50 protein-coding genes, 2 tRNA genes and 1 pseudogene (1 of these 53 cut by a window edge) are annotated in these 57,196 nt (G+C 71.8%); 31 read left to right on the top strand and 22 right to left on the bottom strand.

The features are described from left to right. The 3 genes from AH6_RS42260 to AH6_RS10325 form a co-directional block, all read left to right on the top strand. On the top strand, positions 1-2,586 hold the 3' portion of the coding sequence (locus AH6_RS42260) for an SGNH/GDSL hydrolase family protein (protein WP_083982567.1). The gene continues 1,329 nt to the left of window position 1, outside the view; only the last 2,586 of its 3,915 coding nucleotides appear in the window; its start codon lies off the left edge, out of view; the stop codon is at positions 2,584-2,586. Between the two features lie 231 nt (positions 2,587-2,817). Continuing rightward, a complete protein-coding gene (locus tag AH6_RS43625) occupies positions 2,818-3,492 on the top strand; it encodes a hypothetical protein (protein ID WP_157431392.1) in 675 nt (224 codons plus the stop codon). A gap of 427 nt (positions 3,493-3,919) precedes the next feature. Further along, positions 3,920-4,129, top strand: a complete 210-nt coding sequence (locus AH6_RS10325) for a transposase (RefSeq protein WP_067477443.1) — start codon at positions 3,920-3,922, stop codon at positions 4,127-4,129. A gap of 605 nt (positions 4,130-4,734) precedes the next feature. Here AH6_RS10325 and AH6_RS45265 read toward each other — a convergent pair. From AH6_RS45265 to AH6_RS47190, 3 genes and pseudogenes are all read right to left on the bottom strand, one after another. Next, positions 4,735-4,947, bottom strand: coding sequence for a hypothetical protein (locus tag AH6_RS45265; RefSeq protein ID WP_067477437.1), 213 nt, complete (start codon positions 4,945-4,947; stop codon positions 4,735-4,737). 18 nt (positions 4,948-4,965) lie between these two features. Beyond that, positions 4,966-5,106 carry a hypothetical protein gene (locus AH6_RS45000; protein ID WP_174555086.1) on the bottom strand — a complete coding sequence of 47 codons (141 nt, stop codon included), beginning with the start codon at positions 5,104-5,106 and terminating at the stop codon, positions 4,966-4,968. 133 nt (positions 5,107-5,239) lie between these two features. Further along, positions 5,240-5,341, bottom strand: a pseudogene (locus tag AH6_RS47190) (hypothetical protein); the annotation flags it as partial. Between AH6_RS47190 and AH6_RS10310 the strand changes: the two are divergent. Further along, positions 5,334-5,528 carry a hypothetical protein gene (locus tag AH6_RS10310; protein WP_157431391.1) on the top strand — a complete coding sequence of 65 codons (195 nt, stop codon included), beginning with the start codon at positions 5,334-5,336 and terminating at the stop codon, positions 5,526-5,528. The pseudogene AH6_RS47190 and the gene AH6_RS10310 overlap by 8 nt on opposite strands. A gap of 19 nt (positions 5,529-5,547) precedes the next feature. Here the strand turns inward: AH6_RS10310 and AH6_RS10305 are convergent, their stop codons facing one another. The 3 genes from AH6_RS10305 to AH6_RS10295 all read right to left on the bottom strand — a co-directional run bounded on the left by AH6_RS10305 (position 5,548) and on the right by AH6_RS10295 (position 8,713). Further along, on the bottom strand, positions 5,548-5,820 hold the full coding sequence (locus AH6_RS10305) for a DUF4242 domain-containing protein (protein WP_067477431.1): 273 nt from the start codon (positions 5,818-5,820) through the stop codon (positions 5,548-5,550). Positions 5,821-5,946: 126 nt separating this feature from the next. Then, on the bottom strand, positions 5,947-8,400 hold the full coding sequence (locus AH6_RS10300) for an ATP-binding protein (RefSeq protein WP_067477572.1): 2,454 nt from the start codon (positions 8,398-8,400) through the stop codon (positions 5,947-5,949). A 239-nt stretch (positions 8,401-8,639) separates the two neighbouring features. Continuing rightward, positions 8,640-8,713: transfer RNA gene (locus AH6_RS10295), tRNA-Gly, on the bottom strand. 178 nt (positions 8,714-8,891) lie between these two features. Here AH6_RS10295 and AH6_RS10290 point away from each other — a divergent pair. Then, positions 8,892-8,965, top strand: a tRNA-Pro gene (locus AH6_RS10290). A gap of 47 nt (positions 8,966-9,012) precedes the next feature. Here AH6_RS10290 and AH6_RS42250 read toward each other — a convergent pair. Then, positions 9,013-9,228 carry a hypothetical protein gene (locus AH6_RS42250; RefSeq protein WP_083982563.1) on the bottom strand — a complete coding sequence of 72 codons (216 nt, stop codon included), beginning with the start codon at positions 9,226-9,228 and terminating at the stop codon, positions 9,013-9,015. 108 nt (positions 9,229-9,336) lie between these two features. Here AH6_RS42250 and AH6_RS10285 point away from each other — a divergent pair, with 108 nt between their 5' ends. The 3 genes from AH6_RS10285 to AH6_RS10275 are packed head-to-tail and all read left to right on the top strand — an operon-like array spanning position 9,337 to position 11,750. Then, the gene (locus AH6_RS10285) at positions 9,337-9,945 is read left to right on the top strand and encodes a TetR family transcriptional regulator (protein WP_169807827.1); all 609 of its coding nucleotides are present in this window, start codon (positions 9,337-9,339) and stop codon (positions 9,943-9,945) included. Positions 9,946-9,949: 4 nt separating this feature from the next. Further along, complete coding sequence (locus tag AH6_RS10280) at positions 9,950-10,702, top strand: SDR family NAD(P)-dependent oxidoreductase (RefSeq protein ID WP_067477425.1); 753 nt, start codon at positions 9,950-9,952, stop codon at positions 10,700-10,702. Between the two features lie 13 nt (positions 10,703-10,715). Beyond that, on the top strand, positions 10,716-11,750 hold the full coding sequence (locus AH6_RS10275) for an NAD(P)-dependent alcohol dehydrogenase (RefSeq protein ID WP_067477422.1): 1,035 nt from the start codon (positions 10,716-10,718) through the stop codon (positions 11,748-11,750). A 3-nt stretch (positions 11,751-11,753) separates the two neighbouring features. Here the strand turns inward: AH6_RS10275 and AH6_RS10270 are convergent, their stop codons facing one another. Together AH6_RS10270 and alaS are read right to left on the bottom strand one after the other, a co-directional pair. Beyond that, a complete protein-coding gene (locus AH6_RS10270; protein ID WP_067477419.1) occupies positions 11,754-12,254 on the bottom strand; it encodes a hypothetical protein in 501 nt (166 codons plus the stop codon). Between the two features lie 55 nt (positions 12,255-12,309). Further along, positions 12,310-14,943 carry an alanine--tRNA ligase gene (alaS, locus tag AH6_RS10265; RefSeq protein WP_067477416.1) on the bottom strand — a complete coding sequence of 878 codons (2,634 nt, stop codon included), beginning with the start codon at positions 14,941-14,943 and terminating at the stop codon, positions 12,310-12,312. A gap of 197 nt (positions 14,944-15,140) precedes the next feature. Between alaS and AH6_RS10260 the strand changes: the two genes are divergently transcribed. Then, entirely contained in the window at positions 15,141-15,581 is a 441-nt protein-coding gene (locus AH6_RS10260; protein ID WP_067477413.1) for a hypothetical protein, read from the top strand. On the opposite strand, the gene AH6_RS10255 is transcribed toward AH6_RS10260, so the two are convergent. Both AH6_RS10255 and AH6_RS10250 read right to left on the bottom strand, forming a co-directional pair. Then, the gene (locus AH6_RS10255) at positions 15,582-15,905 is read right to left on the bottom strand and encodes an HAD family hydrolase (RefSeq protein ID WP_067477410.1); all 324 of its coding nucleotides are present in this window, start codon (positions 15,903-15,905) and stop codon (positions 15,582-15,584) included. It abuts the gene before it with no gap. Positions 15,906-16,011: 106 nt separating this feature from the next. After that, on the bottom strand, positions 16,012-16,278 hold the full coding sequence (locus AH6_RS10250) for an HAD family hydrolase (RefSeq protein WP_067477407.1): 267 nt from the start codon (positions 16,276-16,278) through the stop codon (positions 16,012-16,014). Positions 16,279-16,369: 91 nt separating this feature from the next. Here AH6_RS10250 and AH6_RS43620 point away from each other — a divergent pair, with 91 nt between their 5' ends. Next, entirely contained in the window at positions 16,370-16,996 is a 627-nt protein-coding gene (locus tag AH6_RS43620; protein ID WP_067477404.1) for a hypothetical protein, read from the top strand. Then, positions 16,993-18,297: a nucleotidyl transferase AbiEii/AbiGii toxin family protein gene (locus AH6_RS43615; protein WP_067477401.1), complete on the top strand. Its 1,305-nt coding sequence runs from the start codon at positions 16,993-16,995 to the stop codon at positions 18,295-18,297. Before AH6_RS43620 ends, AH6_RS43615 begins: the two co-directional genes overlap by 4 nt. 76 nt (positions 18,298-18,373) lie before the next feature. Here the strand turns inward: AH6_RS43615 and AH6_RS10235 are convergent, their stop codons facing one another. The 3 genes from AH6_RS10235 to AH6_RS10225 all read right to left on the bottom strand — a co-directional run bounded on the left by AH6_RS10235 (position 18,374) and on the right by AH6_RS10225 (position 21,336). Continuing rightward, on the bottom strand, positions 18,374-20,209 hold the full coding sequence (locus AH6_RS10235; RefSeq protein WP_083982561.1) for a glycosyl hydrolase family 18 protein: 1,836 nt from the start codon (positions 20,207-20,209) through the stop codon (positions 18,374-18,376). A 215-nt stretch (positions 20,210-20,424) separates the two neighbouring features. Next, positions 20,425-20,811 carry a tautomerase family protein gene (locus AH6_RS10230; protein ID WP_067477398.1) on the bottom strand — a complete coding sequence of 129 codons (387 nt, stop codon included), beginning with the start codon at positions 20,809-20,811 and terminating at the stop codon, positions 20,425-20,427. A 54-nt stretch (positions 20,812-20,865) separates the two neighbouring features. Then, positions 20,866-21,336, bottom strand: a complete 471-nt coding sequence (locus AH6_RS10225) for a MarR family winged helix-turn-helix transcriptional regulator (protein WP_067477395.1) — start codon at positions 21,334-21,336, stop codon at positions 20,866-20,868. 63 nt (positions 21,337-21,399) lie between these two features. Here AH6_RS10225 and AH6_RS10220 point away from each other — a divergent pair, with 63 nt between their 5' ends. Beyond that, a complete protein-coding gene (locus AH6_RS10220) occupies positions 21,400-21,810 on the top strand; it encodes a cupin domain-containing protein (protein WP_067477392.1) in 411 nt (136 codons plus the stop codon). A gap of 77 nt (positions 21,811-21,887) precedes the next feature. Here the strand turns inward: AH6_RS10220 and AH6_RS10215 are convergent, their stop codons facing one another. Both AH6_RS10215 and AH6_RS10210 read right to left on the bottom strand, forming a co-directional pair. After that, the gene (locus tag AH6_RS10215; protein ID WP_067477390.1) at positions 21,888-22,538 is read right to left on the bottom strand and encodes a LuxR C-terminal-related transcriptional regulator; all 651 of its coding nucleotides are present in this window, start codon (positions 22,536-22,538) and stop codon (positions 21,888-21,890) included. Then, positions 22,502-23,791, bottom strand: a complete 1,290-nt coding sequence (locus AH6_RS10210; RefSeq protein WP_245679256.1) for a sensor histidine kinase — start codon at positions 23,789-23,791, stop codon at positions 22,502-22,504. The genes AH6_RS10215 and AH6_RS10210 overlap by 37 nt, the downstream gene beginning before the upstream one ends. A gap of 205 nt (positions 23,792-23,996) precedes the next feature. On the opposite strand from AH6_RS10210, the gene AH6_RS10205 reads away from it, so the two are divergent. Both AH6_RS10205 and AH6_RS42240 read left to right on the top strand, forming a co-directional pair. Then, entirely contained in the window at positions 23,997-26,513 is a 2,517-nt protein-coding gene (locus AH6_RS10205; protein WP_067477387.1) for a Tex family protein, read from the top strand. 144 nt (positions 26,514-26,657) lie between these two features. Continuing rightward, on the top strand, positions 26,658-29,471 hold the full coding sequence (locus tag AH6_RS42240; protein ID WP_169807826.1) for an ABC transporter substrate-binding protein: 2,814 nt from the start codon (positions 26,658-26,660) through the stop codon (positions 29,469-29,471). Positions 29,472-29,485: 14 nt separating this feature from the next. Here the strand turns inward: AH6_RS42240 and AH6_RS10195 are convergent, their stop codons facing one another. Further along, complete coding sequence (locus AH6_RS10195; RefSeq protein WP_157431390.1) at positions 29,486-30,691, bottom strand: DMT family transporter; 1,206 nt, start codon at positions 30,689-30,691, stop codon at positions 29,486-29,488. 304 nt (positions 30,692-30,995) lie between these two features. Here AH6_RS10195 and tig point away from each other — a divergent pair, with 304 nt between their 5' ends. The 4 genes from tig (at position 30,996) to clpX (ending at position 35,617) form a co-directional block, all read left to right on the top strand. Continuing rightward, positions 30,996-32,498: a trigger factor gene (gene tig, locus AH6_RS10190; protein WP_067477384.1), complete on the top strand. Its 1,503-nt coding sequence runs from the start codon at positions 30,996-30,998 to the stop codon at positions 32,496-32,498. Between the two features lie 322 nt (positions 32,499-32,820). Continuing rightward, positions 32,821-33,453 carry a ClpP family protease gene (locus tag AH6_RS10185; protein ID WP_067477381.1) on the top strand — a complete coding sequence of 211 codons (633 nt, stop codon included), beginning with the start codon at positions 32,821-32,823 and terminating at the stop codon, positions 33,451-33,453. A gap of 30 nt (positions 33,454-33,483) precedes the next feature. Further along, complete coding sequence (locus tag AH6_RS10180) at positions 33,484-34,155, top strand: ATP-dependent Clp protease proteolytic subunit (protein WP_067477378.1); 672 nt, start codon at positions 33,484-33,486, stop codon at positions 34,153-34,155. Positions 34,156-34,342: 187 nt separating this feature from the next. After that, the gene (clpX, locus tag AH6_RS10175; RefSeq protein ID WP_067477376.1) at positions 34,343-35,617 is read left to right on the top strand and encodes an ATP-dependent Clp protease ATP-binding subunit ClpX; all 1,275 of its coding nucleotides are present in this window, start codon (positions 34,343-34,345) and stop codon (positions 35,615-35,617) included. Positions 35,618-35,734: 117 nt separating this feature from the next. On the opposite strand, the gene AH6_RS10170 is transcribed toward clpX, so the two are convergent. The 3 genes from AH6_RS10170 to AH6_RS45125 all read right to left on the bottom strand — a co-directional run bounded on the left by AH6_RS10170 (position 35,735) and on the right by AH6_RS45125 (position 38,100). Next, positions 35,735-36,409, bottom strand: coding sequence for a response regulator (locus tag AH6_RS10170; RefSeq protein WP_067477374.1), 675 nt, complete (start codon positions 36,407-36,409; stop codon positions 35,735-35,737). Further along, on the bottom strand, positions 36,406-37,188 hold the full coding sequence (locus tag AH6_RS10165) for a sensor histidine kinase (protein ID WP_083982553.1): 783 nt from the start codon (positions 37,186-37,188) through the stop codon (positions 36,406-36,408). The genes AH6_RS10170 and AH6_RS10165 overlap by 4 nt, the downstream gene beginning before the upstream one ends. 105 nt (positions 37,189-37,293) lie before the next feature. Further along, the gene (locus tag AH6_RS45125) at positions 37,294-38,100 is read right to left on the bottom strand and encodes a hypothetical protein (protein ID WP_067477371.1); all 807 of its coding nucleotides are present in this window, start codon (positions 38,098-38,100) and stop codon (positions 37,294-37,296) included. Positions 38,101-38,215: 115 nt separating this feature from the next. Here AH6_RS45125 and AH6_RS10155 point away from each other — a divergent pair, with 115 nt between their 5' ends. The 3 genes from AH6_RS10155 (at position 38,216) to AH6_RS10145 (ending at position 42,750) form a co-directional block, all read left to right on the top strand. After that, the gene (locus tag AH6_RS10155; RefSeq protein ID WP_067477368.1) at positions 38,216-40,825 is read left to right on the top strand and encodes a valine--tRNA ligase; all 2,610 of its coding nucleotides are present in this window, start codon (positions 38,216-38,218) and stop codon (positions 40,823-40,825) included. A 149-nt stretch (positions 40,826-40,974) separates the two neighbouring features. After that, positions 40,975-41,631, top strand: coding sequence for a ComEA family DNA-binding protein (locus tag AH6_RS10150; RefSeq protein WP_067477365.1), 657 nt, complete (start codon positions 40,975-40,977; stop codon positions 41,629-41,631). 99 nt (positions 41,632-41,730) lie between these two features. Beyond that, a complete protein-coding gene (locus AH6_RS10145) occupies positions 41,731-42,750 on the top strand; it encodes a hypothetical protein (RefSeq protein ID WP_067477362.1) in 1,020 nt (339 codons plus the stop codon). Here the strand turns inward: AH6_RS10145 and AH6_RS10140 are convergent. Beyond that, positions 42,747-43,943 carry a folylpolyglutamate synthase family protein gene (locus AH6_RS10140; protein WP_067477359.1) on the bottom strand — a complete coding sequence of 399 codons (1,197 nt, stop codon included), beginning with the start codon at positions 43,941-43,943 and terminating at the stop codon, positions 42,747-42,749. The two genes, AH6_RS10145 and AH6_RS10140, sit on opposite strands and share 4 nt — an antisense overlap. Before the next feature lie 206 nt (positions 43,944-44,149). Between AH6_RS10140 and AH6_RS10135 the strand changes: the two genes are divergently transcribed. Both AH6_RS10135 and AH6_RS10130 read left to right on the top strand, forming a co-directional pair. Continuing rightward, a complete protein-coding gene (locus AH6_RS10135) occupies positions 44,150-45,520 on the top strand; it encodes a bifunctional folylpolyglutamate synthase/dihydrofolate synthase (protein WP_067477557.1) in 1,371 nt (456 codons plus the stop codon). Between the two features lie 32 nt (positions 45,521-45,552). Further along, on the top strand, positions 45,553-45,879 hold the full coding sequence (locus AH6_RS10130) for a DUF4233 domain-containing protein (RefSeq protein WP_067477356.1): 327 nt from the start codon (positions 45,553-45,555) through the stop codon (positions 45,877-45,879). A 330-nt stretch (positions 45,880-46,209) separates the two neighbouring features. Here AH6_RS10130 and AH6_RS43605 read toward each other — a convergent pair whose 3' ends face one another. Beyond that, on the bottom strand, positions 46,210-46,416 hold the full coding sequence (locus AH6_RS43605) for a hypothetical protein (RefSeq protein WP_157431389.1): 207 nt from the start codon (positions 46,414-46,416) through the stop codon (positions 46,210-46,212). A 133-nt stretch (positions 46,417-46,549) separates the two neighbouring features. Here AH6_RS43605 and AH6_RS10120 point away from each other — a divergent pair, with 133 nt between their 5' ends. The 8 genes from AH6_RS10120 (at position 46,550) to AH6_RS10085 (ending at position 56,908) form a co-directional block, all read left to right on the top strand. Further along, positions 46,550-48,100, top strand: a complete 1,551-nt coding sequence (locus AH6_RS10120) for a hypothetical protein (protein ID WP_067477350.1) — start codon at positions 46,550-46,552, stop codon at positions 48,098-48,100. Positions 48,101-48,239: 139 nt separating this feature from the next. Then, complete coding sequence (ndk, locus tag AH6_RS10115) at positions 48,240-48,650, top strand: nucleoside-diphosphate kinase (protein WP_067477347.1); 411 nt, start codon at positions 48,240-48,242, stop codon at positions 48,648-48,650. A gap of 199 nt (positions 48,651-48,849) precedes the next feature. After that, on the top strand, positions 48,850-49,884 hold the full coding sequence (locus AH6_RS10110; RefSeq protein WP_067477344.1) for a rod shape-determining protein: 1,035 nt from the start codon (positions 48,850-48,852) through the stop codon (positions 49,882-49,884). Positions 49,885-49,918: 34 nt separating this feature from the next. Continuing rightward, positions 49,919-50,941: a rod shape-determining protein MreC gene (gene mreC / locus AH6_RS10105; protein WP_067477341.1), complete on the top strand. Its 1,023-nt coding sequence runs from the start codon at positions 49,919-49,921 to the stop codon at positions 50,939-50,941. 1 nt (position 50,942) lies between these two features. After that, positions 50,943-51,542: a rod shape-determining protein MreD gene (gene mreD, locus AH6_RS10100; protein ID WP_067477338.1), complete on the top strand. Its 600-nt coding sequence runs from the start codon at positions 50,943-50,945 to the stop codon at positions 51,540-51,542. Beyond that, a complete protein-coding gene (gene mrdA / locus AH6_RS10095) occupies positions 51,539-53,617 on the top strand; it encodes a penicillin-binding protein 2 (protein WP_067477335.1) in 2,079 nt (692 codons plus the stop codon). The genes mreD and mrdA overlap by 4 nt, the downstream gene beginning before the upstream one ends. An 82-nt stretch (positions 53,618-53,699) precedes the next feature. After that, a complete protein-coding gene (gene rodA / locus AH6_RS10090; RefSeq protein WP_067477332.1) occupies positions 53,700-54,878 on the top strand; it encodes a rod shape-determining protein RodA in 1,179 nt (392 codons plus the stop codon). A 107-nt stretch (positions 54,879-54,985) separates the two neighbouring features. Then, positions 54,986-56,908 (top strand): TIGR03960 family B12-binding radical SAM protein, encoded by a 1,923-nt coding sequence (locus AH6_RS10085; protein WP_067477329.1) that lies wholly within the window; start codon positions 54,986-54,988, stop codon positions 56,906-56,908. The last annotated feature ends 288 nt before the right edge of the window (positions 56,909-57,196 follow it).

The following is a 57,196-nucleotide window of genomic DNA, read 5'->3' as shown; positions in this document are numbered from 1 at the left end:
CAGCCAACGCCTCGCCAGGTCGAATGGGCCGTCAACCAAGCGATCACCGGAAACCTCAACAAGCACATCAACCGTCCCGCAGGATGGATGGGCCTCGGGATGGGCGCCTACCAGCCCCAGACGCTGTTCCCTCTTCAGAGCCTGGTCGGTGGCGGCCGAATCCCGGCACAAGTGTTCCTCGGCATCATCGCCCAGGAATCCAATATGTGGCAGGCCTCCCGGGTTGTGATGCCCGGTGCCACCGGAAATCCGCTGATCGGCAACTACTACGGCATCGCCTATGAGCCCGATGGCACCCAGGGGGATCCCTGGAAGATCGACTACAGCAAGTCCGACTGCGGATACGGCGTCTCGCAGGTCACCGACGGGATGACCAAGGTCTCTGCGATGAGCAGGCTCCAACAGGAGGCCATCGCGTTGGACTACACCGCCAACATCGCTCGCGGTGTCAACATCCTCATCGAGAAATGGAATACGACGAGAAACGAAGGTCTGGTCGTCGATAACGGTGACCCTAAATGGGCCGAGAACTGGTTCTTCGCCATATGGGCCTATAATAGCGGCTACCATTCCAAAGCGCAGGCTAACAACTATGACGGTAAATGGGGTGTGGGGTGGACCAATAACCCCGCCAATCCATTGTGGAAGTTCAACCGCCCCCCATTCCTGGAAAAAAGTGGCGGTGTCGGCGACGACTATGAACACGCCTCCCACCCTCAGGACTGGCCCTACCAGGAGAAGGTCCTGGGTTGGGCCGGGCGCCCGCTCTTCGCCGCCGAAGCGCCGAACAAGATGGTCGCGGGCTACCGGGCCGCTTGGTGGAGCACATATGATACTCGATCCACAGTCAAGCCACGCGAGGATCTGTTCTGCACATCCGCTAACCTGTGCAGTCCCGATAAGATGGGTGACAATGCCAGTAATGACCCGGGGAAGGGACCCTGCGGCCATAAGGACCTGTATTGCTGGTGGAATGCAAAAATTAGCTGGAAATCATGTGCTGCTGGAAACTGTGCCAACGAAGTGCTGAGATTTGACAGCACTTATCCTGAGCAGCCCAACGGAGTATCGTATATATCGCGGTGCGACACTGAAGGGCTTCCGAGTGGAGCTCTGGTCGTCGACGATGTTCCTGACTCGACTCCCATTCATCGAGATTGCAAAGCCCCTCCAAAGCCGACCAGTGGGACTTTCGCGCTCGAATTCGCCAGTGATTCGGCTAAGATCGACCTCCATCAGATAGGCGCAGCCTACAGTGGCCATTTCTGGTTCACGCATACCCGTCGGGTAGATGCTGCGGGTGGGCGGCTCCAGATGAAGGGAACCTGGAAGCTGAACCGCTCCTTGAACTCCTGGACCCGTATCCTGGTTCACCTGCCCGACCACGGCGCTCATACTCAGCAGGCCAAGTACGAGATTGACCTGGGAAACGGGAACTTCAGTCGCGAACGGTATATCAATCAAAAACGCATGTCTAATAACTGGGTCTCGCTCGGGGTATACCAGGTAAATGGAGTCCCGCGAGTCCGGCTTGGCTCGGTCACCGGGGAAGGGGACGGCAGTGAAGACGTCGCCTGGGATGCCATCGCTTTCCAGCCGTTGAGCTCCAAGCCGAAGCATTTTGTTGCTGCGCTGGGTGATTCCTACAGTTCTGGCGAAGGCGCCGGCTCCTACTATGCTGAGACAGACAGCGATCACGGCTCCTCTCGGTGGAACGCCTGTCGCCGCAGCCGCAACGCCTGGCCCAGGAGGATGAGCCTTCCTGACAGCAATCAATCGGTCGGAGATCTCGCTGATCAATGGGATCCCAACGTAGAGTTCGGGTTCGCGGCATGTTCGGGAGCATGGAACCGCAACCTCATCGGCGAGTACTACGACGTAGATGGGAATTACCCCAGCTATCCGATCTCCTGGGACAGACCCAGGGAGTACGAACTCGGAGAGGGGCAGTTCAGGGAGGTTCCGCAGGCCCAGTCCGGCGTTCTGGACGAGAATACGACGCTCGTCACCCTGACTATCGGTGGAAACGATCGGTATACCTTCGCCAGCGTGATGCAGGAATGCGGTACCCCAGCCTCTTCCTGCTCGCCAGCGGACTACAAGCCAAAGATTGCCGAATCGGTCGCCAATGCCAGGAGGACTCTGGTTGACATCCGGAGAAAGGCGCGGAATGCCAATATCGTCCTCGTTGGTTATCCGGAACTGCTCAGCAAACGTCACGAGTGTTCAGGGGCGCTGACCTATACCCTCGGTGAGGCGAACGAACTGGCCTCGCTGGTGCGCTACGGAACGACCGAGCAGAAGAGCATGGTCGATGACCTGGCGAAGACCGATGCCAAGATATTTTATGTGGACAAGGTGTGGAACAAATTTACAGACCATTCGGCCTGTGACCCAGACGAATGGATCCACGCTCTCAGGAATGGGCCCAACGGTGATGGGGACTTCCATCGGGGCGACCGCGCGTCTAGACTTTGCTTCGTCAACGGGGAGTTGTGCCTCAGTCGTGAAGCGTTCCATCCCAATGAGGAAGGGACAAAGCAATACGCTTACTACGTAAGCGCGGCCCTGAAAGGTTTCCTCTAAGGGCCAGCGACGTCCCCAGGTCGCCGATCGGCGGCTGGCATCCCTGGTGCCTCGTGGTAGGGCAGGCACCAGGGACGCCTCGCTGCACTAGCGGTACTTCGTTTCGTCCTTTGGTCGGCAAGGAAGGTACCTGTGGCTACTGGTTCGCCCACTGACGGACGACCGGCGGAACGCGGGCCAGGGCGACGGGAGCGGTTCGGCCGAGTGCTTCCCGTGATGATAGCGCTGGCCATGGTGCTCATCATCCTGGTGTTGCTGTTGTGGTTTGGAATTTCCCGGTGGCTGGGGAAGCCACAGCGCGATGCCGAAGAAGCGGTCAAGGAACAAGCGAGTGCTGTGTTGGTCGCAGCGGCTCGTGATGGGCTTATCGACAAGCATGCGGCATTGCGCGCGGCAAGGATTTCTGCTTCTCGTCTAGTGCGCTTTGAGGACTCGGGTAAGCATGCGCGTATCGATGTCATGCGTCCGGGGTATGGTGGATTCCATGGCAAAAGCGTGGCCGAATTCTGCTACAGATTTTCTATCGCAAAGCAGTCTGTTGGGGACGTTGCGAAAGTTACGGCGAACAAACTGGGACGCTGCCCGCGCCCTGTCGAGAGCGGTCGTGATGCCCTAGAACGTATCCGGCTGGCCACTGAGGTGACCCGCGATAGGCTGGCCGAAGCCGCTGCTGATGCTGAATTTTCTCAACAGCGCACGCGAGCGGCTGTCCATGGCGAACTCGGAGACCTGTGGGCATTTGGCTGGACAGGCAAAAAGGCCATCATCACAGTCGACTATATCTCTCTGACTTCTGCGGGAGAGATTGAAGCGGTCAAATGTGTCCAGTTCACCGTCGTTCGTGAGACGCGTGGAGGCGATGTGGTAGCACTTCCACTTCCCGAGTGTCCGTTAAGGCAGGAGTAGGAATTACCTTTCGTAATTCCGGTATTCTTCACTGCCGTACGGATGTAACCTGCCCAAGCGGCTGCTGACCACTTCGGATGATGCCGATTATTCCCGGTCCGGGGCGTGGCCTGGATGTCGGATGAGAGGTGAGCGTCTCAAGCCTGACCACCTTGGTAGTGGTCAGGTCTCTAAGTTTCGGGACCGGTGGAGCGGGTGACGGGAATCGAACCTGCGTAGCCAGTTTTGAAGAGCCAAAACCCGTCCAGTATCTTCATTCGCCGATCAAGTCATTGCCTGCATTCGCTCTGTAGGTGAACGTCGTGGTTGGTAGTACGTTTGTGTGGCGCGTGGTGATGTGACCGGTGAGGAATGGGTGCTGATCGAGCCGTGGCTTTTGCTGGGCGCGCGTAGTTCGGTTCCTGACTTGCAGTGACAGTTAAACGGAGTGATCTGGCGGTTCCGGATGTATAGCCCGTGGCGGGATGTCTCTGAGCAGTATGGGTGGTGGTCAACGGTCTACGACCGGTTCCGGGCGCGGACGGTCACGGGCGTCATGCAGAACCTTCAAGAACAGATGATCGCTGAGGCCGCCACTCGCGGCGAGGTTGATCTGAGCTTGGTCAGCGTCGATTCCACGATCGAGCGCGCCCACTAGCACGCGGCGGGGACGCGGCTGGATCCCGAGCAGTTCCAAGCGCTGCATAGGGCGGCCGGGGACGAAACCGCGGATCGACGAGCCCGGCGACCAGCCATCCTTCTGGCGGTGGGCGCGGCGACAAGGAGCGATCCGGCTGAAGGTCGCCCTGCTGGGCCGGTCTCGCGGCGGGCTGACCAGCAATACCCACCTGTCGGCCGACCGGTGCTGCCAGCCGTTGTCGTTCGCCCTCACCGCGGGCCAGACCGCTGGCAGTCCCCCGCTTCCAATGGGCATTGCGTCCATCAAGGTGCGCGGCCGCATCGGACGCTCCGCACCCGTCCCGGCGCGATCGCGGCGGACAAGGCCTGCTCCTCCTGCGTCAATCGCGCGTATCTGCGCCGACGCCGCATCAATTCCCCAAAAGCCCGACCAAGCCGCCCGAGGCGACCCGTTGCCGGGCGGAGCAGGACGTCCAGCGCGTCGTAGAGGCCGGGGCCGACCGTCGCGAGCCACTCGATCGCGTGTACGAGGCTGCCGACGGCGGTGGCCTCGACCGACACCTCGATGCGCAGGTCCTCCTTGATGACGACGCGGTGCGCGCGGTCGCCGGACGGCGGCTGCGGTCAGTCCGGTGCGCAGGAGGCGTGGATGCGGGTGACGTGCTCGATGACGATGCGCGGCTCGCCGTCCACGACGCCCTGCTCCTCCAAGCGGACGGCGCCCTGAGTGTCGGCGGCGAAGTCGCCCATGGTGGCGGTCGTGGTGTCGGCTTCCAGGGGGCGGCGGTCCAGTGTCTCGCGGATGTCGTCGAGCTCGGTGCCGAACGCGTGGTCCATCAGCCGAATCCGCCCGCCTCACGCCATGGCCGGGACGGCCGCGGTGAGCGTCGGATCGCGCGTCTCGACGGGCGCGTTCGCCGGGTTGTGGTGCGCGTCCGCCGCCGCGATGGCGAGTTGTCCGACGTTGCCGGTGCCCCGGGCGAGTGTAGAGATCACGTCCGGGGACCGGCAAGCGTTGGGGCGGGTGGCCGGGAACGTACCGGTTCAGCGGGCCGCGCCGAGGCAGAGCAACGTAGCCCTGCTTTCCGACCTCGCCCTTCCAGAAGGCGCTGAGGGTGCCCTGGTAAGGCGCGCACAGCGTCTTGCCGTTCTGGTCGAACTGGTACTTGTACTTGTCGTCGACGCGGCCGAGGACCCTGTAGGCCGCCGTCGCGTCCGTGCACTTGACGATCTTCAGGTCGTCGCTGCCCGGCGTCGCGACGCAGTCGCCCGCCTTGGCGCGGTCGGGGCTGCCCTGGGACGCCCATGCGCCGAGCGCGACGAGCCCGCCGACCAGTACCACGATCACCGCGAGCACCACGATCCAGCGCCCAGTCGACGAGCGTTTCCGCGGCGGGTGCCCCGGCTGCTGGACGTAAGCCATCTGCCTGCCTTTTCCTAGTGGTAGAAGTACGGGTCGAGGACGCTGACCTCGGTGATCTGGTCGGCCGGGAGGTTCGCCGCCTGGGCGGCCTCGCGGATCGCCGCCGGGGACGGCCCGTCGTAGATGCAGTAGCTGACGCTCTTGTCCGGGCTGACGTAGGAGTGGACCCAGGTGACGCCGTGCTTGGCGTTCTCCTCGACCACGTCCAGGCACGCCTTGGCGCCGTCGGCGTCGACCGGGATGAACAGGCCGTCCGCAAAGTTTCGCTGGACCAGGTATCGCGGCATGTCGCACGCTCCTTCTCTCTGAAGGCACCAGTGTCGGAGCGGGCGGGCTGCACGGGCATCGGGAGACGGTCCCCGTATTGGAGGGCGGCCTCCCTATATCGGGTGGGCGTTCTCCCTAGGGAGTCCCTATCCCAGCCGGGCGGCCTCGTGACGCGTGCGGACGCCGAGCTTGGCGAGGATGGCCGAGACGTGGTGTCCGGCGGTCTTTTCCGAGATGTGCAGCCGTTCGGCGATTTCGATGTTGCGCAGGCCCTCGCGCAGCAGGTCGAGGACGTCGGCCTCGCGCGCGGTGAGGCCGTGCGGGTGGGCGAGGGTGGCGCGGCGGGGCGCGCGCAGGCCGCGCTCGCGCATGAGCCGTGCGGCCATGTCGGCGGCCGGACGGGCGCCGAGGCGCTCGAAGACGCCGAGCGCCTCGCGCAGATGCGCCTCGCTACACGTTAAAGACATCGCGGCCTCATACGGGCAGCCGATGGCTTCCCAGGCGCGCGCGCCCGCGACCGGGTCCAGCCGGTACGGTTCGGCGGCGTCCTCGTGCGCGCCCGCGGGCGGGTCGTCGAGGAACTGCTCCAGCTCGCCGATCGCCCAGCCGTGCCGCAGCCGCACGGCGAGGTCGTAGGTGTCGCGGACGAGCGGGCCGGTCGGGCGGGCCTCGAAGCGGGCGAATTCGGCGCGCCCGGCGGCGGCGGGCCAGAGGCGCTGGAGGTCGCCGGTGCGGACGGCGAGCCGCCACGCCTCGTCGAGCGGCTCGGCCGCGCCGGGCTCGCCGCGCCGCACGCGGAGCCGCCCGAGGACGGTGAGCGCGACGATGCGGGCGGGCGCGGCACCCTCCAGTTCGGTCTGCGCGAGGACGGTCGCGGCCTCGTCCCACTCGCCGCGCTCGAACAGGCAGCGGGCGAGCCAGGCGCTGCTGTAGCGGCGGTTGCGGTCCAGGTCGCGGACGGTGCACCAGTCGACGGCCTTGCGCAGCCACTCCTCGGCGACGGCGTAGCGGCGGATCTCCCCGGCGCCGGACCCGAGGTTGGACAGTGCCGACGCCACGCTCACCTCGTCCCCGACGCGCAGCGCGATCTCGACGGCGCGCGTCAGGTGGCTCTCCGCGCGGTCGGGCTCCTGGAACCACGTCGCCGATCCGACGGCGTTCAACGCGCGCGCGAGCAGCGCGCGGTCGCCATACCGCTCGGCGAGGTCCACGGCGCGCTCGCCGGTCTCGATCGCGGCGGGGATCTCGCGCGCGTACATGAGCAGGAACGCCGACCAGGTGAAGGCGGCGGCGAGCGCGGGGCCGGGCGGCAGGCTGCGGGCGAGGTTCAGAGCCTCGGCGACGGCGGCGCGGGCGGCGGTGGAGTCGCCGGTCAGCCAGAGGAAGTGCGCGGTGCGGGCGAGCAGCGCGGCGGCGCGCCAGCACTCCAGCGCCTCGCGGGAGACCTCCAGGGCACGGTCGTCGCGGTCCAGGCGGGTGCAGGCCTCGGCGTAGCGTTCGAGCAGTTCGGCGCGGTCGCGCGGCTCCAGCAGGTCGGCGTGGTCGAGGGCCTGGCGCAGATGGTCGGCGGCCTGCCGGTTCGCGCTCACCGCGAAGGCGCGCTCGGCAGCGGCGGGCGCGTGCACCAGGACGGCCGCGACGTCGCCGGCCTCGGCGGCGTGGTGGGCGAGTCGCGCCGGGTCGGCGCCGCGGCGCGCGAGGTCAGCGCGGGCGCGGGCGTGCAGGGCGGCGCGGCGGGCGGGCGGCACGGCGTCCTCGACGGCGAGCCGGGCCAGCTCATGGCGGAACCGCACCCGGCCGCCCTCGCGAACGACGACGCCCGCGCCGACGCAGGCGTCCACCGCTTCGGGGGCGGCCTGCACGAGCGGCAGCAGCGTGTGCCCGGGGAAGATCGCGATGGCGTCGAGCGCGGCGCGCGCCTCCTCGTCGAGCGCCGCCGCGCGCGCGAGGACGGCGTCGCGGACGGTGCCGGGCACCGTCCGGCCGGGGTCGGCGAGCGCCTCGGTGACGAAGAAGGGGTTCCCGCCGGTGCGGGCGTGCAGGCGTTCGGCCGCCGGGCCGTCCGCCCCGGCGAGCGCCGCGACGCCCTCCAGCGACAGCGGCGGCAGCGCGAGCCGCAGCACCGTCCGGTCGGTGGCGAGCGCGCCGAGGACGGCGAGCAGCGGATGGCCGGGGCCGACCTCGTCGGCGCGGTAGGTGACGACCAGCAGGCCGCTGGTGCCGGCCATCCGGCGCCCGGCGAACACCAGCAGGTCGAGGGTGGCCTCGTCGGCCCAGTGCGCGTCCTCCACGACCGCGATCGCCGGCCGCGCCAGCCGGTCCAGGAAGGCGGTGAACAGTTCGTGCCGGGAGTTCTCGGCGGCCATCGCGGCGGCGAGGTCGCCTCCGGCGGCGCGGGCGATGTCGTGCAGCGGCCCGAGCGGCCGCGGCGTGCGCAGCGCGTCGCAGGCGCCCCACAGGGCGCGGCGTTCGTCCTGCTCGCAGAAGGCGCGCACCAGCGCGGTCTTGCCGATGCCCGCCTCGCCCGACACCAGCACGACGCGGCCCGCGGGGCACGACCGCAGCTCGTCCAGGAAGCCCGCCCGCTCCAGCAGCTCCATGCCGGGCATTCTCACACGGACCGGACGAGGACGGTCTCTCCGCGGCCGGGCCCGGTCAGGCCCGCCGTCCACTCCGTGCATGTGAGGACGCGCTCCATCAGGACTGCGTGCAGCTTGGATCGTCGCAGCCGTCGGACAGCACGACGCCACTGATGGAAGATGAGCCAGGACGCCCGCTGATCGCGTCAGGTCCGGGTACCCCATCTCGGGGCGGCGTGATCAGGAGCCTGGTGGAACTCTGGAGCGGGTGACGGGAATCGAACCCGCGTAGCCAGTTTGGAAGACTGGGGCTCTACCATTGAGCTACACCCGCGTCGGCCGGTCGTGCCCTGGTCGGGGCCGCGATCGCCATGCCGTAGCGTACAGGGTTTCGCGGGTGTTCGTGATCCCGGCGCGGCCGGTGGGGGCGAATGCCGGGTTGGACGAGGCGTCCGGCGCTGATCGGCACTACACTTCAGCGGGTCGCCTTGGTTCGATCGTGCCTCGGCGGGCGGGCTGTAGCGCAGTTTGGTAGCGCACCGGCTTTGGGTGCCGGGGGTCGTGGGTTCAAATCCCGCCAGCCCGACGTAGATCGACGCCCTCTTCCACCTGGTGGGAGGGGGTTTCTTCGTATCAGCTCGTGTCCACTGAGTTCTGCTGGCCCGGGTAGCCCGGTTTCTGGCCTGGTAGGCCCACCTGTTCGTCGTACAACGTTCCCGCTGTTGCCGGACGGTCCGGCGGGTCCGGTAGGTCGGGCGTCGGGGGCGGGTTCTCTTCGGCGTCCACGGACGGGCCCGCGTTGACGCCCTGTTCTTCGATCAGGTCCGGTTCCTGCTTCTCCTCGGGCATGAGGTGGCCTGTACCCCCTGGGTGGCGCGGTGAACATCGGGGTTTGGTCTGTTTTGTCCCAAGGGGACTTGTGGCTCAATGCGACATTTTGCGAGCTACGGTGGAAGTGTGAAGGTCGCGGAGGGGCGCCGGGAGCGCAAGGTCACGCGGACCCGGCGCATCCTCGCCGAGGCCGCGCTCGGGCTGGTGCGCGAGCGGGGGTTCGACGCCGTCACCGTGCAGGAGATCGCCGAGCACGCGGATGTCTCGCGGCGCACGTTCTCGCGGCATTTCGCCGGGATCGACGACGCGCTCGTCGAGCCGCTGCGTGTCGACTTCGTCCAGATCAACGACGCGCTCGCCCTCCGTCCGGTTGATGAACCGCCGCTGCTCGCCTACCGCAACGCCGTGGCCGGATGGCTCGCCCGCGACGACGCCTGGCACCGCCGGGACGCCGTGCTGGAGCTGTTCCGGCTCATGGCCGAACGGCCCGCGCTGCTGGAGGCCTTTCATCGGGTGGGGGCTGTGGCTGAGGACGAGACCGTTGTGGTCTTGGCCGCGCGCATGGGGGTCGGGCGTGACGATCTTCGGCCTGCGGTGCTCGCGGCCGTCGGGGCTGGAGCCTTGAGGGTCGGGGTGCGGGTCTGGTGGAGCGCGCCCGGTCTGGACCTGCCCGTCGTGGTGGCGCGCGCTTTCGACGCCCTGCTTGGGGAGCAGGGCGTCCATCTGGGGGGATGAACGTATGGACGAGGAATTTGCCGGCAAGGTCGCCCTGGTGACCGGGGGAGCCTCCGGTATTGGGCTTGCCGTCGCCAAGCGGCTGGGCGCGGGCGGTGCCACGGTCGTGGTCGCCGACCGGGACCAGGAGGGCGCGCTCAAGGCCGTCAACGAGCTGGAGATCGACGGCGCGAAGGCCGCGGCCGTCGCGCTGGACGTCGCCGACGCCGCGTCGGTCAAGGACGCGGTGCACTTCACCGTGGAGACCTACGGCGCGCTCCACCTGGCCGTCAACAACGCCGGGATCAGCGTCCCGCCCGCGCCGATCGGGGAGACCGACCCCGAGACGTGGCGGCGGGTCATCGACATCAACCTCAGCGGGGTCTTCTACTCGTTGCGGTACGAGCTGCCCGAGATCGTGCAGGCCGGGGGCGGGGCCGTGGTCAACATGGCGTCGATCCTGGGCACCAACGGTTTCGCGGGCGCGGCCGCCTACGTCGCGGCCAAGCACGGCGTCGTCGGGCTCACCAAGACGGCGGCGCTGGAGTACGCGGCGCAGGGCGTGCGGATCAACGCGGTGGGGCCGGGCTTCATCGACACCCCGCTGCTCAAGGAGGCCGACCAGGAGAAGCGGGAGCTTCTGATCTCGCTGCATCCCGAGGGGCGGCTCGGCCGCGCCGAGGAGGTCGCGGAGGTGACCGCGTTCCTGTTGTCGGACAAGGCGTCCTTCGTCCAGGGCAGTTACCACCTGGTCGACGGCGCGTACTCGGCTCGCTGAGAGGGGGAGGACGATGAAGGCTGTTCAGTACCGCGAGGTGGGGAAGGCCCCCGAGGTCGTGGAGGTGCCCAAGCCCGAACCCGGGCCGGGGCAGGTGTTGTTGAAGGTGACGGCGGCCGGGGTGTGCCACTCCGACATCGCCGTGATGAGCTGGCCGGAGGTCCCGTTCCCGCTGCCGCTGACGCTGGGCCACGAGGGCGCGGGCACCGTCGCCGAATTGGGCGACGGTGTCACGGGCGTGGAGATCGGCGACTCGGTCGCGGTGTACGGGCCGTGGGGCTGCGGCATCTGCGCCATGTGCGCCCAGGGCAAGGAGAACTACTGCCTGCGCGCCGGTGAGCTCGGCATCCGCCCGCCGGGGCTCGGCGCGCCCGGCGCGATCGCCGAGTACATGCTGGTGGACGACCCGCGCCACCTCGTCCCGCTCGGCGGGCTCGACCCGGTCGCCAACGTGCCGCTGACCGACGCGGGCCTCACGCCGTACCACGCGATCAAGAGTGCGCTGCCGCGCCTGCTGCCGGGCGGCACCGCCGTGGTGATCGGCACCGGCGGGCTCGGGCACGTCGCTATCCAGCTGCTGCGCGCGCTCAGCCCGGCCCGGGTGATCGCGCTGGACGTCACCGAGGAGAAGCTGGAGCTGGCCCGCCGCGTCGGCGCGCACGACGCCGTGCTGTCCGACGCCGACGCGGCCGGCAAGGTGCGCGAGCTGACCGGCGGCCTGGGCGCGCAGGCGGTGTTCGACTTCGTCGGCGCGCAGCCGACCGCCGACCTCGCCGCCGCCGTCGCCGGGACCGAGGCTGAGGTGGCGATCGTCGGCATCGGGGGCGGCGCGGCCAAGGTCGGCTTCGGGATGCTCGCCTACGACGCGGCGGTCCGCGCCCCGTACTGGGGCAGCCGCGCCGAGCTGGTCGAGGTGCTGGACCTCGCCCGCGCCGGGGCGATCAACGTGCACGTGGAGACCTACGGCATCGACGACGCGCCGCTGGCCTACGAGCGGCTGCACGAAGGCAAGATCAACGGCCGTGCGGTGATCCTGCCCAACGGCTGACCGCTACCGCGTCGGGGAGGTCGCGAGCGTTCCGGCCCGGACCTCCCCGAGCGTGGTCGCGACCGTGCCGACCACCTCGTGCAACGCGTCGCGCAGCGCCTCGGCGGCGGGACGGTGCGCGGCGGCGTCCGGCACGTCGGCGATCTCCAGCAGGGGGACGACGTCGGCGAGCGTCCCGCGCAGCCAGCCCATCGGGTCCTGCGTCAGCTCGGCGGAGAAGGTCCGCCGTCCCGGCTCGTCGCCGACCATCCCGGGGTGGTGGTGCATCCGGTCCTTGGTGCCGGGCCCGCCCGCCACCGACTCCAGGAAGTCGCCCCGCCAGACGGCGCGGTCCACGACGACGGCCTGGGAGGCGTTCGGCGAGCCGCGCCAGGGCCGCTGCTCCAGCAACCGCAGCTCGACCCGCACGCCGCGCTCGTCGCCGCCCCGGTCGGGATCGGGGTCGCGCAGGTAGACGTCCTCGACGGTGACGGCCAGGGTCTCGAAACAGAACACGCGCAACACCGGCGGCTCCCTCCGCTGTCCTTGAAGCGGACGATACGCCGCAAAGCGGGCATGGTCATCCGGTCAGGGTCCGCCGGGCCGTCCGCGCCGCCAGCTCGATCGCCTCGCCCAGCTTCTCCGGACGACGGCCGCCCGCGTTCGCCACCGCGCCCTTGCCGCCGGTCCCGCCGCCGACCGCCCGCGCCGCCTCCCGCAGCAGCGCGCTCGCCGGGACGCCGACCGCCCCGGACGTCACCGCCGCCACCAGCAGCGCCCGCCCGCCGTCGGCGGTGCCGAGCACCACCGCGCCGGGCCGCCGCTCCAGCACCCGCGCCGCCAGCGGGCGCAGGTCGTCGCCGGACACGTCGGGCACCGCCCGCGCCACCAGCCAGCCGCCGTCCAGCCGCTCCGCCTCGCGCACCAGGCCGTCCGCGCGCCTGCCGAGGTCGGCCGCGCGCAGTTTCTCCAGGTTGCGCTGCGCCTTGGCCAGCACCTCCAGGCGCTGCCGCAGGCGGCCCGGCGCGTCGTCCGCCGGGACCTGCAACAGGTCGGCCAGCTCTGCCAGCAACACCTGCTGGTGATCGACGTGGCGGAGCGCGTCGGGGCCCGTCAGCGCCTCGACCCTGCGCAGGCCCGTGCCGACCGACGACTCGCCCAGCAGATGCACCGGGCCCGCCTGCGCGCCGTGCGCCACGTGCGTGCCGCCGCACAACTCGCGCGACGCCGCGCCGATGTCCACGATCCGCACTCGGTCGCCGTAGCGCTCGCCGAACAGCGCGAGCGCGCCCGCCTCCTCCGCCGTCGCCCGGTCGGCCTCCCACACGCGGACTTCGGGATCGGCCAGCAGGTAGTCGTTGACCAGGGTCTGGACGGTGCGCAACGTCTCCCGGCCCAGCGGCGCGAAGTGCGCGAAGTCGAACCGCAGGCGGCCCGGCTCCACGCGCGAGCCCCGCTGCGTCGCGTGCTCGCCCAGCACCCGGCGCATCATCGCGTGCAGCACGTGCGTCGCGCTGTGCGAACGCGCGATCGCCGCGCGGCGGTCGGCGTCCACGACCGCTTCGGCCGTCGTGCCCGGACGCACCTCGCCTTCCAGCACTTGAACCGTGTGCACGTGCAGGTCGTCCATGCCGTGCCGGGTGTCCAGCACGCGCAACAGCGCACCGTCGCCGGTGCGCAGTGTCCCGGTGTCGCCGATCTGGCCGCCCGCCTCCGCGTAGAACGGCGTACGGTCGAGCACCACCTCGATCCGCTCGCCCGGACCCGCCGACGCGACGGGGCCGGTGTCGCCCAGCAGCGCCAGCAGCCTGGTCTCGGCCGTGGTGGTCTCGTAGCCCACGAACGTGGTCGGGCCGTGCTCGGTGACGATCCCGCGATACAAATCCTGCCGCGCGACGGCCGAGTTCTTCTTGTCCCGGCCGCCCTCGCGCGCCTGGCTGCGCCGCTGTTCCAGCAGCGTCTCCAGCTCGTCCTCGTCCACCGTCAGGCCCGCCGAGCGCGCCGCGTCCAGCGCCAGCTCGACGGGGAAGCCGCGGGTGTCGTTGAGTTCGAAGACCGTGCGCGCCGGGAGAACACCGTCCGCCTTGCGGATCGCGCTCTCCAGCACCCGCGAGCCGTGCCGCACCGTGCGCTCGAACCCCTCTTCCTCGGCCGTGACGACCTGCCGGATCAGCTCGCGCCGCTCGACCAGCTCGGGCCACGCCTCGCCCAGCGTGTCCACGACGCTGCCGGTCAGCAGCGGCAGCACCGGCTCATCGACGCCCAGCAGCCGCGCGTGCTGGATCGCGCGCCGCGCCAGCCGCCGCACCACGTAGCCCGCGCCGTCCGGCGACGGCAGCGCGCCGTCGGCGATCAGGAACACGATCGAGCGCGCGTGCTCGGCGACGATCCGGAACGACACCGACTCCTCACCGCCGCCGCGCCCCCGGTAGGCGCGTCCCGCCAGCTCCTGCACGCGCAGCAGCGTCGGCGCGACAAGGTCGGTCTCGCAGATCGAGTCCACGCCTTGCAGGATCGCCGCGAGCCGGTCCAGGCCGAGGCCGGTGTCGATGTTGCGCGTGGGCAGCTTCCCGACGATCGGGTAGCCGTCCTTATCGCCGCCCGGACCGCGCAGGCTCTGCATGAACACGAGGTTCCACAACTCCTGGTAGCGCTCGCCGTCCACCGCCGGGCCGCCCTCGCGCCCGAACGCCGGACCCCGGTCGTAGTGCAGCTCCGACGACGGGCCGCACGGCCCCGGAACACCCATCGACCAGTGGTTGTTGGCCATCCCGAGCCGCTGGATCCGCTCGGCCGGGACGCCGATCCGGCGCCAGACGCGCTCGGCCTCGTCGTCGTCCAGGTAGACGGTCACCCACAGCCGGCCGGGGTCCAGGCCGTAGTGGCGGGTCAGCAGCTCCCACGACCAGGGGATGATCTCGTCCTTGAAGTAGTCGCCGAACGAGAAGTTGCCGAGCATCTCGAAGAACGTGCCGTGCCGCGAGGTGCGGCCCACGTTCCCGATGTCGGAGGTGCGCGCGCACTTCTGCACCGACGCCATGCGCCGGTGCGGGGGCGTGCGCTCGCCCAGGAAGCAGGGCTTGAACTGGTTCATGCCCGCGTTGGTCAGCAGCAGCGTCGGATCGGACGGCACCAGCGGGCTGGACGGCACGACGCGGTGGTCGCGCTCGCGGAAGAAGTCCAGGAAGGTCGAACGGATGTCAGCAGAGCGCATGGGACGGCCTCACGAGGTCGATGGGATGACGGCGCACACCGCCGAGCCGGGCCGGGCACGACTGCTCGTCCCCCAGCTCGGCGCGGCTAGCTCGCCGCCCCACCTCGTGAAAGGCCATCGGATCTTCCTGCTCGTGACGTCCTGAAGCCTCCACGGTAGGCGACCGACCGCAGATCGGTCACCTGGATAATCGAGCCATGCGCGCCTACCCCTACGTCGGCCCCGCCGACCTGCTCGCAGCGGTGGACGGGCCGGGCGGCGTGCCCCTCGGGGAGATGGGCGACCGGGACGCCGACGAGCCGTTCACCTACGTCGTCGCCCTGGACGGAACCCTGCTGCTCGCACCCCAGCGCAGCGAGCACGTCGCATGCGCGGGCGGTGCGCCCGTGCTCGCGGCAGGCGAGATCACCTTCGCCGGGGGAGAGGTCGTCGAGGTCTCTAACCAGTCCACCGGCTACTGCCCTGGCCCGGAGTCGTGGCCCGCCGTCGCCGCCGCGCTCGACCGCGCCGGGCTGCGCCACCCCGACGGCTTCACCGCCGAGTACGTGTTCCGACGCTGCGGTGCCTGCGGGCAGCTCGCCATCGTCAAGGACGACCACTACGTGTGCGCCGTCTGCGACGCGCCGCTGGAGCGCTGACTACAGCAGTGCGGGCAGGTCGATCAGCGTGGTGATCCGGGGGACCGGCAGGCCCTCCGGCGGCCGGGTGTTCAGGCGGTCCAGCCAGACGCCGCGCAGGCCCGCCGACGTCGCGGCCGTCGCGTCCACGTCCAGCCGGGCCAGCTTGGCGCGTTGCTGGGTGGCTTCCCCGTTGGTGACCACGCCGAGCCGGAGCCCGGCCAGCCCCGCCAGCGCGGGCGCGACGTCGGGGAACGCGCGCCACCTCGCCTCGTAGCGGGCCAGGTAGGAGGCGAACCACGCGTCGGCGCGGGCGTCCTCCCACTCGTCTAGGGCCTGTCTCAAAGGCCTCAGCCACCGCGCGAGTGACTAACTGTCCCGGCGGGGCGAAGCCGAAGGCGAGCCCCGCCGCGACAGATCGCGAAGCGATGTGGCACTCGCCAAGGCACGGTCAGGGGGCGAGCCGCCAGGCGAGCCCCCTGGGCCGGGACTTTGAAACACTGCCTAGCCCCAGCTCGCGCGCGAGGGTCTTCACCCGGAAGCGGCGCTGCTCGGCGAACGTCAACTCGCCCGCCAGATACCGGTCCACGCCCAGGTCGTTCAGCTCCGCCCAACGCGTGGCGTCCGCGTCCGGCTGGACGTCGGTCAGCGCGTCGGCCGCCGCCCCCGCGTGGTCCAGCAGCGTCCCGTCCAGGTCGAACAGCACCGCCTCGATCATGCGGCGCGGAATGTCAGCAGGCTCCTCCGGTCCACTGTTCCGACGATAAACCGGTGTCCCGTTGTCAGTGGGGTTTGGGAGCATCTGTGACGTGGACTTCACCGGCGACTTCGAGACCCACCTGACCGTCTCCTGCCCCGCGGCCGAGATCGACGCGGTCGAGCGGTGGGCGGCGGAGCGCGGGCTCAAGTTCGCCCACATCGTGCTGGACCGGGGCCGGGTGCCCTCCCAGCCGATGCTGACCCTGCGCACGCGCGGCACGCTGGACGCCGCGCGGGCGCGGGCCGAGGACGTGGCGGCGCGGCTGCGCGCCGACGGCCACCCGGTGACCCGGCTCAAGATCGAGGCGTCGCCGTTCAACGCCGGGGTGCCCGAGCACGACGCCGACGCGCCCGACCCGGGCCGCTACTACTTCGAGCACCACGTCAAGCTCCTGCTGGACCCGGCCGCCGACACCGCCGCCCTCGCCGCCGCCGCGCGCCCGCACGCCGCGCACCTGTCGCGCAACGCCCGCCGCGTCCGCGCCGACGGGCGGCACGAGCGGTTCGTCACCCAGCGCTGCCGCGGCGTCGGGTCGCGCACCGCCGTGCGGCGGCTGGAAGCGCTGGTGGCCGCGCTGGACGGCCACGAGATCGTCTCGGTGGAGCGGGAGTACGTGGTGTTCGACGGCGACGCCTCGCTGGACGACGGCTGGATCGAGGAGGAGACCCGCCCATGACCGAGGACCGGTGGGACGAGCTGGGCTGGGGCCCCTGGGAGGACAAGCGGTTGCCGCCGAGGCCCCCGACGCCGGAGGAGAGCAAGAGGCTGGGCCTGCCGCCCACCCTGCTGCCGGTGCCGGGCACCGTGCAGCTGCCGGTGTTCGACCCCGCGCTCAAGCAGCACACCAAGGCGATGCGCGCCGGGGAGCCGAGCTTCCCGTCCCAGGAGCAGCAGACGCGCTGGTACGAGGCCCGACGGCGCGCGGTGGACCACGTGCTCGCGGCGATCGCCGCCTCGCGCTGGGGCGAGCACCTGGTGCTGCGCGGCAGCGTGCTGCTGCGCGCCTGGTACGGGCTTCCGGCGCGCGAGCCCGGCGACCTCGACTTCGTGGTGGTCCCGCAGGAGTGGGGCGTCTACGACGAGCGGTCGGTGGCGATGTTGCGCGGCGTCGCGCAGGCCGCCGAGGACATGTCCCTGCGCGACTCCGGCGACCTGGTCACGCTCGTCGCCGACGACGCGCTCTACTCCGACATCTGGACCTACGACCGGGTGCCGGGCCGCCGCCTGGTGCTGCCGTGGGAGGCCGGAGGGCTGCCGCGCGGCACCGTCCAGCTCGACTTCGTGTTCAACGAGGCGCTGCCCGCCCCGCCCGCGCTGACCGAGGTCCCGCGCGCCGACGGCGGCGAGCCGCCGCTGCTGAACGCCGCCACCCCCGAGCTGTCGCTGGCCTGGAAGCTCCAGTGGTTGCTCGACGACGTCTACCCGCAGGGCAAGGACCTCTACGACGCCTGGCTGCTGGCGGTGCACACCCGGCCGTCCTACCGGATGTTGCTCGACGTCCTGGTCCGGGGCGAGCCCGCGCACGCCGGATCCCCGCCGACCGCCGACACCCTCCGCGGGCTGGAGGTCGACTGGGACGAGTTCCGCAAGGAGTACCCCGGCGTGCAGGGCGACGCCGACGACTACAAGCGGATGCTCGCCGACGCCCTGGAGCCGATGTTCGCCGAGGCCGACGCCCTGCCGGACAACGGGTACGAGCGGCGTGCCCTGCTCATGGCCCCGCACGTCGCGGAGTACCGCGAGCTGCGCGACCGCTCCGGCATGGACGAGGTGTGGCGGCGGCTGGCCGACCTGCGCCTGGTGGACGCTGTTGTCATCGCCCGCGAGCTACAGGGCCGGGAGAGCGCGGGCCTGGCGGAGACGGCCAAGCAGATCGTGACGGAGACCCAGCGGCTGCTGCCCAACCACTGGAGTTCCGGCTACCACCGCCGCAACCCCGGCAGGGTGGCGGAGGCCGTGGCCGAGCTGGAGGGCTGAACGCGGAGGAGCCCCCGACCGCGCGTCCGTGCGGTCGGGGGCCCCGTCCAGGTCTCGGCCGAACCCGGGAGGTTGGTCAGCCGAGGCCGTTCCTGAGGGCGGTGATCAGCTCACCGCCGGTGGTGTCCCCGCTCAGCTCCCAGAAGAAGGAGCCGCCGAGGCCCTGCTGCTTGACGTAGGCGGTCTTGCCGCCGAGCGTGGCCGGGGTGTCGTAGCTCCACCACTGGTCGCCGCACTTGGCGTAGGCCGTGCCGGCGACGGTGCCGGTGGCCGGGCAGCGGGTCTTGAGGACCTTGTAGTCCTCGATGCCCGCCTCGTAGGTGCCGGGCGCGGGCCCGGTGGCCGAGCCGCCGGGGGCCGCCTGGGTGACGCCGGTCCAGCCGCGCCCGTAGAACCCGACGCCGAGCAGCAGCTTGCTCGCCGGGATGCCCTTGGACTTCAGCTTCTGGATCGCGGCGTCGGAGTGGAAGCCCTCGATCGGGATGCCGGGGTAGGAGGTGAGGGGGGAGTGCGGCGCGGTGGGGCCGGTCTTGTCCCAGGCGCCGAAGAAGTCGTAGGTCATCGGCAGGTACCAGTCCACGTACTGGGCCGCGCCGCCGTAGTCGGCCGCGTCGATCTTGCCGCCGGAGGTGCCGTCGGCGGTGATCGCGGCGGTGACCAGGTTGCCCGACCCGAACTTGGCGCGCAGCGCCTGCATCACGTTGCGGAACGCGGCCGGGCCGCTGGTGTCGCAGGTGAGGCCGCAGGCGTTGGGGTACTCCCAGTCGATGTCGATGCCGTCGAACACGTCGGCCCAGCGCGGGTCCTCCACCAGGTCCAGGCAGGACTGGGCGAAGGCCGCCGGGTTCTGCGCCGCCTGGCCGAAGCCGCCCGACCAGGTCCAGCCGCCGAACGACCAGAGCACCTTCAGGTGCGGGTGCTTCTTCTTCAGCTTGCGGAGCTGGTTGAACGAGCCGCGCAGCGGCTGGTCCCAGGTGTCGGCGACGCCGTCCACGCTCTCGGCGGCGCTGTAGGCGCGGTCGTAGTCGGCGTAGGAGTCGCCGATGGTGCACTTGCCGCCCTGCACGTTGCCGAACGCGTAGTTGATGTGGGTGAGCTTGGCGGCCGAGCCGCTGGTGTCGATGTTCTTGACGTGGTAACCGCGCTGGTAGACGCCCCACTGCGCGAAGTAGCCGATGACCTTCTGGCCCGCCGGGCCGGGGGTGTCGCCCGCGTCGGTGGTGACCGACAGCGCGTTGGAGGCGGGGGACTGGTTGCCCGCGGCGTCCCGGGCCTTGACGGTGAAGGTGTAGGCGGTCTTGGGGCTCAGGCCCGAGACGGTGACGCTGGTCGCGGTGCCCGAATCGACCTTGGTGCCGCCCTGGTAGACGTCGTAGCCGGTCACGCCGGTGTTGTCGGTGGCGGCGTTCCAGGCCAGCGAGACGCTGGTCGCCGTCTTGCCGGTGGAGCGCAGGTTGCCCGGCGCGGTGGGAGCCTGCGTGTCGTCGCCGGGGCCGGTCGAGCCGTCGCAGGACGCGCCGTTGACCTTGCAGCCGGAGATCCAGCCGGGACCGGTGCCGCCGAACCCGAACGAGACCGACGCGCCCGCGCCGACCGCGCCGTTCCAGCCGACGTTGGTGAAGGTGTAGGAGTTGCCGGACACGGTCTTGGTCGCATCCCAGGTGGAACCGACGCTGGTCCCGGCGGGGAGGGTGAACTCGACCTTCCAGCCGTTGAGTGCCGTCGCCGTGCCGTTCTTGACGGTGCACTTGCCCTCGAAGCCCGAGCCCCAGTCGGCGGTCTTGGTGCAGGTCGCGGTGACCGCGGCCGCCGCCGTGGCGGGTGGGGGAAGGGCGATCAGGGTGCCGCCGGCGGTCAGGACCGCCGCCGCGGCGAGCGCGCCGCCGCGCCGCCGGGTCGCTCTGGTGGACATGATTCTCCGATCAGTTCGCGCCCCCGAACCAACAGGAATCTCGGCCTATTCATTAGGAAACTTTCCTAAGAATTGCGCTGATGGTAACCGGCCGCGCACGGCCCTTCAAGGGGGTGCGGGCACGCTCGCGCCCCGCCTCGGCGGTGGTCCGGTCGCCTGCCAGGGGACGTACGGTCGCGCTGCGGAGAAAAGACGCGGCGAAAACTCGTCCGGCGCTACAGCCGGACGGGGTAGGTGAGCGCGAGCTCGTCCCCGGGGACGCCGCGGATGCCCCAGTTGACCTGGGGCGTCTCGATGATCGTGATCTCAAGGTCGGCCGCGTCCAGGCCGAGCCCGCCGGTCAGCTCCCGGTACAACGTGCGGATCAGCGCGCGCTTGGCGTCGGGCGTGCGGCCCTCGAAGCAGAGGATCTCCAGGATCAGGTAGCGCTCGCCGCGCCCCGGGACGATCCAGTCCTCGGCCTCCAGCAGCAGGAAGCGGTGGAAACGTTTGTCCTCGGGCAGCTTCCACGCCTCGTGGAGGGACGCCTGCACCAGGTCGGAGACCTCCTGCTGCCGCCCCGCCCACGCCGAACGCCGCCCGTAGACCTTCACCTGGCTCATGACCGCCCCCTCCGGAAGATGATCAGCTCATCGTAGGGGGCCGCCCGGAACGCCTCACATGCCGCCGAACCACCCTGGCGCGTCCAGCCGCCACAACTCGGCGGGGGTCATCTCGGTGAGGCCCGCCTCCAGCGCGCGCAGCTGGTCGTCGCCCAGCTCGGCGGCCCAGCGCGCGCGGATCTCGTCGAAGATCCGCGCCGACCGGGCCAGGGCGTCCACGCCGTGGGCGGTGAGGCGGACGACCTTGCGGCGGGCGTCGCGGGGGTCGGTGCCGCGCTCGACGTAACCGGTCCGCTCCAGGGCGTCCACGGTCTTGCCCGCCGCCTGCTTGGAGACGCCCAGCGTGCGGCCCAGCTCGACGGCGGTGGTGCCGTCCGGGCCGATCGCCTGGAACACGAAGCCGTGCATGGGCTTGAGGTCGGGATGGCCCTGCCGGGCCAGCTCGGCGTGCGCCTCGTCGATGATCGTGCGGAAGGCCAGGAACAGGCGCAGCGGCAGCACGAACCCGGGCGGGTCACTTGACATGACGGACAACCTCGTTGACTATTTGGACAACCACGTTGTCCAAATTAGCAGAGGACGCCCCCCATGACCGTGATCCGTTCCGCCGACGCCCGCCGCACCGAGACCCCCAACGGCGTCATGACCACCCTCGCCTCGCCCACCCAGGGCGGCACCGGCCTCGCCCTCTGGCAGGCCGCGCTGCACCCCGGTGCGACCGGCCCCCGGCACGCCTTCGACGCCGAGCAGGTGTGGACCTGCCTGGCCGGGGGCGCGTCGGTCGAGCTGGACGGCGAGCGCCTGGCCGTCGCCGAGGGCGACACGCTGGTGCTGCCCGCGGGCCTGCCGCGCCAGATGACCGCCGGGCCCGACGGCTTCACCGCCGTGGTCACCGCCACCGCCGGGACGCGCGCCTACAACCCGGTGCCGGAGGAGGCCGACGCGTGCGAGCTGGCCCCCAAGGGCGCCGAGCGCATCGTCCCGCTGTGGGTCCGCTGAGCCCGCAAGCCCACTGAGCCCGCAAGCCCACTGAGCCCGCAGGCCCGCTGAGCCCACGGGCCTGCCAGGGCGGCCCGCTAGGACGGCCCGCCGAGGTAGGCCAGCACCGCCAGCACGCGGCGGTTGTCGTCCTCGGAGACCACCAGGCCCAGCTTGGTGAAGATGTTGTTGGTGTGCTTGCTGATCGCCTTCTCGGTGACGAACAGCGCCGCGGCGATCGCGGCGTTCGAGCGGCCCTCGGCCATCAGCCCCAGCACCTCGCGCTCGCGCGGGGTGAGCTGCTGCAACGGCTCCTCGCGGGCGCGGCGGGTCAGCAGCTGGGCGACCACGTCGGGGTCGAGCGCGGTGCCGCCGCCCGCCACGCGGCGCACCGCGTCCACGAACTGCGCCACGTCCGACACCCGGTCCTTCAGCAGGTAGCCGATGCCGCCGGAACTGTCGGACAGCAGCTCGCGCGCGTAGAGCTGCTCCACGTGCTGCGACAACACCAGGATCGGCAGGCCCGGGATGCGCGAGCGGGCCTCCAGCGCCGCGCGCAGCCCCTCGTCGGTGAAGGTCGGCGGCAGCCGAACGTCCACCACCGCCACGTCCGGCTGGTGCTCCACCAGGGCCCGCACCAGCGACGGGCCGTTGTCCACCGCCGCCACCACCTCGAACCCGTACGCCCCGAGCAGGCGGATCAGCCCGTCCCTCAGCAGGGCGAGGTCTTCGGCGAGGACGACGCGCACGGCAGCTCCATGGTCACGAGGGTGGGCCCGCCCGGCGGGCTGGTGACCGCCATCGTGCCATCGAACGCCGCCAGCCTGCGTTCGATGCCGCGCATTCCCGACCCCGCCGCCGGGTCCGCGCCGCCCGCCCCGTCGTCCCCGACGATCATCTGGAGGCGGTCGCGGGCCTGCTCGATCTGCACCCAGGCGCGCTCGGCGCCGCTGTGCTTGACCACGTTGGCCAGCATCTCGGCCACCGCGAAGTAGGCGGCCGACTCCACCGGCGCCTCGGCCCGTCCGGGCAGGTCGATCACGACGTCCACCGGCAGCGGCAGGCGCAGCGCCAGCGCGCGCACCGCGCCGTCCAGCCCGCGTTCGGCCAGCACCGGCGGGTGGATGCCGCGCACCAGGTCGCGCAGCTCGGTCAGCGCCTGGCCGCTGGCGGCGCGCGCCTCGGCCAGCAGCTCCTGGGCGGTGTCGGGGTCGTGCTTCATGAGCTGCTCGGCCAGGCCGATGTTCATGCTGAGCGCCACCAGCCGGGCCTGCGCGCCGTCGTGCAGGTCGCGCTCGATGCGGCGCAGCTCGGCGGCCGAGGAGTCCACGGTGGCGGCGCGGGTCTCGGTGAGCCGCGCGACCCGGTCGGCCAGCGCGCCCCGCGTCGGGGCCAGCAACGACCGCGTGAACAGCGCGTGCGCCCTGAGCAGCCGGGGCCCGAGCGGCAGCGCCACCGCCGTCAGCAGCGGGCCCAGCACGAGGCAGCCGAGGATCCCGAGCACGCCCCAGTCGTCCAGCATCCAGAACGGGCCCCAGCCGTAGTCGGTCACCTGCGCCAGCCACGGCGCGACCAGCACGCCTTCCACCCCGTACACCAGCGCGGCGGCGGGCAGCAGCCCCAGCAGCAGCCCCACCGGGACGTTCACCAGGATCCACAGCAGATCCCGCCAGGTCGCCGGGTCGCGCAGCAACCACCACACCCACCGGGGCGACAACCGCGCGCCGGGCTCGGGCCGGTAGGGGAGCGGGATCGGCACGTCCGACCACTCGGCCGCCCACGCCCGCTGCTGGTTGGCCAGCGCCCGCAGCGCCAGCAGCGCCGCCGGGGCCAGCACCAGCCCGACCCCGACGGGGATCAGCGCCACCGACACCACCGAGAGCACGAACACCGCGATCCCGAGCTGCGACAACACCGCCTGGACCAGGCCGCGGAGGGCGGCGGTCGTCCCGCGCCGGGCCGTCGCCCCGAACCGGGCGGCCACGCCCTCGTCGTCGTTCACCGTCACTCCTTCGCCCGCCGGACGCCGCAACTGCCGCGACCTGCCCATTGTGCGAGCAAACCGGATGCCGGGGCAGTGGAGCTAGGTCCACTCTCCGGGCCGGACGGCCGGGCACCGGGCCGGGTTTCGACCGTGACGCGACAAGCGGGGCGGGTTCCCGGGAGAATGCACGGGCGACATCCAGGGGAGAAAGCGAATCGAACTCGTGACAGCCACCACCAGCCAGACCGCCACCGACCAGACCTCCGGGGGGACCGCGCCGGTCACCCGGCGGATCGCCGACGAGCTCGGCGTCCGCGAGGGCCAGGTCCGCGTGGCGGTGGACCTGCTCGACGGCGGGGCCACCGTCCCGTTCATCGCGCGCTACCGCAAGGAGGCCACCGGCGCCCTCGACGACGCGCAGCTGCGCGCCCTGGAGGAGCGCCTCCGCTACCTGCGGGAACTGGACGAGCGCCGCGGCGCGATCCTGGAATCGATCGAGTCCCAGGGCAAGCTGACCGACGAGCTGCGCGCGCAGCTCATGGCCGCCGACTCCAAGGCGCGGCTGGAGGACATCTACCTGCCCTACAAGCCCAAGCGCCGCACCAAGGCGCAGATCGCGCGCGAGGCCGGGCTCGAACCGCTGGCCGACCTGCTGCTGGACGACCCGTCCCACGACCCGCAGGCCACCGCCGCGTCCTACGTCGACGCCGACAAGGGCGTGGCCGACGCGACCGCCGCGCTGGAGGGCGCCCGCGCCATCCTCGTCGAGCGCTTCGCCGAGGACGCCGACCTGATCGGCGCGCTGCGCGAGCAGATGTGGACGCGCGGCCGCGTCGTCTCGCGCGTGCGCGAGGGCAAACAGGAGGCGGGCGCCAAGTTCGCCGACTACTTCGACTTCGCCGAGCCGTTCACCAAGCTGCCCTCGCACCGGATCCTGGCGCTGTTCCGCGGCGAGAAGGAGGAGGTCCTCGACCTCGACCTGTCGCCCGAGGAGAGCGAGCCCGAGCCGGGCGCGCGCAGCGCCTACGAGGTCGAGATCGCCCGCCGGTTCGGCATCACCGACCAGGGCCGCCCCGCCGACAAGTGGCTCGGCGACTGCGTGCGCTGGACGTGGCGCACCCGCGTCCTGGTGCACCTCGGCATCGACCTGCGCACCCGGCTGCGCCAGGAGGCCGAGGACGAGGCCGTCCGGGTGTTCGCCGCCAACCTGCGCGACCTGCTGCTGGCCGCGCCCGCCGGGACCCGCGCCACCATGGGCCTGGACCCGGGCCTGCGCACCGGCGTCAAGGTCGCGATCGTGGACGGCACCGGCAAGGTCGTGGCCACCGACACCATCTACCCGCACGAGCCGCGCCGCCGCTGGGACGAGTCGATCGAGACCCTCGCCCGGCTGGCCCGCGAGCACCACGTGGACCTGGTCTCGATCGGCAACGGCACCGCCTCGCGCGAGACCGACAAGCTCGCCGCCGACCTCATCGCCCGCCACCCCGACCTCAAGCTCACCAAGATCATGGTGAGCGAGGCGGGCGCGTCGGTGTACTCCGCCTCCGCCTACGCCGGGCGCGAGCTGCCCGGCATGGACGTCTCGCTGCGCGGCGCGGTCTCCATCGCCCGCCGCCTGCAGGACCCGCTGGCCGAGCTGGTCAAGATCGACCCCAAGTCGATCGGCGTCGGCCAGTACCAGCACGACCTGTCGGAGGTGAAGTTGTCGCGCTCCCTCGACGCCGTCGTGGAGGACTGCGTGAACGCCGTCGGCGTGGACGTCAACACCGCCTCCGCGCCGCTGCTGACCCGCGTGTCGGGCATCGGCGAGGGCCTCGCCGAGAACATCGTGGCCCACCGCGACGCCAACGGCCCCTTCCGCAGCCGCGCCGGGCTGCGCGAGGTGCCGCGCCTCGGCCCCAAGGCGTTCGAGCAGTGCGCGGGCTTCCTGCGCGTCCCCGCCGGTGACGACCCGCTGGACTCCTCGGCCGTGCATCCCGAGTCCTACCCGGTGGTGCGCCGCATCCTGGACGCCGCCGGGAGCGACATCAAGGGCGTCATCGGCAACACCGCCACGCTGCGGGCGCTGAAGCCCGCCGACTTCGTGGACGACACCTTCGGCCTGCCGACCGTCACCGACATCCTGGCCGAGCTGGAGAAGCCCGGCCGCGACCCGCGCCCGGCGTTCAAGACCGCGACCTTCAAGGAGGGCGTGGACAAGCTGTCGGACCTGGAGCCCGGCATGCTGCTGGAGGGCGTGGTCACCAACGTGGCGGCGTTCGGCGCGTTCGTGGACGTGGGCGTGCACCAGGACGGCCTGGTCCACATCTCCGCGATGTCGGACAAGTACGTCGCCGACCCGCGCGACGTCGTCAAGCCCGGCGACATCGTCCGGGTGAAGGTCCTGGACGTGGACCTGCCGCGCAAGCGCATCTCCCTCACCCTGCGGCTCCAGGACGAGGCCGACAAGCGCGGCGGCGGCGAGCGCGGCGGGGACGGGGAGCGGCAGCCCCGCCAGGGCGGTCGCGGCGGCGGGCAGAACCCGCGCGGCCAAGGCGGCGGCGGCCGTAACCAGGGCGGACGCGGCGGCCAGAACCGTGGCGGCGGCCAGGGCGGCGGCGGACGCGGAGGCCAGGGCGGCGGTCAGGGCGGCGGCCGGGGTGGTCAGGGCGGCGGCGGCAATAGCGCCATGGCCGACGCCCTGCGGCGCGCCGGACTCGACCAGGGCCTCCCGCGCCAGGACCGCAAGGGCCGCTGACCGGGAACCCCGGCCCTCCGGCGGGCGGGTCCGGACGCGGCGACGCGTCCGGACCCGCCCGCCGGTCTTTTCCGCCATGATCGTGCGACAGGCGGATCAATGCGGCATCCTGCTGACATCACACCGTCTGTTCCCGGGGGACCGATGCCGAGAGTCGTCGCACTACGCGCTCACGACCCCGAGCACATCGGCCCCTTCCGGCTGACCGGCTTCCTCGGCGAGGGCGGCCAGGGCGTCGTCTACCTCGGGGCGCGCGCGGACGGCACCGGCCCCGACTGCGCCGTCAAGCTGCTGCGCGCCCACCTGAACCACGACCCCCGCGCCCGCCGCCTGTTCGCCCGCGAGTTCGCCGTCGCCCAGCGGGTGACGAGCCCCTACACCGCGCGGATGCTGGACGCCGACGTCGCCTCCGACGTCCCCTACATCGCCAGCGAGTTCGTGGACGGCCCGGCGCTGGTGGACGAGGTGCGCGAGGCGGGCCCGCTGTCGGGCGCCGCGCTCGCCCGGCTGGCCTCGGGCACCGCCGAGGCGCTGGCGGCGGTGCACCGCGCCCAGCTCGTCCACCGCGACTTCAAGCCCGGCAACGTGCTGCTCGGCGCGGCCGGGCCCAAGGTGATCGACTTCGGCATCGCGCGGGCCCTGGACCTCACCGTGTCCACCAGCAGCGGGATCGTCGGCACCCCCGCCTACATGGCCCCCGAGCAGCTCGCAGGCGGCGACATCACGGCGGCGGCCGACCTGTTCGCCTGGGGCGGCAGCATGGTCTTCGCGGCCACCGGTACACCGGCGTTCGGGCTGGACTCCCTCCCGGCCATCATCAACCGCATCCTCAACCACCCGCCGGACCTGGGCGCGCTCCCGTCGCCGCTGCGCGAGGTGGCGGCCGAGTGCCTGGCCAAGGACCCCGCGCTGCGGCCGAGCGCCGAACAGGTCCTCGCCCTGCTGGGCCGGGCCGCGCCCGTGGACGAGGACACGTACGCGCCCCCGCAGCCGGTGCGGCTCACGAAGTCCGGCCCGCAACCGGTGCGGCTCGCCCAATCCGGCCCGCAGCAGGCGCCGTCCGCGTCACAACCCCTGCCGCCGCCCATGGCGCCCGTCCAGTACGGCCAGTACGGGCCGCCTCCCGTGCCGCAACACGCGCCGTTCGCCCCGTTCCAGCCGCCCACCACGCAGGGCTCGTCGTTGCCGGAGACGCTGCTCGGCTCCCGCCGCAAACGCCTCTCCGGCCCCGCGCTGTCCGCCCTGGCCGCCGCCGCCCTCGTCGTGCTCGTCATCACGGTCGTGACGATCGTGGTGAACACCCGCGACCCCGGCAACCAGTCCACGACCAAGGAGGCGGTCGCGGGCTTCAACGGAGCGCTCACCTCGGTCGCCAACCGCTCCGACAAGCGCGGCGGGACGCTGCGGCTGACGCACTCCGGCGACCTCGACTCCCTGGACCCCGCCGACTCCTACTACCTGCAGACCTGGGAGCTGGGCCAGCTCTTCCTCCGCCGCCTGATGACGCTCACCGGCCGCGAGTCCGACGGCCGTCCCGTCCCCGACCTGGCGAGCGCCGCAGGTCAGCCCAGCAGTGACTTCAAGACGTGGACCTACCGGCTCCGGCCCGGCGTGAAGTTCGAGGACGGCTCGCCGGTCACCGCCAAGGACGTCAAGTACGCCGTCGCCCGCACCTTCGACCGCACCGTGCACCCCGGCGGCCCCGCCTACTTCTCCCAGCTCCTGAACGCCGGCGGCTACCCGGGGCCCTACAAGCAGACCGACCTCGGCAAGTTCACCGGCGTCACCACCCCCGACGACGCCACGGTCGTCTTCCACCTCAAGCAGCCCTACAGCGAGTTCGACCAGATCGTGGCGCTCCCGCAGACCGCACCGGTGCCCCAGCCCAAGGACACCGGCACGAAGTACGGCGAACGTCCCGTCGCGACCGGCCCCTACCGCCTCCAGAACGTCGGGAACGGCTCGCTCACCCTGGTCCGCAACGAGCACTGGGCCGACGACCCGGTCCGCAAGCCGCTCGCCGACCGGATCACCGTCACGCGCGCAGAGAACGAGGACGCGCTCGCCAACGCGCTCTTCACCGGCAGCGCCGACCTGCCCATCGGCACCACCGGACTGAGCCCGGCCGCCTCCCAGCGCGTCATGGCCGACGCGAACCTGCGCGTCAACGCCGACGTCGCGCCCAACGGCTTCCTCAACTACCTCGCGCTCTCCACCAAGGTCGCGCCGCTGAACGACGTGCACTGCCGCCGCGCCGTGCACTACGCGATGGACCGCGCCTCCATGACCACCGCCTACGGCGGGACGAACACCGGCGACCCGGCCACCCACCTGATCCCGCCGAACCTCCCCGGCTCCCGCGCCAGCGACCGCTACCCGGCGGGCCGCGGCGGCGACCTGGCGCAGGCGCGGCGCGAACTCGCCGAGTGCAAGCAGCCGAACGGCTTCAGCACGACCATCGCGATGCGCTCGGACCGGCCGCGCGAGGCCGCCATGGCCGAGGTCCTCAAGTCCGCGCTGGCCAAGGTCGGGATCGTCGTCCGCATCCAGGGCTACCCCGCCGCCGACTACTTCACGAGGACCGCCGGCTCGCCCGCCTTCGTCCGGAGCAACAAGCTGGGCATCATGTTCGCCACGTGGGGGCCCGACTTCCCCACCGCGTCGTCCTTCCTCCAGCAGATCGTCGGCACCCGCGCCATCCCGGCGAGCGGCAACATGAACCTGGCCGAGCTGGTCGACCCCGCCGTCAACGGGAAGTTCGACGAGATCGCCCGCACCGCCGACCCCACCGCCCGCGCCCGCCTGGCCGGGGACGCGGCGGACACGGTCATGGAGCGGGCGGTGCTGGTGCCGGTGCTGTTCGCCAAGAACCTGCACTACCGGGGCGAGCACGCCACCAACGTCGCGGCCGACCGCTACTTCGGCGGCTACGACCTGACGGGCGTGGGCGTGCGCTGACCCTTTCGGGGACGCTAGGCGGGGGAGCCGGGCGGGCGGCGGCCCTGGTCGGCGGCGTCCGGCCCCTCCGGAGGGCGCCGCCCTTCCGGCGGACGGTGCCCCTCGCGCCAGTACGGGCCCTTGCCCAGCGGATCGTGCGCGTACGGGCTGCGCGGCGGCGGCACCTGGCCGGGACCGGACGCACCGGCGGGCGGACGGCCCTGCACCGGCGGCACCTGGTCCAGCGGCGGCACGTCGTAGGGCGTCGGGGCCGCCGCCAGGCCCAGCGACGAGACGCCCGAGGTCGGGCGGCCGAGCGCCGGGCCGCCGAACGGGTCCTGCGCGGGCGGCACGACCTCCTCGGGCTCGGGCAGGTCGTTGTCGGGGACCGGCCGGTGCCGCGGGAACTGCGCGACGGCCACCGCGCCCAGCACCAGCGCGCCCACCCGCAGCAGCGCGTGCGGGCCGTCGGAGGGCCACGCCTCGTCGTACATGAACGTGCCCATCAGCAGCAGGTAGGACTTGGCGCTGACGGTCATCACCGCCGCCACGATCGTCACCCGGCAGCGCTGGAACGCCGCCACCATGATGCCGAAGCCCAGCGCCGCCGCCAGCACCGTCACGTACGGGTAGGGCGTGGCCAGGATGCCGAGCCCGTCGGAGCTGGAGTCGCTCCACCCCTTGATGGCCAGCTCGGCGGTGCCCACCGGGAACCCCGAGGCCAGCCCGTAGGCGATGCCGGTCACCGGGCGGGCGTGCCGCCCGTCGGGCCGGTGGTCGCCCAGCACGATCAGCAGCAGCGGCACCACGATCGCGGGCCCGACCACCACCGCCAGCTTCCACGACGGCACGTCCACCGCCTCGATCGGCGGCGGGTTGCCGGTGGAGGCCACCAGCATCAGGATCGCCACGCCGATCAGCGCCAGACTCAGCCACTCGCGGGCGGTGAGCCGGTCGCCGAAGAAGACCATCGCGATGACCAGCAGCGGCACGACCCCGGACATGAAGATCGGGACGGCGATGCCCAGCGACACCTCGGTCAGCGCCAGGATCTGCAGGGTGAGCCCGCCCAGCACCAGGGCCAGCGCCACCAGGAAGACCCAGTTGCCGAGGATCGTCCAGATCATGTGCAGGATGCGGTTGCCGCGCAACGTCGCCATGCGGTCGGCCGCCAGCTTGAAAACGGCGAAACCGACGTAGTACAGCACGGTGGCACCAAAAGCCGCAGCTATCCCGTTCATCCCGGAAGAGTATGAGGGCTCGCGTGCTCCATGTCACATGCCCAGGTGACAGGGGCGGCGGGCCCGGCGGCGGGTCCCCGGCGGGCCGTCCCCGGTATCGGACGGCCGCCCGGCGGGTTCGGGGCGTCCCCGCCGGACGCCGATGTCCGCACCGACCGCCGGAACCCCATAGACTTGGCGCGCACAGGCGCGGAGCCGGTTCTTCGGCGTGCCCGCGCCTGTCTGAGAGCCTGAGAGACTGACTGGCTGAGTACGCGTCGAACGCCGCGGCCGAGACAGCGCCCGATCAAGGAGACACACCCCAGTGAAGACCGATGTCGAGGAGCTGACCCCCACGCGGGTCAAGCTCACCGTCGAGGTTCCGTTCGACGAGCTCAAGCCGAACCTCGACAAGGCGTACAAGGAGATCTCGCAGCAGGTGCGCATCAAGGGCTTCCGGCCCGGCAAGGTGCCCGCCCCGCTGATCGACAAGTACGTCGGCCGGGGTGCCGTCCTGCAGGAGGCCGTCAACGACGCCCTGCCCGAGCTCTACGGCCGCGCCGTCGAGGAGACCGAGATCTTCGTGCTCGGCCAGCCCGACGTCGAGGTCACCGAGCTCGACGACGGCAAGCAGTTCGCCTTCACCGCCGAGGTGGACATCCGGCCCAAGTTCGAGGTCCCCGACTACGACGGCCTGGAGGTCGTCGTCGACGACGCCGAGGTCACCGACGAGCAGGTCGAGGAGACCCTCGGCAACCTGCGCGAGCGCTTCGCCTCGCTGACCGCCGTCGAGCGGGAGGCGCAGGAGGGCGACTTCGCCACCATCGACCTGGTCGCCAGGATCGACGGCGAGGAGGTCGCCGACGCCTCCACCACCGGCTTCTCCTACGAGGTGGGCTCCGGCTCCGCCATCGAGGGCCTGGACGACGCGCTCACCGGCCTCAAGGCCGAGGAGTCGAAGACCTTCACCAGCACCCTGGCCGGCGGCGAGCACGCCGGCGAGGAGGCCGAGGTCACCGTCACGGTGCAGAACGTCAAGGTCAAGAACCTGCCCGAGGCCGACGACGAGTTCGCGCAGATGGCCTCGGAGTTCGACACCGTCGAGGAGCTGCGCGAGGACGTGCGCACCCGCCTCGGCCGCCAGGTCAAGCTCCAGCAGCTGTCGGACGCCCGGGACAAGGCCCTGGAGGCCCTCCTGGAGAAGGTCGACATCCCGCTGCCGGACCGCGTCGTCGACGAGGAGGTGTCCCGCCGCCACCAGCAGCTGGAGCAGCAGCTCCAGATGGCGGGCATGTCCAAGGAGGACTACCTCAAGGACGAGGAGAAGTCCGAGGAGGAGTTCGACGCCGACGTGGCCAGCGCCGCCCGCCAGGCGGTCAAGGGCGGCTTCGTCCTCGACCAGCTCGCCGTGCAGGAGGAGCTGGGCGTCGAGAACGAGGAGCTCAGCGAGTACGTGGTCACCCAGGCCATGCAGATGGGCGTGGCCCCGCAGCAGCTGGCCCAGTACCTCACCGAGAACAACCAGCTCCCGGCCATCGTGTCGGAGGTGCTGCGCAACAAGGCGCTGAACCTCATCGTCGAGCACATCGCGATCAAGGACGAGTCCGGCAACGTGATCGACGCCGAGGCCGTGCAGCGTGAGCTGAACGGCGAGACCGGCGAGACGGTCCAGGCCGGCGAGGCCGAGGTCGTCGCGGAGGCCGAGGAGATCGCCGACGCGACCGAGGCCGCCGCCGAGGCCGACGAGGCGGACGCCAAGGCCGCCCAGGACGCCAACGCCGAGGCCGCGGCCAAGGCCGACGCCGAGGACGCCAAGAAGGACGCCTGAGTCCTCAGCCGTCACGCGAGTGCCTGACTGGCCCGGTGAAGCGAAGCCGGAGGCGAGCTTCGCCGGGCCAGATCGCGAAGCGATGTGGCACTCGCCAAGTTCTGGTCAAGAGGTGAGCCGCTAGGCGAGCCTCTTGGGCCAGGACTCCGTTGAACACGAACCCCGTACCGAGGCCCGGTGCGGGGTGTTCCCGTTTACGGGATCTTGATGCCCGGATACGCCGCCAGCGAAAAGCCGCCCCCCCGGGCTTAAGCGGGGGGCCCAGCGCGTTAATGTCCAATCATCCGTACCGATAAAAGGACCGGAGGAACACCCGGTGAGCATGCCTCCGACTTTCGATGAGTCGTCGCGGGTCCAGGCGCGGGTCGCTGAGGCGCCCCTGCTGCCCCTGGGCGACCAGCTGTTCCAGCGGCTGCTGCGCGAGCGCATCGTCTTCCTCGGCCAGCAGGTCGACGACGACATCTCCAACCGCATCTGCGCCGAGCTGCTGCTGCTGTCGGCCGAGGACGGCCGGCGCGACATCACGCTCTACATCAACTCGCCCGGCGGCTCGGTGACCGCCGGTATGGCGATCTACGACATCATGCAGTACGTGCCGAACGACATCGTCACCGTGGGCATGGGCCTGGCGGCGTCGATGGGGCAGTTCCTGCTGTGCGCGGGCACGCCGGGCAAGCGCTACGCCCTGCCGCACGCGCGCATCATGATGCACCAGCCGTCGGGCGGCATCGGCGGCACCGCCTCCGACATCAAGATCCAGGCCGAGCAGATGTTGTACGTCAAGCAGACGCTCGCCCAGAAGATCGCCGAGCACACCGGCCAGTCGGTGGACCAGATCGAGAAGGACTCCGACCGCGACCGCTGGTTCACCGCCGACGAGGCCAAGGACTACGGCCTGGTCGACCACGTGGTGCTGAGCGCCAACCAGGTGCCCTCCGAGGGCCCCGTCTCCTGACGACCCGAACCACTAAGCGGAGGCACTGAAGTGAGCGATCTGATCCGTCCCCGGATCCAGGCGGGGGGCACCGCGACGCCGGTGGACAACCGCTACATCATTCCGTCGTTCGTGGAGCGCACCACGTACGGGGTCAAGGAGATGAACCCGTACAACAAGCTCTTCGAGGAGCGGATCATCTTCCTCGGCGTGCAGATCGACGACGCGTCGGCCAACGACGTGATGGCCCAGCTGATCACGCTGGAGTCGATCGACCCCGACCGCGACATCAGCATCTACATCAACTCGCCCGGCGGCTCGTTCACCGCCATGACGGCGATCTACGACACGATGCAGTTCGTCAAGCCCGACGTGCAGACGGTGTGCATCGGCCAGGCGGCCTCGGCCGCCGCGGTGCTGCTGGCGGCCGGCACGCCCGGCAAGCGGGCGGCGCTGCCCAACTCGCGGATACTGATCCACCAGCCCGCGACCGAGGGCACCTACGGCCAGTCCAGCGACATCGAGATCCAGGCCCGCGAGATCATGCGCATCCGCGAGCTGCTGGAGGACATCCTGGCCAAGCACAGCGGCAAGTCCCTGGAGGAGGTCCGCAAGGACATCGAGCGGGACAAGATCCTCACCGCCGCCGAGGCCAAGGACTACGGTCTCATCGACGACGTCTTCGTCAGCAGGAAGCGCAAAGCCGAGGTAGTGTCGTCCTGATACGACGGCGCTGACGGCGTTTCCAGGGACCTGGAGGCCCCCGCCCGGACGGCACACTTCCGGGCGGGGGGCTTACCAAGTGCCGATGAGGCGGTAACGTCGAGTCCAACGTCGAGAGCCTTCGGGACGCAACCGAGCCGCACCGCATCCTCTCAGGCGCGCGGCCCCACGAAAAGGAGACAGTTGGGTGGCACGCATCGGCGACGGTGGTGACCTGCTCAAGTGCTCGTTCTGCGGAAAGAGCCAGAAGCAGGTCAAAAAGCTCATCGCGGGTCCGGGCGTGTACATCTGCGACGAGTGCATCGATCTCTGCAACGAGATCATCGAGGAGGAGCTCTCGGAGACCTCCGACCTCAAGTGGGACAGCCTGCCCAAGCCGCGGGAGATCTACGAGTTCCTGGACTCCTACGTCATCGGGCAGGAGGCGGCCAAGAAGGCCCTGTCGGTCGCCGTCTACAACCACTACAAGCGCATCCAGGCCGGGGACAGCGGGCGGGACGACCTTGTCGAGCTCGGCAAGTCGAACATCCTGCTGCTGGGGCCCACCGGCTCGGGTAAGACGCTGCTCGCGCAGACGCTCGCCAAACTCCTCAACGTCCCGTTCGCGATCGCGGACGCCACGGCGCTGACGGAGGCCGGATACGTGGGCGAGGATGTGGAGAACATCCTGCTCAAACTGATCCAGGCGGCCGACTACGACGTCAAGAAGGCCGAGACCGGGATCATCTACATCGACGAGGTCGACAAGGTCGCCCGCAAGAGCGAGAACCCGTCGATCACCCGGGACGTCTCGGGCGAGGGCGTGCAGCAGGCGCTGCTGAAGATCCTGGAGGGCACCACCGCGAGCGTGCCGCCGCAGGGCGGCCGCAAGCACCCGCACCAGGAGTTCATCCAGATCGACACCACCAACGTGCTGTTCATCTGCGGTGGCGCCTTCGCGGGCCTGGAGAAGATCGTGGAGTCCCGGGTCGGCAAGCAGGGCATGGGCTTCGGCGCGGTGATCCGCTCCAAGGCCGACGTCGACGAGTCGTCGGCGATGCTGGCCGACGTGATGCCCGAGGACCTGCTGAAGTTCGGGATGATCCCCGAGTTCATCGGCCGTCTCCCGATCATCACCAGCGTGCACAACCTGGACCGCGAGGCTCTGATCAACATCCTCACCGAGCCCAAGAACGCGCTGGCCAAGCAGTACCACCGGCTGTTCGAGCTGGACGGGGTGGACCTGGAGTTCACCGACGACGCGCTGGAGGCGATCGCCGACCAGGCCATCCTGCGCGGCACCGGCGCGCGCGGCCTGCGCGCGATCATGGAAGAGGTCCTGCTGTCGGTGATGTACGAGGTCCCGTCCCGGCAGGACGTGGCCCGCGTGGTGATCACCCGGGAGGCCGTCCTGGAGCACGTCAACCCGACCCTGGTGCCGCGCGAGCGCACCAAGCGGGAGCCGCGCGAGAAGAGCGCGTAACGACGCCGGAAGCCCCCGGCGGGACCCACGAGGTCCCGCCGGGGGCTTCGTCGTTTCTGCGACGTGATGCGGGCCTCCCCGGAAGGTGAGACCTCCCTTGCCCGCTCCGGACGGCGGTCAGGCCCCGGCGTTCTTGGCGGTCTCGCCGAGCCCGGCCTCGCGGGCCAGCACGATCGCCTGGGCGCGGTCGGCCACGTGCAGCTTCATGAAGATGTTGGAGACGTGGTTGCGCACGGTCTTCTGGCTGAGGAACAGCGTGGCGGCGATCTCGGCGTTGCTGCGGCCCTGCGCGATCAGCTCCAGGACCTCCCGCTCCCGCTCGGTGAGCTGCGGGAAGGCGGCCTGGCGCGGGTCGGGCATGTCGGTGAAGTAGGTCAGCACCCGGCGGGCGATCTCCGGCCCGTAGATGGCCTCGCCCGCCGCCACGGCCCGCACCGCCCGCGCGATCTCCTCGGCGCCCGACTCCTTGAGCAGGTAGCCGCGGGCCCCGGCGCGCATGGCGGCGAACACCGAGTCGTCGTCGCGGAACATGGTCAGCACCAGCACGCCGATGCGCGGGCTGGTGCGGGTGATGGTGCGGGTGGCCTCGATGCCGTTGCCGCCGGGCATGTGCAGGTCCATGACCACCACGTCCGGCTGGAGTTCGGCCGCCAGCTTCACCGCCTCCGGCCCGCTGCACGCCTCCCCGGCGACCTCGATGCCGCCGATGGCCTGGAGCAGTCCCTTCAGGCCCTGCCGGAACACCGGGTGGTCGTCGGTGATGAGCACCCGGATCGCCTCTGTCGCAGTCACGCTCGCCCGCCTTGTCCGTTGGGGCCCTGAGGATAGCCGGGCACCGCCAGCGGCAGCCGGGCGCTGACCACGGTGCCGCCGCCGGGCCGGGAGGAGATCGCGCAGCTGCCGCCGATCTCGGCGGCCCACTCGCGCATCGCCGCCAGCCCGCCGCGCGCGGCCCAGCCCGCCCGCACCGGCTCGGGCAGGCCCGTGCCCGAGTCGGCGACCATCAGGTGCAGGTCGTCGTCGCGGCTGAGCAGCACCAGCGCGGTGCCGGCGCGGGCGTGCCGGCGGATGTTGGACACCGCCTCGGTCACGATCCGGTAGGCGGCGACCTCGACGGCGGCCGGCAGGTCGCCGGGGTCGCCGTCGAAGCGCACGTCCACCCGGTCCGAGCAGCCGTCGGCCAGCGACTCGATCGCCCCGACCAGGCCGAGGTCGTCCAGCGCGGGCGGGCGCAGCCCGTGGGCCAGCTCGCGGATCTCGCCGACGGTCACCGCGAGCCGGTCGCGCAGCTCGGTCAGCACCGGCCCGATGCGCTCGGGCTCGCCGGCCAGGGTGAGGCGGGCGGCGTCCAGCGAGTGCGCGAGCCCCGCCAGCGTCGGGCCGAGCCCGTCGTGCAGGTCGTTGCGCAGCCGCCGCCGCTCCTCCTCGTGGCCCGCCAGGATGCGCTCCCGCGAGCGTTGCAGGTCGGTGGTCATGCGCAGCAGGTGCGGGATCCCGGCCAGGTGGGCGACCGCCGCGCCGGCGGCGAACGCCCCCGCCAGCCCGGCGGCGCGCGCCAGTGCCGCTCGCATCGCTCTGCCTCCCCGCGGTCGTGTCTCGCCCGTCCGTGGCCAAGACTGGCCGCCGGGGCGACCCGGTGTCAGGTGACCGGTGTCCCGATCCCGGCGGGAACCGGGCTACTTCTTCTGCTCCACCTCGCCGCGGAAGGTGCGCATCAGCTCGGCGGCCGTGCCGGTCGAGGTGCCCGGGGTGGTCGGCACCACCACGCCGAACGAGCTCCGGGTCGCCCACGCGCACTGCGAGATCGTCACGCCCGAGCCCGACACCTGCCCGCAGGCCGCCTTGCCGCCGTGCGGGCCGGGCTCGGTCTCGGTGACCACCGACCCGGCCTTCTGCCCGGCCTCGCGGAAGCCGCGCACGAACGCGTCGGGGTCGCCCATCTCGCCGGTGCCGCCGACGAACATCACACCCTGCGGCACGGTGAGGCTCGTGCCGCCGGAGGCGTCCTTGTAGAACGCGCTGACGAACGAGTCGATCTTGCCGCCGCTCTGCGACTCCAGCTGGCTGCGCAGGCTGGACATCTGGGTGCTCAGCCGGGACTCGGTGGAGGTGTCGCGCTGGCGGCCGGCCACCGTCGCCGGGGTGGTGATGGTGTACTCGTCGCCGCCGCCCGCGCGGGCGAGCACGACCACGACGATCCCGGCCACCACGATCAGCGCCAGCGCGCCGATGACCAGGCCGATGACCAGCCCGGCGCGGGACTTGGGCGGCCCGGGGGGCGGGCCGCCGTAGGGGGACTGCCCGTAGGGCGCGCCCGGTCCGGGAGGACCGGGAGGCGGGCCGTAGGGGCCGCCGGGCGGCGGGCCGTAGGGACCCTGCCCCTGCGGGACGCCGCCGTACGGGCCCTGCGGGCCGGGGGTCTGGGGGCCCTGGCCGTACGGTCCGGGTCCCTGCGGGGGGCCGCCCGGGGGGTTCCAGCTCATCTCTGCTCCTTGTCCGCGGGGGCGGTCCTCGCGGGGGCGAGGACCGCGGGGGTCTGCTCCGATCATCGCCGAGACCGCACGTGGCGGGTGCCGCGGCCCCGTAGAATCCGGTCCCGTGACAACGCCCAGCAATGAGCGCGGCCCGGGGGCCGCCGAAGTCGACCTGCCCACCCAGTATCAACCGGCTGACGTCGAGGGCAGGCTGTACGAGCGCTGGGTATCGGCCGGGTACTTCAGCGCCGACCCCGGGCGCGACCCGGGCCGTCCCGCGTACTCGATCGTCATCCCGCCGCCGAACGTGACCGGTTCCCTGCACATGGGGCACGCCCTGGACCACTCGATCCAGGACACGCTGATCCGCCGCCGGCGCATGCAGGGCTACGAGACCGCCTGGGTCCCCGGCATGGACCACGCCGGCATCGCCACCCAGAACGTCGTCGAGCGCGAGCTGGCCAAGGAGGGCCTGTCGCGCCACGACCTGGGCCGCGAGGCGTTCGTGGAGCGGGTCTGGAAGTGGAAGGGCGAGTCCGGCGGCCGGATCCTCGGCCAGATGAAGCGCCTGGGCGACAGCGTGGACTGGTCGCGCGAGGCGTTCACCATGGACGACGCCCGCGCCCGCGCCGTCCGCACGATCTTCAAGCGGCTGTTCGACGACGGCCTGATCCACCGCGCCGAGCGCATCATCAACTGGTGCCCGCGCTGCTTGACCGCCCTGTCGGACATCGAGGTCGAGCACGCCGAGCGCGACGGCGAGCTGGTCTCGATCCGCTACAGCGACGAGGTCGTGGTGGCCACGACCCGCGCCGAGACGATGCTCGGCGACACCGCCGTGGCCGTGCACCCCGACGACGAGCGCTACCGGCACCTGGTCGGCACCGAGATCGAGCTGCCGCTGACCGGCCGCCGCATCCCGGTCGTGGCCGACGAGCACGTCGATCCCGGGTTCGGCACCGGCGCGGTCAAGGTCACCCCGGCGCACGACCCCAACGACTTCGAGATCGGCCGCCGCCACGACCTGCCGTCGATCTCGGTCATGGACGAGCGCGGCGTGATCACCGCCGCCGGGCCGTTCCAGGGCCTGGACCGCTTCGAGGCCCGGCCCGCCGTCGTCGCCGCGCTGCGCGAGGAGGGCCGGATCGTCAAGGAGGTCCGCCCCTACGAGCACTCGGTCGGGCACTGCCAGCGCTGCTCCACGGTCGTCGAGCCGCGGGTGTCGCTCCAGTGGTTCGTCAAGGTGGGGCCGCTGGCCAAGGCCGCCGGCGACGCCGTCCGGGACGGCCGCGTCGAGATCCACCCGCCGGAGATGGCCCCGCGCTACTTCGAGTGGGTCGACAACATGCACGACTGGTGCATCAGCCGCCAGTTGTGGTGGGGCCACCGCATCCCCGTCTGGTACGGGCCGGACGGCGAGACGGCCTGCCCCGGCCCCGACGAGGAGCCGCCCGCCGGGTGGACGCAGGACCCCGACGTCCTCGACACGTGGTTCTCCTCGGCGCTGTGGCCGTTCTCCACCCTCGGCTGGCCCGACGACACGCCTGATCTCAAGCGCTTCTACCCGACCTCGGCGCTGGTCACCGGCTACGACATCCTGTTCTTCTGGGTCGCCCGGATGATGATGTTCGGCCTGTACGCCATGGACGGCGTCGAGCCGTTCAAGCAGATCGTGCTGCACGGCATGGTCCGCGACCAGAACGGCAAGAAGATGTCCAAGTCGTTCGGCAACGTCGTCGACCCGCTGGACTGGATCGAGCGCTACGGCGCCGACGCCACCCGCTTCACCCTGCTGCGCGGCGCCAACCCCGGCGGCGACGTCCCGGTCGCCGAGGAGTGGGCGCAGGGCTCGCGCAACTTCTGCAACAAGCTGTTCAACGCCACCCGGTTCGCGCTGCTGAACGGCGCGCACACCCGCGGCGACCTGCCCGGCGAGATCACCGCCGTGGACGCCTGGATCCTGTCCCGGCTCCAGCGGGTGACCGGCGAGGTGGACGCGCTGCTGGAGGGCTTCGAGTTCGCCAAGGCGTGCGAGACCCTCTACCACTTCGCGTGGGACGAGGTCTGCGACTGGTACGTCGAGCTGGCGAAGGTGCAGCTCGGCGACGAGCGGGCCGAGGCCACCCGGCGGATCCTGGGCGAGGTGCTGGACAAGCTGCTGCGGCTGCTGCACCCGGTGATCCCGTTCGTCACCGAGGAGTTGTGGACCACGCTGACCGGCGCGGAGACGGTCGTCACCGCTCCCTGGCCCGCCGCCGACGAGGACCTGCGCGACAAGGAGTCCGAGGAGCTGGTGGAGTCGCTGCAGCGGCTGGTCACCGAGGTCCGCCGGTTCCGCTCCGACCAGGGCCTCAAGCCCGGCCAGAAGGTCGCCGCCGCGCTGGAGTGGAACGGCTCGCCGCTGGCCCCCCACGAGGAGGGCGTGCGCGCCCTGCTGCGCCTGACCGCGCCGGAGGACGGCTTCGCCGCCACCGCGTCGCTGCCGGTCGAGGGCGCGGTGGTGCGCCTGGACACCGCCGGGGCCATCGACGTGGCCGCCGAGCGCAGGCGGCTGGACAAGGACCTGGCCGCCGCGCGCAAGGAGGTCGAGCAGATGGGCAAGAAGCTCGGCAACGAGGCGTTCATGGCCAAGGCCCCCGAGGCCGTCGTGGCCAAGAACCGTGCCCGCCTGGCGCAGGCCGAGGCCGACATCGTGCGGCTGGAGGCCCAGCTCGCGGCCCTGCCGAGCGCCTGACCGCCCCCGTCGCGCTGCGGGCCCCGGCACCCCGGGCCCGCGGCGCGACGCGATGATCGCGCGGATGAACCGCCCGCCGCTTCCGGACGACCACGGGAAACCGGACGTAAACTGAGGCCGGGCGGGTCCGCGGAGATCGAGGGGTGCGCATGACCGAGCAGCCGTATCAGCCGCCACGACCGCCGCTGGCCGCGGCCCGGTCGCAGCCGCCGGTGGTGCACGTGAACGTCCACCAGCCGCAGCAGCCGGTCGTGGTGACGCGGGGCAACGACGCGGGCGTGCACCTGATCCACCTGATGCTGACGCTGGTGACCTTCGGGTTGTGGCTGCCGATCTGGATCATCCACGCGATCGTCATGGCCGGCCGCCGCCCGGCGGTGGTCGCGCCCGTCGCGCCGCCGGTCACCGTCCTGCCGCAACCGTGGACCGGGCCGCCGCGCCCGCCGCTGACCCCCGAGCAGACCAACCGGTACGCCGTCGAGCAGGTCAACGCCCGCGCGCAGCGCCGCCGCGAGGCCCGCCAGCTCGCGCTGCACAACCCGCTGATGGCCCGCGAGCTGCGCATCGGCCGCTCCGACATCCCGGCCGAGCAGCGCGCCTACGACGACGGCGGCCTGATCGACGTCAACCTGGTCCCGGCCAAGGAGCTGACCCGCTTCGGCCTCGACTACGCCGCCGCCGAGCGCGTCGTGGAGCTGCGCGAGCACACCGACGGCTTCACCTCCGCCGAGGACCTGGCGACCGTCGCCGACCTGCCGCCCCGGCTGCTGCCCGAGCTGATCGAGTACGGACTGTACCTGCGCTGACCTGCGCGAACGCCGGAACCTGCCGCGACCGCGCGGCTGATCGGTCTACCATGGCCGTGATCAGCGCGCCGCCAGATGAGCAGACACGCCGGGAGAACAATGGCCGATTCGCCCTCGGGGGACCCCGGCCCGGACGAACCCGCCGCCCCGCCGCCCGCGCCCGTTCCGCCGCCGCCCCTGCCACCCGCGCCGTGGGGCGCGTCCCCGCCCTGGTGGGCCGCCGACTCCGACGAGGACGCGCCCGCCGCCGAGGCGGAGCCCGTGCCCGTGACCGCGCCGACCCCGGTGACCGCGCCTTCGCCCGTCGAGGCGAGCGGCCCGCAGCCCGTCGCGGGGGCGCGCCCCCTGCCAGGGCCGCCAGCCACCGTCATGGACTTCGAGCCCCCGAGCGGCTCCTCGCCCGCCATCGCCGTGCAGGCCCTGCCCAGCTGGGAGGGGACCGGGCCCCTCCAGGCCGTCCCGGTGAACGCCCCCGGCGGTGTGGCCGCCGACGCCCAGCGCCGGGCCGTCCCGAAGATCGGGCTGGCGATCGGCGCGGTCTTCGCCCTGGTCATGCTGGTGGGCGTGGTGGTGCTGGCCACCGGCGGCGGGGAGCCCAAGCCGCGGATCACCGCCGTGGCCACCACCGCCGGGTTGCACAAGGACGCCGGCACGCCCGCCGCCAGCGCCGCCTACCCGTTCGTGTCGGCGGGCGTGCGCGCCGGGGGAGTGGCGGGCCTCCGGGAGACCGCGGCCGTCTACGGCGACGCCCCGGCCGGCACGCGCAACGTGCTGTTCATGGGCGGGACGGGGACGGTCGGCGACCCGGCGGCATTCTTGGCGCGGACCCGGCCCAGCACGTTCATCACCGCGGGCAAGGCCACCGACGCGGGCAAGGCCGGCGGCAAGACCTCCTGCGGCACCTTCGCCGTCCTCGCCGACGTGCACGCCTACTGCGCCTGGGCCACCGAGGACTCCTACGGGGTGGTGGCCTCGAACACGCCGCTGCTCCCCGCGCCGCCCGCCGCCCTCCAGCAGGGTCCGCAGCCGATCCAGCAGCCGGTCTCGCTGACCGACCTCACCCGGCAGTTGGCCGATCTCACCCGGCAGATGCGGGCAGACCTGGAGAAACGCTCCTAGAACAGGCGCGTGGTGTCGGCGTCCACCAGCGCCAGGACCCGGCCGACGAAGTAGACGGTGCCCAGCGCCACCACCCGGCCCGTCAGGTCGCCGAGAGCGAGGTCGGCGGCGTCCACGACCGTCCAGTGGGGCGGCAGCGGCCGGGTGAAGCGCAGGTGCTCGTAGGGGAGCCGCACGTAGGTGACCGGGAGGTCGCCCAGGGCGGCGATCGCGCCGTCCAGGTCCTTGTGGTCGGGGAGGCACACCAGCGCCCGGTCGATCCGGCCCCAGCGGGCGCGGGCGGCGGCCAGCGCGGCGGCGACGCCGGTGCCGTCGATCGCCGAGTCGGCCAGCAGGTCCAGGCCCGGCAGGTGGTGCCATGACGTCCGGCCCGGCAGGGTGACCGAGCCCAGCACCTCCCGCAGCCGCTCCGGCGCGGGCGCGACGCCCGGCAGGCGGAGCGCGGCACGGCCGCCGACCTCGGCGCTCACGCGGCCCAGGCCGTCCGGCAGCAGGTAGGCGGGGAGGGTGAAGGCGTCGGCGTACTCGACCGCCGTGCCGCCGCCGGTGCGATCGGCGACTGTGCGGTCCAGGGCGGCGCGGATCTCCGGCGGCTGGGGCGCGGAGACCACGGCGCGGGTCGTCGGGGCCGTCACCGCGGCCTTCTCGGCGGCGATGTCGGCCGGGGTGTCGCCCAGGACGCCCAGGTGCTCGCCGAACACCGGGGTGATCGCGACCACGGCGGGCGGGAACAGCGACACCTCGTCCGACCGGCCGCCCATCCCGGCCTCCAGCACCAGCACGTCCGCCCCCACGTCACGGGCGTGCAGCACCCCGGCCAGCAGGAACAGCCCCGACGGCGACAGGTAGCCCGCGCCGGGCGAGGGCAGCGTCCCGATCGCCGCGCCGAGCCGTCCGGCCAGGGACTCCAGCGAGGCGACCGACCGGCCGTCCACCCGGATGCGGTCCCGGTTGTCGCGCAGTCCGGGGCTCGTCACCGTGCAGACCCGCAGCCCGGCCGCCACCAGGACCGCCGACGCGTAGGTGGCGGCCGTGCCCTTGCCCTTGGACCCGACCACCGTCAGGACCGGGACGCGCGGGGACGCCACGCCCAGCGCCCGCGCGGCCTCCCGCGCCCGGTCCAGATCGCGCCGCGCCCCCGGGGCCCGCGCCCGCCACTCGCGGAAGAACACCTCGTCAGCCTCGTCCTCCATCCGTCACATGGTGTCACCGGCGGGTATGGCGGGGGCTCGGGGAGGGCCCGAGTAGGCTTCCCACAGAGGACTCCGGCGGCGCCTGCGGCCCGCCGGGGGGAGCGGCCGGGCGGACACGCCGGCCGAGGCATCGAGGCGGGGAAGCACACGACATCGTGAGTCAGGTGAACGAGCCGGCGGACTACCGCGGCGCGGTGGGCGCGATCATGAGCCGCGGCGTGGAGTGGGAGATCGACCCCACCCTCGACCGCGTCCGCGACCTGGTGGACCTGCTGGGCGAGCCCCAGCGCGCCTACCCGGTGATCCACGTCGCCGGGACCAACGGCAAGACCAGCACCGCCCGGCTGATCGAGGCGCTGCTGCGCGAGCGGGGCCTGCGCACCGGCCTGTACACCAGCCCCGAGATGACCACCCTGCGCGAGCGCATCGCGATCGACGGCGAGCCGATCAGCGAGGAGCGCTTCGCCGAGACCTACGCCGACGTCCAGCCGTACGTCGAGCTGATCGACGCCAAGCACGGCGTCCGGCTGTCGTTCTTCGAGGTGCTGACCGCGATGGCGTTCGCCGCCTTCGCCGACGCGCCGGTGGACGTCGCCGTCGTCGAGGTCGGCATGGGCGGCTCCTGGGACGCCACCAACGTCGCCGACGGCACGGTCGCCGTCGTCACCCCGATCGGCCTGGACCACACCGCCTACCTGGGCGAGACCGTCGAGGAGATCGCGGGGGAGAAGGCCGGGATCATCAAGCCCGGTTCGGTCGCGGTGCTGGCCCAGCAGCCGGTCGCCGCCGCCGAGGTGCTGCTGCGCCGGGCCGCCGAGGTCGGCGCGGCCGTGGTGCGCGAGGGCATCGAGTACGGCGTGACCGGCCGCGACGTCGCGGTGGGCGGCCAGATGCTCGACGTCCGGGGCCTGCGCGGCGCCTACGAGGAGATCTTCCTGCCGCTGTTCGGCGAGCACCACGCGGGCAACGCCGCGACCGCGCTGGCGGCCGTGGAGGCGTTCGCCGGGGGCGCGCAGACCGCCGGGACCGCCGGGCTGGAGGCCGCCACCCGCATCGCGCCGGGCGAGGACTTCACCGGCGGCGGCGAGGGCCAGCTCGACCCGGCGCTGGTGCGCAGCGGGTTCGCCAAGTCGGCCTCGCCGGGCCGCCTGGAGGTGGTCCGCACCGGGCCCACGGTGATCCTGGACGCCGCGCACAACCCGGCCGGGATGGCCGCGACCGTGGCGACCATCACCGAGTCGTTCTCGTTCACCCGGCTGGTCGGGGTGTTCGCCGCCGCCGCCGACAAGGACGTCGCCGGGGTGCTGGACCAGCTGGAGCCGGTGCTGGCCGAGCTGGTGGTCACCCGCAACTCCTCGGTGCGCTCGTTGCCGCCCGAGGAGCTGTACGAGCAGGCCGAGCAGATCTTCGGCCCGGACCGGGTGCACCTGTCGGAGCGGCTGGACGACGCCATCGACCGGGCGATCGGCCTGGCCGAGGAGACCGGCGAGTACCAGGGCGCGGGCGTGCTGATCACCGGCTCGGTGGTCACCGTCGGCGACGCCCGGACCCTGCTGCGCGTGGCGGACGACCGATGAGCGCCACCGCGACCCACGAAGGAGCCCCCCGCATGAACCCCGCCCGCCGCCTGCTGTCCACCGTGCTGACCTGCGAGGCGATCGTGGTCGCGCTGGTGATCCCGGTGGCGGTCGCGGTGCAGGGGGTGGACGGCGCGACGGCCGGGATCGTCTGCGGCGGCCTGGCGGTGTTGTGCCTGCTGACGGCGGGGGTGTTGCGCTTCCCGTGGGGGGTGGCGGCGGGCACGGTGGTGCAGGTGCTGGTGCTGGCGACCGGGTTCATGGTCTCGACCATGTTCATTCTCGGCGTCGTTTTCGGCGCGTTGTGGGCGACGGCCATTTGGCTCGGACGCCAGGCGGAGAAAGCGCGGGCGCAGTAAATTTGCGGGGACGGCACCGCAATTCATCCGCCGATATTCGCGATTCCCACTAATCGCGCAAATCCGACATCAAGCCCTTTCCGGGAAATGTGTCGGTGGATGACGTCCTCCGAAGGAGAAGGCCGTGTCCCCCGACACCCCCGAACGCCCCGCCAACGGTCACCCCGTTGACTCTCCACCCCCGGAACTCCTGACCCAGGAGTTCCCGCGCCAGGAGTTCCCGCCCCAGGAACCGTCGCAGGCTGAGGAACCACGGCCAGAGCCGTTCACTCCACCGGCCGCACGCCCACCGGCCGACGACGCGCCCGGCACGTCCAGAACGTCGACGCCTCACGCGCCCGACATGCTGGACGCGTCCGGCGTGCCGACGCCGGGCACGTCCAACGGGTCCAGCGTGGCTGGGACGCCGACGCCCCACACGTCTGGTGTGTCCAAGACGCCAGGGCCCAGCGCGTCCGACGCCTTCGGAGAGCAGCCGCCCCATGCGCTCGACACGCTGGACGTGTCCGCCGCCTCCGGGACACCGACGCTGGGCATGCCCGACATGTTCGACGGGACCGGCGTGCCGACGCCGCGCAGGTCCGACACGCCAGGCGCGTCCGGGACTTCGACGCCGCGTACGTCTGACGTGTCCGGTGGGTCTGAGACTCCAGCGCCGCACACGCCTGATGTGCCCGACCTGTCTGCTGACGGGCGGTTCGGTGCGGCCTTCGGGAGCGCAGCGGGTCCGCGCCGGGTCACCACCGTCGCCGCGCTGCTCGTGGCCGTCACCGCACTGCCCGCCGCCGTGCTCACCCTGCCCGACACCACCCTCAACGTCGTGGAGCAGGCGGGCGACGCCCTCCGCCTCCAGGCAGGCGGCCTGCGCGATCTGCTGCGCGCCACCGGGCTCACCCTGCCCGCGCTGCTGCTGGCCGTCCCGCCCGCCGCCGTCGCCGCGCGCAGGCTGCCGGTCCGCGCGGTCCTGCTCGTCGGCCTGCTCGTCCTGCTGGCCGGGGTGCTGACCGCGCCCCTGGCCGGGTCGGTCGCCGCCATCGCCGCCGTCCGCGCGGGGCAGGGCCTGGGCGCGGGCATCGTGCTGCCCGCCGTCCTGGTCCTGGTCTGGGAACGCCGCGACAACGCCCTCACCGCACTGTGGGCCGGGACGCTCGCGGCGACGCTGCTGGCGGCGATGCCGCTGGCGTTGCGCGCCGTCCCCATGCCGACCGGCGAGACCGCCGCGCCCATCGAGTGGCACACCGCGCTCGCCCCCTACCGCTGGCCCGCCATGGCCGCGTTCGCCGCCGCCCTGCTCGGCCTGCTGCTGCGCGCGTTGACGCGCGGGCAAGGCGACCGCCCCCTGCCCGCCTTCCGGCACGCCGAACGCGGCCAGCTCGTCCTCCCGCTGGTCCCCGCCGCCGGGTTCGCGTTCCTGGCGATGATGACCACCTACGACTGGTCGCCCGGCGCGCAGCTCGTCGTCGCCGGGGCCGCGCTGCTGGCGCTGCTCGGCCTCGCCCTGGTCGGCGGGCGCGACGTCACTGCGGGCAGTCCTCTGGCGTGCGCGCTGGTCATGGTGTCGGCGGGCCTGTTCACCTACCCGCTGGTCGCGCCGCTGTCCGGCCTCGCCGCCGCCCACGCCCAGGCCGCGGGCGACCCGGCGGGCCTGCCGGTGGCGCCGTTCGCGGCGGGCGCGGTCGCCGCGCTGCTGGGCGCGCTGGCCACCGTCCGGATGTCGCGCGCGGGCGCGCGCACCGCCGTGCTCGCCGGGCACGGCCTGATCGTGGTGGCGGTGCTGCTGGCGCTGGCCGCCGACGTCACCGGCACCCCCTGGATGTTGCTGGCCCCGCTGGTGCCGCTCGGCGCGGGCGTCGGCATGGCCCTGGCCGCCTCGCTGCGCGACGCCGGGGTCGGCGCGGCGCTGTTCGGGCTGACGTTGTGCTTCCCGGCGGTGCTGACCGGCCAGCTCCTGGTGCTCTCCCTCCAGGTCGGACGGCTCCAGAGCGTCGACCCCGCCAACGACGCGCAGCGCCTGTACGGCCTGACCGCCGGCTACCGCCTCTGGCTGATCGGCGCGGGAGTGCTGGCGCTGCTCCTCGCCGCGCTTGTCGCGAAGACGACCGCGCGTCGCGCCGCCGCGGCCGTCTCCGCGACGGACGCCGCGACCGGCTCCGAGGCCACCCGCGAGGCCGGCCGCACGCCCGCCTCCGACGCCGGGGAACGTGCCGTCACCGCGTCCTGATCGACGCTGTGCGGCGGCCGGGCGGGCGCGGGACCGGTAGGATTCGCCCCCAGAGGTGTGCAGGCCGCGCAGCGGCCACGCCCCCCGCCATCGGCGGGCGCGCGTCCACCCCATTCCACCTGGTTGAGGAGAAACACCCGTGTCCGAGCGCACTCTTGTCCTGGTCAAGCCCGACGGCGTCCGCCGCGGTGTCGTCGGCGAGGTCGTCTCCCGGATCGAGCGCAAGGGCCTGAAGCTCGTGGCGCTGGAGCTGAAGCACCTGCCGCGCGAGACCGCCGAGGCGCACTACGAGGAGCACGCCAGCAAGCCGTTCTTCGGCGAGCTGGTCGAGTTCATCACCGGCGGCCCGCTGGTCGCCCTGGTCGTCGAGGGCCCGCGCGCCATCGAGGCGTTCCGCGCCCTGGCCGGCGCCACCGACCCGGTGAGCGCCACCCCCGGCACCATCCGCGGCGACTTCGCGCTGGAGATCGGCGAGAACATCGTGCACGGCTCGGACTCCACCTACTCGGCCGAGCGCGAGATCAAGCTGTTCTTCCCCGACCTGGGCTGAACCGCGCCCCCGGCGGGGGACGCCGACACACGCGGGCCGGAGATCTCCGGCCCGCGTGTGTTTTTCCGAAAACTCACCTGGTGAGGGGCCGTTTCTTGATTCGCGCGCGGCGGAGGGGCGGCTGTTCCGGCACCCCCGGGCACGTTACGATGGGAACGCCGCTCCGCACGCCCGACAACATGAAGGGCTCCCTTTCTTCATGGGTAACAAGCTCTCGTTTCTTGGCCGTGACATGGCGGTCGACCTAGGCACCGCGAACACGCTGGTGTACGTGCGCGGGCGCGGCATCGTGCTGAACGAACCCTCCGTGGTCGCGATCAACACCAACACCGGCAAGATCGTCGCGGTGGGCATCGAGGCCAAGCGCATGATCGGCCGCACGCCCGGCAACATCGTGGCGGTGCGCCCCCTCAAGGACGGCGTCATCGCCGACTTCGACGTCACCGAGCGCATGTTGCGCTACTTCATCCAGAAGGTGCACAAGCGCCGGCACTTCGCCAAGCCGCGCATCGTGGTGGCGGTGCCCAGCGGCATCACCGGCGTCGAGCAGCGCGCGGTGAAGGAGGCCGGCTACCAGGCCGGCGCCCGCCGCGTCTACATCATCGAGGAGCCCATGGCCGCCGCGATCGGCGCCGGGCTGCCGGTCTACGAGCCCACCGGCAACATGGTGGTCGACATCGGCGGCGGCACCACCGAGGTCGCCATCATCTCGCTGGGCGGCATCGTCACCAGCCAGTCGGTGCGCGTCGGCGGCGACGAGCTCGACCAGGCGGTCATCTCCTTCTCCAAGAAGGAGTACTCGCTGATGCTGGGCGAGCGCACCGCCGAGGAGATCAAGATGGCGATCGGCTCGGCCTACCCCGGCGGCGAGGACGAGCCGCACGCCGAGATCCGCGGCCGCGACCTGGTCAGCGGCCTGCCCAAGACCGTGGTCATCTCCTCCGAGGAGGTGCGGCGCGCGATCGAGGAGCCGGTGAACTCGATCGTGGACGCGGTCAAGACCACCCTGGACAAGTGCCCCCCCGAGCTGTCCGGCGACATCATGGACCGGGGGATCGCGCTGACCGGCGGCGGCGCGCTGCTGAAACACCTGGACGAGCGGCTGCGCGAGGAGACCGGGATGCCCATCCACCTGGTGGACAACCCGCTCGACTCGGTGGTGCTGGGCACCGGCAAGTGCGTGGAGGACTTCGACTCCCTGCGCCAGGTGCTCGTCCCGGAATCGCGGCACTGATCACCCACAGACGGAGGAATCGGGAGGTCGGTGGGTGAAGGACACCCGGCGTAGCCGTGTGGTGCTCGGGGTGCTGCTCGCGGTGGCGCTCATCATGATCACGATCGACTATCGCGGCGGGGCCGACTCCCCGCTGCGCGGCCTGCGCGGCGTGGGCGAGGCGGTGTTCGGCCCGGTCGAGCGCGCGTCGGCGGCGGTGGTGCGGCCCATCGGCAACACCGTGGACGCCATCACCGACGCGCCCGACCAGCGCCGCCGCGCCGACCGCCTCGAACGCGCCAACCAGAAGTTGCGCGAGGAACTGCGCTCCAGCCGTCTCGACAGCGGCCGCGCCCAGCAGCTGGAGCGGCTGCTCGGCACCGCCGGAATCGGCGGCTACAAGATCAGGGCCGCGCACGTGATCTCCGCCGGGCAGGGCCTGGAGGACACCGTCACGCTGGACGTCGGCAGCCGCTCCGGGGTGCGCCCCGACATGACGGTGATGGGCGCCGAGGGCCTGGTCGGCCGGGTCGTGCGGGTCGGCCCCGCGACCGCGACCGTGCTGCTGGCCACCGACGTCACCTCCTCGGTCGGCGCGCGGCTGGAGGACTCCAAGGAGATCGGCATCGTGCAGGGCCGGGGCCGCCGGGGCCTGGGCGACGGCGGGGCGACCCCGCTGCGCTTCCAGCTCCTGGACGCCAACGCGCCCCTGCGGGCGGGCCAGCGCCTGGTCACCCTCGGCTCCCAGGGCGAGCGCCCCTACGTGCCGGGCGTGCCGATCGGGGTGGTCGAGCGCATCGACCGGCCCGCCGGGGGCCTGACCCGCACCGCCTACATCCGGCCGTTCGTGCGGTTCACCAGCCTCGACGTGGTCGCGGTGGTGGTCGCGCCGCCCAAGACCGACCCGCGCGACGCGGTGCTGCCGCCCGCGCCGCCGTCCCCGAGTCCGGGCTTGACGGCCGCGCCGTCGGGGAAACCTTCAGAGAAGCCGTCGGAGAAACCGTCGGGGGAGAAGCGGGACGACGCGTCCGGCGCGCCCGGCGACCAGTCCACCCGGAAACCGTCCTCAAGGGATTGATGTGCTGAACGCGCCCGAGCCGTCGGCGACCGGCCGCAACGTGATGACCGTGCTGGTGCTGGTCGTGGCGCTGATCCTGCAGGTGTCGGTGGCCAACCGGCTGCCGCTGCCGGGCGGGGTCACCCCCGACCTGGTGCTGCTGACGGTGGTCGCGCTGGCGCTGGTGAACGGATCGTTGACCGGCATGGTCGCCGGTTTCTGCGCCGGGCTGGCCGCCGACATCATCCCGCCCGCCGACCACACGCTGGGCCGCTACGCGCTGGTGTACTGCCTGATCGGCTACGTGTGCGGCATCGCCTCCACCGAGATGGACCGCCAGTCGCTGGTGCCCTTCCTGGCGGTGGCCGCGGGCGCGCTCGCCGGGACCGTGCTGTACGCCGTCACCGGCATGATGCTGGGCGATCCGCGCGCGTCCTGGACGATCGTGTCGCGGATGGTGCCGCTCCAGGTGCTCTACGACGTCATAGCCAGCCCGTTTGTGGTGTGGGCGGTGCTGCGCGCCACCCGCCGCTACGAGCGGGGCGAACGCACCCGCAAGGACCGCTTCTCGGTGCCCGCCGCCCGGTACCGCGCCATGTCGGGGAGGGGACCGGGCCTGTGAACTCGCGCACCCACTTCCGGCTGATGGTGCTGTACGTGCTGGTCGGCGCCATGCTGCTGGTGCTGATGGGGCGGTTGTGGTCGATGCAGGTGCTGGAGGGCGCGCACTACCGGCAGGTCGCCGCCGACAACCGCACCCGCGACATCGTCGTCCCCGCCGTCCGCGGCCTGATCCTGGACGCCAACGGCAAGCCGCTGGTGCGCAACCGCACCGCCCTGGTGGTGTCGGTCGACCGCACCGCGCTGTCGCGGCAGAAGGACCGGGGCGCGACCGTGCTGACCCGGCTGGCGGGCGCGCTCGGCACCACCCGCGACGCGCTGGAGAAGAAGATCCGGCTGTGCGGGCCCGGCATCAAGCGGCCCTGCTGGCCCGGCTCGCCCTACCAGCCGATCCCGGTGGACGACCGCGTCGACCCCAAGCGCGCCCTCCAGATCATGGAGCGGCAGGAGGAGTTCCCCGGCGTCACCGCGCAGGTCCAGGCGGTGCGCGAGTACCCCGAGCCGGACGGCGCGTCGGCCGCGCAGGCGCTGGGCTACCTCCAGCCGATCACCCAGGGCGAGCTGGACAAGCGCAAGGGCCTGAAGGTCACCGGCTACAGCGGCGTCGACCTGATCGGCCGCGACGGGCTGGAGGCGACCTACGACGCCGACCTGCGCGGCGAGCCGGGCTTCCGCAAGGTGCTGGTCGACAGCCAGGGCCGGGTCACCGGCACCGCGACCGAGCAGGCGCCCGTCCCCGGCGGCTCCCTGGTCACCTCGCTGGACGCCGGGGTGCAGGGCGCGGCCGAGAACGCGCTGGAGAAGGCGGTCAGGGAGGCGCGCAAGCGCGGCGACAAGGCCGACGCGGGCGCGGCGGTCGTGATGGACGTGCAGACCGGCCGCCTGCTGGCGCTGGCGAGCTACCCCACCTACGACCCCGGCATCTGGACCGGCGGCATCTCCCAGGACGAGTACGACGCGCTGCTGGGCAAGAAGAAGGGCGAGCCACTGATCTCGCGGGCCACCCAGGGGCAGTTCGCCCCGGCCTCCACCTTCAAGATCTCCTCGGTGGCGGCGGCGGTGCGCGACGGCTACGACCTCAACGGCACCTACTCCTGCCCCGGCTCGTTCAACGTGGGCAGCCGCGCGTTCCGCAACTTCGAGGGCCAGGCGCACGGCAGCATGAACCTGCACCGCGCGCTGGTGGTGTCCTGCGACACGATCTTCTACAAGTTCGCCTACGAGCAGTGGTTGCGCGACGGCGGCACCACGCCGAAGAAGAACCCCAAGGACCCGATGGTCCAGATGGCGCGCGACTGGGGGTTCGGCGCGCGCACCGGCGTCGACCTGCCCAGCGAGACCGAGGGCCGCATCCCGGACCGCAAGTGGAAGCGCGACTACTGGAACGCCACCCGCAAGTCCGACTGCAAGGCGGCCCAGGAGGGCTTCCCCGACGTCGCCAAGAGCGACCCGTCGCGTGCGGCCTACCTGAAGTCCATCGCCAAGGAGAACTGCACCGAGGGCTTCAACTGGCGGGCCGGTGACGCGGCGAACCTGTCGATCGGGCAGGGCGACATGCTGGTCACGCCGTTGCAGCTCACCCGCGCGTACGCGACGCTCGCCAACGGCGGGCGGCTGGTGGTGCCGCGCCTGGCGCAGGCCGTGGTGCGGCCCGACGGCAGCGTGGCGCGCCGGATCGACAGCCCGCCCGCGCCGCGGCTGCCGGTGGAGGACAAGGTGCTGCGCTACATCCGCAGCGGCCTCGCCGGGGTGACCAAGCAGGGCACGGCGGCGGCGGTGTTCAACGGGTTCGACTTCAAGAAGGTCGACGTGGCGGGCAAGACCGGCACCGCCGAGGTCTACGGCAAGGGCGACACCTCGTGGTTCGCGTCGTTCGCGCCGGTCAAGAAGCCGCGCTTCGCGGTGGTCGCGATGGTGTCGCAGGGCGGCACGGGCGCCACGACGGCCGCCCCGATCGTCCGCGAGATCTACGAGGCGATGTACGGGATGAACGGGCACAAGGCCGCGCTCAAGGACGGCAAGCCGGCCGAGGGGCTGCCCCGGCTGCGGTACGACGGCACGGGGGCCAATCCCTGATGGGCATCCCTGATGGGCGCGAGCGGTGGTCACGGGATGGGGGTCCCTACGTGAGCGGTAGCGGGGTCGCGGGGGGCCGGTCGTGATCGGCAACATCGGGGCCGTCGAGGGCTACGGCGACCGGACGCTCTGGCGGCGGCGCGCCGCGGGCCTGCGCCGCCTGGACTGGACGCTGGTCCTGGCGGTGGCGGCGCTCGCGGTCATCGGCGCGGTGCTGGTGCGCTCGGCGACCTTCCAGCTGCTGACCGAGCAGGGCAAGGACCCCAACGGCTTCCTCAAGCGGCACATCCTCAACCTCGTCATCGGCGTGGTGCTCGGCGTCGTGGTGGCGGTGCTGGACTACCGGCTGCTGCGCGCCTACGCGCCGATCCTGTACGGCGTGTCCTGCGCCGGCCTGGTCGCGGTGCTGACCCCGCTCGGCGAGACGATCAACGGCTCGCACTCGTGGATCGTGATCGGCGGCGGCTTCCAGGTGCAGCCGTCGGAGTTCGCCAAGGTCGGCCTGGTGGTGCTGCTGGCGATGATCCTGGGCGAGCCGCGCGACGGCGAGGTCGGACCGGGCCGCCGCGACGTGCTGCTGGCGCTGGTGCTGGCCGGGGTGCCCGCCGCGCTGATCATGCTCCAGCCCGACCTCGGCACCACCCTGGTGTTCACCGCCGTGGTGCTGGGCATGCTGGCGGTGTCCGGCGCGCGCAAGCGCTGGCTGTTCGGGCTGGTGGGCGGCGGCGTGGCGGCGGCGTTCGCGGCGATCGCGCTGGGCCTGCTCAAGCCGTACCAGCTCGCCCGCTTCACCGCCTTCCTGGACCCCTCGGCCGACCCGCGCGGCGCCGGGTACAACGCCCAGCAGGCCCGCATCGCGATCGGCTCGGGCGGGGTGAGCGGCAAGGGCCTGTTCCAGGGCGAGCAGACCGGCGGCCACTTCGTGCCCGAGCAGCAGACCGACTTCATCTTCACCGTGGCGGGGGAGGAGCTGGGCTTCGTGGGCGGCGCGGTGATCGTGCTGCTGCTGGGCCTGGTGCTCTGGCGCGGCCTGCGGATCGCGACGCAGGCGGCCGACCTGTTCGGGACGCTGGTGGCGTCCGGGGTGGTGTGCTGGCTGGCGTTCCAGACGTTCGAGAACGTGGGGATGACGCTGGGGATCATGCCGATCACGGGGCTGCCGCTGCCGTTCGTGTCCTACGGGGGGTCGGCGACGTTCGCGAACTTCATCGCGCTGGGGTTGTTGCAGGCGGTGCATCTGCGGCGGCGGCCGTTCGACTAGGACGTCTCGCCGGAAGCCGTTGCTCTCGGTACGTCGGCCGTGGGAGTGGGGCGGCGGCGGTACGCTCAAAGGTCTATCCCGCGTCCAACATCCTGGAGGACACCGTCATGTCCATCGAGTCGCTCTTCCCGCGCCTGGAGCCGCTGCTCCCGCGCGTGCAGAAGCCGATTCAGTACGTCGGCGGCGAACTGAACTCCCAGGTCAAGGACTGGGACGACACGACCGTGCGGTGGGCGCTGATGTACCCCGACGCCTACGAGGTCGGGCTGCCCAACCAGGGCGTGCAGATCCTTTACGAGATCCTGAACGAGCGCGACGATGTGCTGGCCGAGCGCACCTACAGCGTGTGGCCCGACATGGAGCAGGTCATGCGGGAGCACGGCATCCCGCAGTTCACCGTGGACGCGCACCGTCCCGTGGCGGCCTTCGACGTGTTCGGCGTCAGCTTCTCCACCGAGCTCGGCTACACCAACCTGCTGACGGCGCTGGACCTGGCGGGCATCCCGCTGCACGCCGCCGACCGCACCGACGAGCACCCCATCGTGCTGGCGGGCGGGCACGCCGCGTTCAACCCCGAGCCGATCGCCGACTTCCTGGACGCCGCGGTGCTGGGCGACGGCGAGGAGATCGCCCTGGCGATCACCGAGGTCGTCCGGGAGTGGAAGGGCGAGGGCGAGCCGGGCGGCCGCGACGAGCTGCTGATGCGGCTGGCGGCGTCGGGCGGCGTGTACGTGCCGAAGTTCTACGACGTGACCTACCTGCCCGACGGGCGGATCCAGCGGGTCGCGCCGAACCGGCCGGGCGTGCCGTGGCGCGTCGAGAAGCACACCGTCATGGACCTGGACAACTGGCCCTACCCCAAGAAGCCGCTGGTGCCGCTGGCCGAGACCGTGCACGAGCGCTTCAGCGTGGAGATCTTCCGCGGCTGCACCCGGGGCTGCCGCTTCTGCCAGGCCGGGATGATCACCCGCCCGGTGCGCGAGCGCTCGATCGAGACCATCGGCACGATGGTGGACCAGGGCCTGAAGCAGTCGGGCTTCCAGGAGGTCGGCCTGCTGTCGTTGTCCAGCGCCGACCACAGCGAGATCGGCGAGGTCGCCAAGGGCCTGGCCGACCAGTACGAGGGCACCAACACCTCGCTGTCGCTGCCCTCCACCCGCGTGGACGCCTTCAACATCACCCTGGCCAACGAGTTCTCCCGGGGCGGGCGGCGCTCCGGCCTGACGTTCGCGCCCGAGGGCGGCTCCGAGCGCATGCGCAAGGTGATCAACAAGATGGTGTCGGAGGACGACCTCATCCGCACCGTCACCACCGCCTACGAGAACGGCTGGCGGCAGGTCAAGCTGTACTTCATGTGCGGGCTGCCCACCGAGACCGACGAGGACGTCATGGAGATCGCGGGCATGGCCCGCCGCGTGATCCAGGCGGGCCGCGAGGCGACCGGCCGCAGGGACATCCGCTGCACGGTCTCGATCGGCGGCTTCGTGCCCAAGCCGCACACGCCGTTCCAGTGGGCCGCCCAGTGCGACCACGAGACGGTCGACCGCCGCCTCAAGGCCCTGAAGGACGCGCTGCGCCAGGACAAGGAGTACGGCCGCGCCATCGGCCTGCGCTACCACGACGGCCAGCCGTCGGTGATCGAGGGCCTGCTGTCGCGCGGCGACCGCCGCGTGGGCGAAGTGATCCGCGCGGTGTGGGAGGACGGCGGCCGCTTCGACGGCTGGACCGAGCACTTCTCGTACGAGCGCTGGACCGCCTGCGCGCAGAAGGCCCTGGCCGACACGCCGGTGGACCTGGACTGGTACACCGTGCGGGAGCGCGAGGAGGTCGAGGTACTGCCCTGGGACCACTTGGACGCGGGGCTGGACCGGGAGTGGTTGTGGCAGGACTGGCAGGACGCGGTGGACGAGACCGAGGTCGAGGACTGCCGGTGGACTCCGTGCTATGACTGCGGGGTTTGCCCGACGATGGGGACTGAGATCCAGATTGGGCCTACGGGGAAGAAGATGCTTCCTTTGTCTGTGGTCTGATGTCTGTGGTCTGATCGTTTGGCGGCGGCTCCCACGTTGTGCGGGTTCGCTCTCCTACCGCCTGCCCTTGGCCCGCCCGGCTCGCTGCGCGAGCCGGGCGGGCCAAGGGCAGGCGTGGTTTTGGGCCCGGCCTGGGATAGGCGGTACGTCTGGGTTGGGGTGGGCGTGGGTCTAGCTTTGTGCGGGCTGGGGCTGTTGGTCTGGTGTGGGGCGCGGGGTTGGGGTTGTTGGTCTGGTGTAGACCCCCACTGATTGAGTCGGTGCAGATCTGCGGTGAAAGCGGCTGTG

The organism is Actinomadura hibisca NBRC 15177, assembly GCF_001552635.1.
Classification (GTDB): domain Bacteria; phylum Actinomycetota; class Actinomycetes; order Streptosporangiales; family Streptosporangiaceae; genus Spirillospora; species Spirillospora hibisca.
Note: the sequence above shows the minus strand (reverse complement) of the source record. Positions and strands in the feature narration are given on the sequence as shown.

Bases quoted from the DNA above. Each gene is read 5' to 3' on its own strand.
- AH6_RS45265 (WP_067477437.1), bottom strand. From the start codon at position 4,947: ATGGACCACGCGTTCGGCACCGAGCTCGACGACATCCGCGAGACACTG.
- AH6_RS10140 (WP_067477359.1), bottom strand. From the start codon at position 43,943: ATGGAGGACGAGGCTGACGAGGTGTTCTTCCGCGAGTGGCGGGCGCGG.
- AH6_RS42250 (WP_083982563.1), bottom strand. From the start codon at position 9,228: ATGCCCGAGGAGAAGCAGGAACCGGACCTGATCGAAGAACAGGGCGTC.
- AH6_RS10085 (WP_067477329.1), top strand. From the start codon at position 54,986: ATGTCCATCGAGTCGCTCTTCCCGCGCCTGGAGCCGCTGCTCCCGCGC.
- AH6_RS10150 (WP_067477365.1), top strand. From the start codon at position 40,975: ATGACCGAGCAGCCGTATCAGCCGCCACGACCGCCGCTGGCCGCGGCC.
- AH6_RS10225 (WP_067477395.1), bottom strand. From the start codon at position 21,336: ATGTCAAGTGACCCGCCCGGGTTCGTGCTGCCGCTGCGCCTGTTCCTG.
- AH6_RS10260 (WP_067477413.1), top strand. From the start codon at position 15,141: ATGCGCGCCTACCCCTACGTCGGCCCCGCCGACCTGCTCGCAGCGGTG.
- AH6_RS10195 (WP_157431390.1), bottom strand. From the start codon at position 30,691: ATGAACGGGATAGCTGCGGCTTTTGGTGCCACCGTGCTGTACTACGTC.
- AH6_RS10110 (WP_067477344.1), top strand. From the start codon at position 48,850: ATGGGTAACAAGCTCTCGTTTCTTGGCCGTGACATGGCGGTCGACCTA.
- AH6_RS10275 (WP_067477422.1), top strand. From the start codon at position 10,716: ATGAAGGCTGTTCAGTACCGCGAGGTGGGGAAGGCCCCCGAGGTCGTG.
- AH6_RS10165 (WP_083982553.1), bottom strand. From the start codon at position 37,188: ATGCGAGCGGCACTGGCGCGCGCCGCCGGGCTGGCGGGGGCGTTCGCC.
- AH6_RS10130 (WP_067477356.1), top strand. From the start codon at position 45,553: ATGAACCCCGCCCGCCGCCTGCTGTCCACCGTGCTGACCTGCGAGGCG.
- AH6_RS10280 (WP_067477425.1), top strand. From the start codon at position 9,950: ATGGACGAGGAATTTGCCGGCAAGGTCGCCCTGGTGACCGGGGGAGCC.
- AH6_RS10135 (WP_067477557.1), top strand. From the start codon at position 44,150: ATGAGCCGCGGCGTGGAGTGGGAGATCGACCCCACCCTCGACCGCGTC.
- AH6_RS10235 (WP_083982561.1), bottom strand. From the start codon at position 20,209: ATGTCCACCAGAGCGACCCGGCGGCGCGGCGGCGCGCTCGCCGCGGCG.
- AH6_RS43615 (WP_067477401.1), top strand. From the start codon at position 16,993: ATGACCGAGGACCGGTGGGACGAGCTGGGCTGGGGCCCCTGGGAGGAC.
- AH6_RS10305 (WP_067477431.1), bottom strand. From the start codon at position 5,820: ATGCCGCGATACCTGGTCCAGCGAAACTTTGCGGACGGCCTGTTCATC.
- AH6_RS43625 (WP_157431392.1), top strand. From the start codon at position 2,818: ATGGTGCTCATCATCCTGGTGTTGCTGTTGTGGTTTGGAATTTCCCGG.
- AH6_RS45125 (WP_067477371.1), bottom strand. From the start codon at position 38,100: ATGAGCTGGAACCCCCCGGGCGGCCCCCCGCAGGGACCCGGACCGTAC.
- AH6_RS42240 (WP_169807826.1), top strand. From the start codon at position 26,658: ATGCCGAGAGTCGTCGCACTACGCGCTCACGACCCCGAGCACATCGGC.
- alaS (WP_067477416.1), bottom strand. From the start codon at position 14,943: ATGCGCTCTGCTGACATCCGTTCGACCTTCCTGGACTTCTTCCGCGAG.
- AH6_RS10145 (WP_067477362.1), top strand. From the start codon at position 41,731: ATGGCCGATTCGCCCTCGGGGGACCCCGGCCCGGACGAACCCGCCGCC.
- AH6_RS10185 (WP_067477381.1), top strand. From the start codon at position 32,821: ATGCCTCCGACTTTCGATGAGTCGTCGCGGGTCCAGGCGCGGGTCGCT.
- AH6_RS43605 (WP_157431389.1), bottom strand. From the start codon at position 46,416: ATGCCCAGCGTCGGTGTCCCGGAGGCGGCGGACACGTCCAGCGTGTCG.
- AH6_RS10220 (WP_067477392.1), top strand. From the start codon at position 21,400: ATGACCGTGATCCGTTCCGCCGACGCCCGCCGCACCGAGACCCCCAAC.
- AH6_RS10300 (WP_067477572.1), bottom strand. From the start codon at position 8,400: ATGGAGCTGCTGGAGCGGGCGGGCTTCCTGGACGAGCTGCGGTCGTGC.
- AH6_RS10250 (WP_067477407.1), bottom strand. From the start codon at position 16,278: ATGATCGAGGCGGTGCTGTTCGACCTGGACGGGACGCTGCTGGACCAC.
- AH6_RS10230 (WP_067477398.1), bottom strand. From the start codon at position 20,811: ATGAGCCAGGTGAAGGTCTACGGGCGGCGTTCGGCGTGGGCGGGGCGG.